Below are 49767 nucleotides of genomic sequence, written 5' to 3'. Positions count from 1 at the left end.
GCCGCGATCCCGGGGGAGGTTTCCTTCTTGTTGGTGTAGAACTTGGTGGGTGGGGCGCCCGCCCCCCCCAGCGTCCGGGGTCAGCAGCAGCCGGTGGGCGAGCACCGGCACCGCGACGGTCTGGACGTCGTCGGGCAGGACGTGGTCGCGGCCGGCGAGGGCGGCCGCGGCCCGGGCGGTGCGCAGCAGCTGCAGCCCCGCCCGCGGCGAGGCGCCCAGCCGCAGATCGGGGGAGCGGCGGGTGGCCTCCACCAGGGCGACCACGTAGCGGCGGACGGCCTCGGAGACGTGCAGCCGGCCGACCGCGGCGACGAGCGTGCGCACCCCCGCGGCGTCGGCCACCGGGGTGAGCGAGGCCAGCGGGTCGGTGGTGACCATGTCGTCGAGCATGGCCAGCTCGGCCTCGCGGTCGGGGTAGCCCATGGAGACGCGCGCGGTGAACCGGTCGCGCTGGGCCTCCGGGAGGGGGTAGGTGCCCTCCATCTCGATGGGGTTCTGGGTGGCCACCACCAGGAACGGCCGGGCCAGCTCGTAGCTGACCCCGTCGACGGTGACCTGCCGCTCCTCCATGCACTCCAGCAGGGCCGACTGGGTCTTGGGGGAGGCCCGGTTGATCTCGTCGGCCACGACGATGTTGGCGAACACCGCCCCCGGCTTGAACTCGAACTCGCGGGTCTCCTGGTCGTAGACCGACACCCCGGTCACGTCGCTCGGCAGCAGGTCCGGGGTGAACTGGATGCGGCGCACGCTCGCGTCGATGGAGGCGGCCAGGGCCTTGGCCAGCGTGGTCTTCCCGACCCCCGGCACGTCCTCGATCAGCAGGTGTCCCTCGGCCAGCAGCACCACCAGGGCCAGGTGGACGACGTCGGGCTTGCCGTGGACGACGCGCGCCATGTTGGCGGCGATCCGGGCACCCTCCGCCGCGACGTCGACGGATGCGCCGGCTCCGGTCCGGGCGAGGTCGGTCACGGCGTCGCCTCGACAGTCGTCGGCTCCCTGCCCAACGCCGCTCCCTCCCCGTGCGACCGCGCCTCGGCGGTCGGCGTCCTCCCACGGTACGTGCGCGGACCGGTCACGGGGCGGTCCCGCGACACCGGACGGGTGGGTTCACCAACGTGTGCGGGCCCTCCGGTCCCCACGGCGACCCAGCGCGACGACCGGCCGGGCCGCCCCGGACGCCACTGCACCCCACCCTGCGCCCCACCCCGCCCCACCCGGCGCGCACGGCCCGCTGACCTGCGGGTGGAGCAGTGGGGGAGGCCGGTCACGAGATGGTGTCGAGTGGTGTTCGGTGGGGCGTAGTGGGTTACTGTGTGGCCCGGTGGGGAGGCAGGGCCCGTCCCGGGGGCGCCCCGGAGCGCGAGGAGGACCGATGGGGGAGGTGATCCGGTGTTCGTCGGCAGCTATCCGCTGCGGCTCGACGAGAAGGGCCGGCTCGCACTCCCCGTCCGCTTCCGCGAGCAGGTGGCCGGCGGCATGGTGATCAAGAAGGGCCAGGAGCGCTGCATCTACGGCCTCACCATGAACCGCGTCGCCGAGCAGAGCCAGGCCGCGGCGTCCATGGCGCCCGCCGACACCGCCGAGGCCCGCATGCGGGCCCGCATGAGCTTCGGGTCGATGGTCGAGGTCGAGCCGGACAAGACCGGCCGGATCACCATCCCCGCCAACCTGCGGCAGTACGCCGGCCTGGACCGGGACGTGGTCGTGGTCGGCGTCGACACGCGCTTCGAGATCTGGGACGCCGCCACCTGGGACGCCTACGTGGCCGAGCAGGAGGCGAAGTTCGCCGAGATGGAGAGCGAGGGGATGCCCACCCTCTCGTGATCCGACGTCCGTCCCGACCCCCCTCCGGGCCACCTCCCGACCGAGCCGACTTCCCCGCGGCTCGACCGGACCGGCCCGAGCCGCCTTCCCCGCGGCTCGGACCCCCACGGCACGGAGGGAGCGCACCGCGCCCCGGGCGCGCGCCGGCCGGCCCCTCCCCAGGTCCGGACCGGCACGGGCCCTCCCCGTCCCCGCGGGGCGCCACCTGACGCACTTCCCCGGCGCCAGGCGGGCCCCGCGGGGGGCGGGTCGCCACTCCGGCCCGGGAAGTCGCCCCACTGCGCTCCACCACCCCCACTCCGCCCCACCGGTGCCCGACACCACCGGCGAAACGCCGCTGCCCTCCACCCGCCGACCGCTGCCCCGCGCCACCATGGACGGGCCCCGACCGACCCGTCCGAGGAGCAGTCGACGATGAGCAGCAGCGAGCCGGCACCCGCCGCGGTGCACGTGCCCGTGCTGCTCGACCGGGTGGTCGACCTGCTCGGCCCCGCCTGCGCGGCCGAGGGCGCGGTGCTCGTCGACGCCACCCTGGGTCTGGCCGGGCACTCCCTGGCGCTGCTGCGCGCCCACCCGGGCATGCGGCTGATCGGCCTGGACCGCGATCCCGACGCCCGCGCGGAGGCGACCCGGCGGCTGGGGGCCGCCGGCGTGGCCGACCGCGCCACCGTCGTCCCCGCCGTCTTCGACGAGCTCCCCGACGTGCTCGAGCGGCTCGGTGCCGAGGAGGTACAGGCGGTCCTGTTCGACCTCGGGGTCTCCTCCCTGCAGCTCGACCGCCCCGGCCGCGGCTTCAGCTACGCCGCCGACGCGCCGCTCGACATGCGGATGGACCCGGCCGCGCGGCGTACCGCCGCCGACGTCGTCAACACCTACTCCGCGGCCGACCTCACCCGCGTGCTGCGTGTCTACGGCGAGGAGCGGTTCGCCGCCCGCATCGCCCGGGCGATCGAGCGGGAGCGGGCGCGCGAGCCGTTCACCCGCACCGGCCGGCTGGCCGAGCTGGTGCGGGAGTCCATCCCGGCGGCCACCCGCCGCACCGGCGGCCACCCCGCCAAGCGGACCTTCCAGGCGCTGCGGATCGAGGTCAACGACGAGCTCGGCGTCCTGGAGCGGGCCCTGCCGGCCGCGATCGAGGCGCTGGCCGTCGGTGGGCGCATCGCCGTCATCACCTTCCACTCCCTCGAGGACCGGATCGTCAAGCAGACCCTCGCCGCGTCCGCGACCGACCGCACGCCCCCGGAGATGCCGGTGCCGCTGCCCGAGTACGGCCCCACGCTGCGTCTGCTCACCCGTGGCGGGGAGGGCCCGTCCGACGCCGAGGTCGCCGCCAACCCCCGGGCGGCCTCCGCGCGGGTCCGCGCCGCCGAGCGCACCCGGCGGGCCGCATGAGTGCCACTGCCCGCGCCGCCGGGGTCCCGCCGGAGCCGCGGCGCGCCCCCGGTGCCGCGCGCCGGGTCGCTCCCCGGGCGGTGCCGATCGCCCCGGACCGGTCCTCGGCCGCCCGGATCCCGGTCGCCGCCCCCGACCGGTCGGGGCGCGCGCACAGCGTCCCCGTCCGCACCGGCGCCCTGCGGACCCGCCCGGCCCGGTCGCTGCCGACGGGCCCCACGCCCCGGCCGGTCGCGGCCGCCGCGCCGACCCGTGCCCGCGGCGGGCTGTTCTCCCGCCGGCAGGCTCCCCTCGTGGTGCTCGTGGTGGCGATGCTCGTGGCCACGTCGCTGGCCCTGCTGTTCCTCAACACGGCCATCGCGGTCAACTCGCTGAAGGCGACCCAGCTCGCCGGGGCCAACGCTGACCGCGCCCAGGAGGTCGAGCGCCTCGAGCAGCTGGTGGTCGACGGCAGCACGCCCGCCGCGCTGGCCTCGGCCGCCGCGGACGCCGGCCTGGTCCCCGCCGGCTCCGCCGCCTACCTGGTGATCGGCGAGGACGGCACGGTCACCCTGCGCGGGGAACCGGTGCCTGCCGGGGAGCCCGGGACCGACCCCGAGTCCGGCACGGGAGGCTGACCGGTGCCTCCCCACGTGCGCCGCCCCGCCTCCGGACGACGCCCCGATGACCGGCTCCCTGCGGGGTCGGGCGCCTTCGCGCCCCGCCGGACCCCCGGCAGCCGCCGGACTGTCGCCGCGCTGCGCGCCGGCAGCCGCCGGCTGACCGTCGGCCTGGTCCTGGTGGTCGTCCCGCTGCTGGTCGTCACCGGCAAGCTGGTCCTGCTGCAGGGCGTGGACGGCGGCGAGTACGCCACCGCCGCGGCGCAGGACCGGCTGCGCAGCTACCCGATCGCGGCGCTGCGCGGCGCGGTGACCGACCGCGACGGCAACCCGCTGGCCTACACCGTCGACGCCTCCCGCGTGGTCGCCGACCCGACGGTGGTCACCGACCCCGCCCGCACCGCGCTCGCGCTCACCACGCTGCTCGACGTCCCGGTGTCGGAGCTGACCGACGCGCTGTCGCGGGACAGCCGCTACGTCGTCCTGGCCGCGCAGGTGTCCCCGGAGACCGTCGACGCCATCGACGAGCTGGACCTGGGCGGCATCTTCTTCGAGGACGACCCCGTCCGCCTCTATCCCGCCGGGACGACGGCCGGGCAGGTCATCGGCTTCGTCGGCCGGGACGGCGACGGGCTGGCCGGCATCGAGCACACCTTCGACGAGGAGCTGGCCGGGTCCGACGGCGAGCGCCGGGTCGAGGTGGGCAGCGGCGGCAACCCGATCCCGTCGGGGATCGACGAGTCCACCCCGGCGACCGACGGCGAGACCGTCGAGCTCACCATCGACGCCGACCTGCAGTTCGTCACCGAGCAGCGCCTCGAGCAGGCGTGCGAGGACGGCGCCACCACCCGGGCGTCGGCGGTCGTCCTGGACGTGCACACCGGCCGGGTCGCCGCCATGGGCTCCTGCCCGGGCTACGACCCCGCCCAGGCGTCGCGGACCGACCCCGAGCTGCTGGGCAACCCGATCGTGTCCGACGTCTTCGAGCCGGGCTCGGTGATGAAGGCGGTGACCCTCGCCGCCGCCCTCGAGGAGGGGGAGGCCACCCCGGACACCGTGCTCACCGTCGACGGGCACATCCAGGCCGGGGACGCCGTGGTCACCGACGCCCACGACCACGAGCCGGTCGACTGGACGGTCACCGGCGTCCTCGCCAAGTCCAGCAACGTGGGCACGATCATGCTGGCCCGGGAGGTCGGCGACGAGAAGCTCGAGGAGTACCTCCGGGCCTTCGGCGTCGGCAGCACCACCGGGATCGAGCTGCCCGGCGAGAGCGCCGGCATCCTGCAGGACTCCGATGACTGGGCGGCCAGCCGCGCGGCCAACGTGGCGATCGGCCAGGGCGTCTCGGTCACCACCCTGCAGATGGCGTCGATCTACCAGGCGATCGCCAACGACGGCGTCCGCATCGAGCCGCGGGTGGTCGGCTCCGTCGGCGGCGCCCCGGCGGCCGTGCCCGAGGGCACGCGGGTGGTCAGCCGGGAGACCGCCGAGCAGATGGCCTACATGCTCGAGGCCGTCGTCGGCCCGGGCGGGACGGCGCCGCTCGCGCAGATCGACGGCTTCCGCGTGGCGGGCAAGACCGGCACCGCGCAGCGGGCCAACCCCGAGTGCGGCTGCTACGACGGCGGTGGCTACGTCACCACCTTCGTCGGGTTCGCCCCGGCCGACGACCCGCAGTACGTCGTCGCCGTCGACCTGGAGCGGCCGACCAGCTCGGCGGAGGGCGGCCAGGTGGCCGCGCCGGTGTTCGCCGACGTCATGCGCCAGGCGCTCACGGCCGACGGCATCGTGCCGTCCGGGACGCCGCGCCCCGAGTTCGACCTCACCGGCTCGGACTGACGACGGACCCCGTCCGCCCCACCCGTCACACGCTCGGGGCGGGACCGGGGGGCGGTGCCGGCCCGCCGGTAGATTGGAGTTCCGGTGAGCGAGCATGCGAGCTCACGCACGAGCACAGCAGCCCGGCGAACGCGCTCGACGAGCGCCAGCGAGGAGACGGCGTGAGCCCGACCGACGATGGGTCGGTGCCCCGTCCGGCGGGGACCACCCCGCTGCCCACTCCGGTGACGCTGGCCGACCTCGCCGACCTGGTCGGCGCCCCGGTGCAGGGCGACCCCGCCACTCCCGTCTCCCGGGTGACCCTCGCGTCCGGTGAGGTCACGCCCGGCGCCCTCTACGCCGCCCTGCCCGGCGCCCGCACGCACGGCGCGCGGTACGCCGCCGACGCCGCGGCCCGCGGGGCGGTCGCCGTCCTCACCGACCCCTCCGGCCGGGAGCAGGCCTGCGCCACCGGGCTGCCGGTCAGCGTCGTCGACGACCCGCGCGAGGTGCTCGGCGCCGTCGCCGCCCGGGTGTACGGCGAGCCGGGCCGCCGGCTGCAGGTCGTGGGGATCACCGGCACCAACGGCAAGACCACCACCAGCTACCTGGTCGAGGCCGGGCTGGCCGCGGCCGGACGGCGGACCGGGCTGATCGGCACCGTGGAGACGCGGACCCGCACCACGGCGGACGACGGCACCGCCACCGTCACCGCGTTCCGCAGCGTCCGGACGACGCCCGAGGCGCCGGCCGTGCACGAGCTGCTGGCGACCATGGCCGACGCCGGCGTGCGGACCGTGGTGATGGAGGTCTCCAGCCACGCGCTGGTGCTCGGCCGCGTCGGCGGGGTCCCGTTCGCCGCCGCCGGGTTCACCAACCTCGGCCGCGACCACCTGGACTTCCACGCCGACATCGAGGACTACTTCCTCGCCAAGGCCCGGCTCTTCGACGGCCGCGCCGCGGTCGAGGTGATCGACGTCGACGACCCCTACGGCCGGCGGCTGACCGGCATGCTGGGCGGCCGCCGCCCGGTCACCGTCTCCACCCACTGCGCCGACGCCGACTGGTGGGCCGACGACGTCTCGGTCGCCGCGGACGGCGGCTCGGCGTTCACCCTGCACGGCCCCGGCGGCCGCAGCTGGCCGGCCCGCGTCCGGCTGCCCGGCCGGTTCAACGTGGCCAACGCCGTCCTCGCCGTCGCCCTGCTCGACGCGGTCGGGGTCCCGGTGGAGGCGGCGCTGACCGGGCTGGCCGAGGTCGTGGTGCCCGGGCGCATGGAGCCGGTCGACGCCGGCCAGCCCTTCGTCGCCGTCGTCGACTACGCGCACACCCCCGACGCGGTCACCACCGCGCTCGCCGCCCTGCGCGCCGTCACCCCCGGCCGGGTGATCACCGTCCTCGGCTGCGGCGGCGACCGCGACCCCGGCAAGCGCGCCGGGATGGGCGAGGCCGCGGCGCGCGGCAGCGACCTGCTCGTCGTCACCGACGACAACCCGCGCTCGGAGGACCCCGCCGCCATCCGCGCGGCGATGCTCGCCGGCGTGCCCGCCGACCGGCGGGACGCCGTCCTGGAGATCGGCGACCGCCGCGCGGCGATCGCCGCGGCCGTCGCCCGGGCCCGCCCCGGCGACGCCGTCCTCGTGGCCGGCAAGGGCCACGAGACCGGCCAGGACGTGGCCGGCACCGTGCACCCGTTCGACGACCGCGCCGTGCTGCGCGAGGCGCTGGCCGGCGCCGGCGAGGAGACCCCGTGATACCCCTGAGCCTGTCCGAGGTGGCCGAGGCGGCCGGTGGGCGGCTCGCCTCCGGCGCGGGCACGGTCACCGGGAAGGTCACCGTCGACTCGCGCACCGTCACGCTCGGCGACCTGTTCGTCGCCGTGCCGGGGGAGCGGGTGGACGGGCACGACTTCCTCGCCGCCGCGGCCGCCGCCGGAGCCGTCGCCGCGCTGGCGACCCGCCCGGACGACGCGCTGCCCTGCGTCGTCGTCGACGACCCGGTCGCCGCGCTGGGCCGGCTGGCCGCCGCCGTGCACGCCCGCCTGGCCGCCGGACGCCTGACGACGCTGGGCATCACCGGCTCCTCCGGCAAGACCTCGACCAAGGACCTGCTCGGTCAGGTGCTGGCCACCGCGGGTCCGACGGTCAGCCCGCCCGGCTCGTACAACAACGACATCGGCCTGCCGCTCACCGTGCTCGACGCCGACGAGACCACCCGCTTCCTCGTCCTCGAGATGGGCTCCCGCGGTCCCGGGCACATCGCGCGGCTGTGCCGCGTCGCCCGCCCGGACGTCGGGGTGGTGCTCAACGTGGGCTCGGCGCACCTGGGCGAGTTCGGCTCCCCGGAGGGCATCGCCGCGGCCAAGGGCGAGTTGGTGGAGGCGCTGCCGGAGGAGGGGACCGCCGTCCTCAACGCCGACGACCCGCGGGTGCTGGGCATGGCATCGCGCACCCGCGCCCGGGTGCTGACCACCGGCCGGGGGGCCGACGCCGACGTCCGCGCCGACGACGTCGTCCTCGACGAGACCGGCTTGGCCCGGTTCACGCTCGCCGCGGCGGGCGCCAGCGCGCCCGTGGGCCTGCAGGTGGTGGGGGAGCACCAGGTCGCCAACGCGCTCTCGGCGGCCGCGGCGGCCGTCGCCGCGGGGCTGTCCCTGCCCGACGTCGCCGCGGCGCTGTCCGCGGCCGTGTCCCGCAGCCGCTGGCGGATGGAGATCGCCCGCCGGGCCGACGGAGTCACCGTGGTCAACGACGCGTACAACGCCAACCCCGAGTCGATGCGCGCCGCCCTGGCCGCGCTGACCCGGCTGCCGGGACAGCGGCGGATCGCCGTGCTGGGCGCGATGGCCGAGCTCGGCCCGGGCGCGGCCGGGGAGCACGAGCGGCTGGGCCGCGACGCGGTGGCCGCCGGGGTGGACCTGGTCGTGGCCGTCGGTCCCGATGCGGTAGGGATAGCCCGGGGCGCGTCCGCAGCAGGCGCGCGCCAGGACGAGGGCGCGGTGCACGTGCCCGACCGGGCGGCCGCCCGGCAACTGCTCACGGAGGTGGTGGTGCCCGGTGACGTCGTGCTGGTGAAGGCCAGCCGGTCCTACGGGCTCGAGGTGCTCGCCGCGGACCTGCTCGACGCCGGGGCAGGCGCGTGAAGTCCGTCCTCATCGCCGCCGCGTTCGGCCTGGTGATCTCGATCCTCGCCACGCCGGTGGCCGTGCACCTGTTCCGGCGGAGGGGCTTCGGCCAGGAGATCCGCGACGACGGCCCCGAGAGCCACCTGTCGAAGAAGGGCACGCCCACCATGGGCGGCACGGTGATCGTCGCCGCCACGGTCGGCGGCTACCTGATCGCCCACCTCTTCCTGGTCAACCAGCCCGGCCGTGGGGTCACCGCCAGCGGGCTGCTGGTGCTGTTCCTCATGGTGGGGCTGGGCACGGTCGGCTTCCTCGACGACTACCTCAAGATCCGCTACCGGCGCAGCCTGGGCCTGAACAAGACGGCCAAGCTGGTCGGCCAGCTCGTCATCGGCGTCGCCTTCGCCGTCCTGGCGATCAACTTCCCGGACGACGCCGGCAACACGCCGGCCTCCACCGTCGTCTCCTACGTCCGCGACATCGCACCGCTCGCGCTGGGGTCGATCGGGTTCGTGATCCTGGCCTACCTGTTCATCGCGGGGTTCTCCAACGCGGTCAACCTCACCGACGGCCTCGACGGCCTGGCCGCCGGGTGCTCCGCGATGGTCTGCGGCGCCTACACGATCATCTCGTTCTGGCAGTTCACCCACGACTGCACGACCGAGCTCATCGACGGGTGCTACCAGGTCCGCGACCCCCTCGACATCACCCTGGTGGCCGCCGCCGGCCTCGGCGCCTGTCTGGGCTTCCTCTGGTGGAACACCAGCCCGGCGCGGATCTTCATGGGCGACACGGGGTCGCTGGCCCTCGGCGGGCTGCTCGCCGGCCTGGCCATCGTCACTCGCACCGAGCTGCTGCTCATCGTGCTCGGGGGGCTGTTCGTCGCGGTCACGCTGTCGGTGGTCATCCAGGTGGCGTTCTTCCGCGCCACCCGCCGGCGGGTGTTCCGGATGGCCCCGCTGCACCACCACTTCGAGCTGGCCGGCTGGACCGAGAACACGGTGATCGTCCGCTTCTGGCTGGTCACGGGCATGGCGGTGGCCTTCGGCCTTGGTCTGTTCTACGCCGACTGGCTGACCATCACGGGCCTGTGAGCGAGCTCGCGAGCTCCCCGACGGGCACAGCACGGCCGCGAGCACGCTGCCGACGAGCGGGCGAGGAGGCGGCGTGATCGAGGCGCTGCTGCGACACGCCCCGTCCCTCCGCCGGGACGCGCGGGGTAGCGGCGACGATGGCCCGATGGAGTCCACCGGCGTTCCTGAGGCCGGCGGACGGCGGACCGCGGCGGCCGGGCGGGTGCGGCCCTCGTCCTCGCGCCGGTTCGCCGGACCCGCCTGGCTCGACGGGCCCATGACCAGTTGCCACCTGGTGGTCGGCGCGGCGGGCCTGCTGCTGGCCATCGGCCTGGTCATGGTCTTCTCGGCGTCGGCCATCGAGGCCGCGCTCGACGACGAGCCGGCCTGGCGGCCCGGGGTCGACCAGGTCGTGTTCGCCTGCCTGGGCCTGGTCGCGCTGTTCATCGCGGTGCGGCTGCCGGTCGGGCTCGTGCGGCGGTGGTCACGAGTGGCGCTGATCGGCGTCGTCGTCCTGCTGCTGGCCGTGCTGGTCCCAGGCATCGGTGTCGAGTACAACGGCTCGCGCGCCTGGATCGACCTGGGGTTCACCGACTTCCAGCCCTCCGAGCTGGCCAAGCTGGTCGTCGCGCTGTGGGGCGCCCACGTGCTGGCCTCCCGTGGCCGCTACCTCACGGTCAAGACCCTGCTGGTCCCGCTGATCCCGGTCTTCGTGCTGCTGTGCGCCCTGCTCATGCTCGAGCCCGACTTCGGCGCGGTCGTCAGCCTCCTGCTGGTCGTCATGGGCCTGCTGTGGGCCGGCGGCCTGCCCGGGCGGCTGTGGGCGGTGGCCGCCGCGGTCGCGATCACCGCCGGCGTGCTCCTGATCGGCACCTCGGACTACCGGATGGAGCGGGTCACCGCGTTCCTGCACCCGTTCGACGACCCCACCGACACCGGCTTCCAGGCCATCCGCGGGTTCTACGCGCTGGCGACCGGGGGCCTGTGGGGCGTCGGGCTGGGCAACAGCGCCATGAAGTGGAACCTGCTGCCCGAGGCGGAGTCGGACTACATCTTCGCCATCATCGGTGAGGAGCTCGGGTTTCTCGGGTGCCTGGTGGTGGTCACCCTCTACGGTGTGCTCGCCTACGCCGGCTTCCGGATCGCCCGCCGCTCCACCGACCGCTTCGTGCAACTGGCCAGCGTGGCCATCACGGTCTGGCTGGTCGGGCAGGCGGCCATGAACATGGGCTACGTCGTCGGGGTGCTGCCGGTCACCGGGGTCACGCTGCCCCTGGTCTCCGCCGGCGGCACCTCGCTGGTGCTCACCCTCTTCATCGTCGGCCTGCTGATCCGCTTCGCCCGGTCCGAGCCCGAGGCCATCGAGCACCAGCGCCGCCGCGAGCGCGGCCGGCTGGCCCGCCTGCTGCTGCCGGTCCCCGCGCAGGCGGTGGACCCGGTGCACCCGCGCCGGCGCAACCGCCCGGAGGCGGAGGGACCCGCTGACCGGCGGGCCGAGCGTCCCGGAGGGCGGGGTGACCGGGCCCGGCGGCCGGCCGTCTCCGGGAGCCGCACCGTCGCCCGGGTCGCCGTCGACCCCGCGCGCGAGCGGACGCCGGTGCGCGAGCGCCGCAGTCCTGACGGCCGCGCCCGTGCCGCCGAGGTCCGCCGGCAGCCGCCGCCCCGCGCCCGGTCGACGGCGCCCGAGTCCCCCCGGCGGCCACGGTGAGCGGACAGGGGCGTGAGCATCGCAGCGAGGAACGAGCGAGGAGCGGAGCGCCCCGCGGGAGCGAACGGTGAGCACGGTGAGCGGACATGGGCGTGAGCATCGCAGCGAGGAACGAGCGAGGAGCGGAGCGCCCCGCGGGAGCGAACGGGAGGCACGGTGAGCGGGGGCCAGGTGAGCACCAGACCCTTGAGCGTCGTCCTGGCCGGCGGCGGCACCGGCGGGCACATCGAGCCGATGCTGTCCCTCGCCGACGCGCTGCTGCGCCGCGGGACCGAGGAGGGCGGGCCGCGGATCACCTGCCTGGGCACCGCCCGCGGCATGGAGACCCGGCTGGTGCCCGCCCGCGGCTACGACCTGCGGCTCATCCCGCCGGTGCCGCTGCCCCGCAAGCCCACCCTCGACCTGTTCCGGGTCCCCGGCCGGGTGCGCCGCTCGGTGGCGGAGACCCGGGCGCTGCTGCGCGAGCTCGAGGCCGACGTCGTCGTCGGTTTCGGCGGGTACGTGGCGCTGCCGGCCTACCTCGCGGCCCGCCGCGAGGAGGTGCCGGTCGTGGTGCACGAGCAGAACGCGCTGCCGGGCCTGGCCAACCGCATCGGCGCCCGGCTGGCCGCGCGGGTCGCCGTCACCGTGCCCGGCACCCCCCTGCGCAGGGGCGAGCAGGTCGGCATGCCCCTGCGCACGGCGATCACCACGCTGGACCGCGCCGCCCGCCGCGTCGAGGCCCGGGCCGCCTTCGGCCTGGACGCCGACCGGCCGACCCTGCTGGTCTTCGGCGGGTCGCAGGGGGCGGCCTCGCTCAACCGGGCCGCGGTCGGCGCGGCCGACGCGCTCACCGCGGCCGGCGTGCAGGTGCTGCACGCGCGCGGGCCCAAGAACACCGACGTGACGGTGCCCGCCCGTGCCCCGGGCAGCGCGCCGTACGTCGTCGTCGACTACCTGGAGCGGATGGACCTGGCCTACGCCGCCGCCGACCTGGCGCTGTGCCGGGCCGGCGCGGTGACCGTGGCCGAGCTGGCTGCCGTCGGGCTGCCGGCGGCGTTCGTGCCGCTGCCGATCGGCAACGGGGAGCAGCGGCGCAACGCGCTGCCGCTGGTCGAGGCCGGGGGAGGACTGCTGGTGGAGGACGCCGACCTGGCGCCGTCCTGGATCGAGGAGCACGTGGTCCCGCTGATCACCGACCCTGCCGCGCTGGCCGGGTACGCCCGGCACGCCGCGGCGGCCGGCGCGCCCGACGCCGACGAGCGGCTGGCCGACATCGTGCTGGAGGTGGCCCGTGCCCGCCGCTGACGTGGCCGCCTGGAGCGCCCCCGTCCCTCGGCTCGAGGAGCTGGGCGCGGTGCACTTCGTGGGCATCGGGGGCGCCGGGATGAGCGGGATCGCGCGGATCCTGCTGGCCCGCGGGGTGACCGTCTCCGGCAGCGACCGCCGCGACACCCCGACCCTGCTGGCGCTGCGCGCCCTGGGCGCCCGGGTGGAGCTCGGCCACGACCCGGCGCACCTCGGCGACGCGGACACGGTGGTGGTCTCGACCGCGATCCGCGAGGACAACCCCGAGCTGGCCACCGCCCGGGAGCGCGGCCTGCGGGTCCTCCCACGGGCGGTGGCGCTGGCGGCGGTCATGGCCGGCAAGCGCAGCGTGGCCGTGGCCGGCACCCACGGGAAGACCTCGACCACGTCGATGCTCACGGTCGCCGTGCAGTCCTGCGGTGCGGACCCGTCGTTCGCCATCGGCGGGGACCTCAACGAGTCGGGCAGCAACGCGCACGCCGGGCGGGGGGACGTCTTCGTCGCCGAGGCCGACGAGAGCGACCGCTCCTTCCTCCTGCTGGCGCCGTACGGCGCGATCGTCACCAACGTCGAGGCCGACCACCTGGACAACTACGGCGACCTGTCCGCGGTCGAGGCCGCGTTCGACCGGTTCGTCGGCACCGTCGACCCGGCCGGGTTCGTCGTCCTGTGCGCCGACGACCCGGGGGCGGCGCGGCTGCGGGGGGCGCCGACGCCGGCGCGGGTGCGCACCTACGGCACGGCGGAGGACGCCGACCTGCGGTTGCTCGACATCGAGGTCGGACCCGACACCACCGCGTGGACCGCCGTCCTGGACGGGGACGTCCTCGGCCGCGTGCAGATCCGGGTGCCGGGGGAGCACATGGCCCGCAACAGCGCCGCCGCGCTGCTGGCCGGGTCGGAGCTGGGGCTCCCGGCCGAGGGGCTGATCACCGGTCTGGGCCGGTTCGGCGGCGTGCACCGCCGGTTCGAGCTCAAGGGTGCCGTGGACGGCGTCCGGGTCTACGACGACTACGCCCACCACCCGACCGAGGTCGCCGCGCAGCTGCGGGCGGCCCGCGCGGTCGCCGGCCCGGGCCGGGTCGTGGTGGCCTTCCAGCCGCACCTGTACAGCCGCACCCGCGAGTTCGCGGCCGGCTTCGGGGAGGCCCTCGGCCTGGCCGACGAGGTCGTGGTGATGGACGTCTACGGCGCCCGCGAGGACCCCGTGCCCGGCATCACCGGCGCGATGGTCGCCGATGCCGTCCCGCTGCCCGCCGACCGGGTGCTCTTCGAGCCGTCGTGGTCGGCCGCCGCACCCGCCCTGGCCGAGCGGGCCCGACCCGGCGACCTGGTGATCACGATGGGTGCCGGCAACGTCTCGATGGTCGGCCCGGAGGTGCTCGAGGCGCTGCGAGCCCGCACCGGCGGGGACGCGGCGGTCCCGGCCCGGTGAGCCGCTCGGGGACGACGACCCGCGACCGCGCCGGCGGTGCGGGGGCCGGACCCGACCCCGCCCGGCGCCCGGCGAGGACGCCGCGGCGGCCGCGGCGGGACACCCCCGAGGGCCGCCGTCGCCGGCTGCTCGTGCGGATCGGCGGAACGGTGGCCGTCGTGGTGGCGGTGGCCTGGCTGCTGTGGGGCAGCCCGGTCCTCGGCGTGCACCGGATCCAGGTCGACGGCGCCGGGAGCCTCACCTCCGCCGAGGTGGTCGAGGTCGCCGGCATCGCCGAGGGCACGCCGCTGCTGCGGGTCGACGTCGACGCGGCCGAGGCCCGGGTCGCCCGGCTGCCGCAGGTCGCGTCGGTGGAGGTCACCCGCGGCTGGCCGCGCAGCGTCGTCGTCACCGTCGTCGAGCGGGTGCCCGTGGCCGCCGTCGAGCAGAACGGCGTCCGGTCCCTGGTGGACGGCGACGGGGTGCTCTTCGACACGGTGACCGGCGACCTCCCGTCCGGCGTCGTGCCGCTCGACGTCGCCGGCCCCGGCCCCGACGACCGGGTGACCCGCGCGGCGCTCGCCGCGCTCGTCGCGCTGCCCGCGGAGGTGCGCGCCGACGTGGCGGTGGCGTCGGCCACGACCCCAGAGGACGTCACGCTCACCCTGGAGGACGGCACCACGGTGCTGTGGGGGAGCGCGGAGGATGCCGGTGACAAGGCCGAGGTGCTCGTCGCCCTCCTCGGTCAGCTGCGGGCCGGCGACCTGGAGCCCGCCGACGAGATCGACGTCAGCGCGCCGCGGGCGGTCGCCCTGCGCTGAACGGGGTGGCTCGCGGCCCGGAGCGGCGAGAGGCTGGCCGGGTGGATGCCTCGCCGATCAGCCGGTTCCCCGTCCCGCCCCGCGACGAGCTCGCCGAGGAGCTGCGCGAGCGCTACGCCGACGTCGAGGAGCGTTCCGGCTTCCTGCCCAACGTCTTCGCCGCGCTGGCCTGGCGCCCGGCCGAGGCGGCGGCCTTCTTCGCGATGCACGACGCGCTCATGGACAAGGAGACCCCCGGGCTGTCCAAGGCCGACCGGGAGCTCGTCGTGGTCGCCACCAGCGCGGCCAACGGCTGCCTGTACTGCGTGGTGGCGCACGGCGCGATCGCCCGGATTCGCGCCCGGGACCCCCACATCGCCGACCAGGTCGCCGTCGACTGGCGCAAGGCACCGCTGTCGCCGCGCGTGCACGCGGTGCTCGACGTCGCCGTCCGGCTGGCGGTGGAGCCGGCCGCGGTGACCGCCGCGGACCTCGCCGGGCTGCGCGCGCACGGCCTCACCGAGGACGACGTGTGGGACGTCGGCGCCATCGTGGCGCTGTTCGCCCTGTCGAACCGGCTGGCGCACTGGGCGGCGATCCCGCCCAACGACGAGTTCTACCTCCTGGGTCGGCTGCCCCGGCAGTGAAGGAGCACCCCGTCCTCCTCACCACTCGCAGGCTCGCCGCGAGCCCCTGGACGCCGGCCGCGGCAGGACACGGGAGCGGGGACGACACGCGCGGTGGCGCGACACGCCCGACGCGCCACATCACTTTTCCGAGTTCCGGCCGATGGGTGTGTCGGGGCCCTCGACCTGCACATGAGACGTTCCGGGCGCGCGTCGTCACACCCAGTGATACGGATGTGACCACTGGGTCGCCCGTGATCGGTGGGAACGCGCCTGCTCGACACGCCGGTCCCGGGAGGGTGTTTGTGGGGCCTCTGGCGCCCCTTTAACTTCGTCCGCGTCGACCCAGTTGACATAACTATAAGGCTTTACTTGAGGATGAGGGTCGAGGTCGGGAGCCCCACATGACACCTCCGCACAACTACCTCGCGGTCATCAAGGTCGTCGGCATCGGCGGCGGCGGTGTGAACGCGGTGAACCGGATGATCGAGGTCGGCCTCAAGGGGGTCGAGTTCATCGCCATCAACACCGACGCGCAGGCGCTGCTGATGAGCGACGCCGACGTCAAGCTCGACGTCGGCCGCGAGCTGACCCGTGGGTTGGGCGCCGGCGCGCAGCCCGACGTCGGCCGGCAGGCCGCCGAGGACCACCGCGAGGAGATCGAGGAGGTGCTCAAGGGCGCCGACATGGTCTTCGTGACCGCGGGGGAGGGCGGCGGCACCGGCACCGGCGGCGCGCCCGTCGTCGCCTCGATCGCCCGCAAGCTCGGCGCACTCACCATCGGTGTGGTCACCCGCCCGTTCTCCTTCGAGGGCAAGCGGCGGGCCGTGCAGGCCGAGTCGGGCATCGAGGAGCTGCGCAACGAGTGCGACACGCTCATCGTCATCCCCAACGACCGGCTGCTGCAGCTCGGCGACCGGAACGTCAGCGTGATGGACGCCTTCCGCACCGCCGACCAGGTGCTGCTCTCCGGTGTCCAGGGCATCACCGACCTGATCACCACGCCCGGTCTGATCAACCTGGACTTCGCCGACGTCAAGTCCGTCATGTCCGGCGCCGGCTCGGCCCTCATGGGCATCGGCAGCGCGCGGGGCGACAACCGCGCCCTGCTGGCCGCCGAGCAGGCCATCGCCAGCCCGCTGCTCGAGGCCTCGATGGAGGGCGCACACGGCGTCCTGCTGTCGATCTCCGGCGGGTCGGACCTCGGCCTGTTCGAGATCAACGAGGCCGCCTCGCTGGTCTCCGACGCCGCGCACGCCGACGCCAACATCATCTTCGGTGCGGTGATCGACGACGCCCTCGGCGACGAGGTGCGGGTGACCGTCATCGCCGCCGGCTTCGACGGCGGCAAGCCGGCCGGCCGCAAGGACGCCGGGATCGCCTCCGTGCCGGCCGCCACCCCGGTGGCCCCGACGGCCACCCCGCGGCTGCCGGTGCACCCGCAGCCGGTGACCGGCCCGCAGCCGGCGCAGACCGGCGAGCGGCTGCTCGGCTCGGCGCCCTCCGTGCCGCCCGTGCCGCCGACGCCGCTGCCGTCGACGTCCCAGCTGCCCGGTCGCCCCGCGGCCGGTCAGGGCATCACCGTGCCGCCGCTGCCCCCGGCGCAGAGCGCGTCCGCCGGGCGCCGGCCGCTGTCCGACGAGGACTTCGAGGAGGAGCTCGACATCCCGGAGTTCCTCCGCCAGTAGCAGGACCCCCGTGCCCCCCTCGCAGGCCCGGCACGGGGGCCGACGACACGATCGGCTCTCGACATCCCCATGGAGCAGTCCTCGGCCGCCCCGCAGGCGGTGCGACCCCGTCGGGTCGTCACCGACCGGCGGGGCGGCCGGTCCCGTCCGCCCTACGACTCCTTCAACCTCGGCGGGCACGTCGGGGACGACCCGGCCGACGTCGCGGGAAACCGGGCGCGGCTGGCGCGCGAGCTCGGTGTCGGCGAGGACCGGCTGGTCTGGATGGACCAGGTCCACGGCACCGGCGTCGCCGTGGTCGATGGCCCCGTCGAGGGGCCGCTGCCGGCGACCGACGCCGTGGTCACCGGCACGCCCGGCCTGGTGCTGTGCGTCCTGGTCGCCGACTGCGTGCCGGTGCTGCTGGCCGATCCCGCCGCCGGGGTGGTCGCCGCGGTGCACGCCGGGCGGGAGGGTGTCCGGCGCGGCGTCGTCTCGGCAACCCTGGCCGCCATGGCCCGGCTGGGCAGCCGGCCGGGTGACGTCACCGCGCTGCTCGGCCCCGCGGTCTGCGGAGCCTGCTACGAGGTGCCGCGCGCGATGCAGGCCGAGGTGGCCCGCGTGGCGCCCGCGGCCGCCGTCCGCACCCGCAAGGGGACCCCGGGGCTGGACCTGCGCGCCGGGGTGGCCGAGCTGCTGCGCGGCGCCGGCGCCGGGCAGGTGGTGCACGACCCGCGGTGCACCGTGGAGGACCGCTTCCTCTTCTCCCACCGCCGCGACGGGGTGACCGGGCGGCAGGCCGGGGTGGTCTGGCTCGAGTGAGGTCGCCGTCCTCCCCACCCCGCGCGGCACGGGCCGGGCCGCCCTGCGGGCTGGGAGGATCCGGGCGTGACCACCCCCGCGGACCGGCTCGACACCGTGCGGGCCCGCATCGCGGCCGCGGCCCGCGCCGCGGGCCGCGACCCGACCTCGGTGTCGCTGCTCGCGGTGAGCAAGACCTGGTCCTCGGCCGCCGTCCGCGAGCTGGCCGCCCTCGGGCAGGCCGACTTCGGGGAGAACCGCGCCCAGGAGCTGCTGCCGAAGGCGGCCGAGCTGACCGACCTCCGGCTGCGCTGGCACTTCGTCGGCCAGCTGCAGCGCAACAAGGCCGCCGCGGTGGCCCGCCTCGGCGCCGTCGTCCACTCGGTGGACCGGCCGCCGCTGGCCCGGGCGCTGGCGCGGGCCGGCGCGGAGCTCGGCCGTCCGGTCGAGGTCTTCGTCCAGGTCGACCTCGGCGGCCCCGAGGGTGAGCTGGCCGCGCGGGGCGGCGCCGACCCCGCCGAGGTCCCCGGGCTCGCCGACGCCGTCGCCGCGGAGGAGGGTCTGCGGCTGCGGGGACTCATGGCGGTGGCGCCCCGCGACGTCGACCCCGCCGCGGCCTTCGCCCGGCTGGCGGAGCTGGCCGAGCGGGTGCGCGCCGACCACCCGGGCGCGCGGGAGATCTCGGCCGGGATGACCGCCGACCTGGAGCAGGCCGTCGCGGCCGGGAGCACTCTCGTGCGTGTCGGAACCGCGCTCTTCGGGGAGCGGCCCCTACCCTCCCGGGAGGACGAGTCACACCAGTCACACGGGTCCCACCGGCCCGCGTGACCGACGCGGGCGCCGCTCGCGGAACCGGAGGGGGAGGGCCGATGGCCGGAGCCATGCGGAAGATGGGCATCTACCTCGGGCTCGTCGAGGACGACGACGCCCGCGCGTACGGCCGGTACGACGCCCGGCAGGCCGACCACGCCGACCGGTACGACCGCGTCGACGACCGCCGCTACGGCCGGTACACCACGGACGACCCCTACGAGGACCGCTACGCCGACACCGGCGACCGGTACACCGAGAGCGACTACCGGGCCGACGGCTACCGCGACTCCGACTACCGCCAGCCGGACGTCCGGTCCGCCGGCTACGAGGGTGGCTACGCGGCCGACCGCCAGGCGGACCTGCCCGATCCGGGCCCCGAGCCGGTCGCCCTGCCTCGCCGCACCGGCTCGACGCGCAACCTCGGCCTCGCGCCCGCCGCCACGCCCGGCGCCACCCGCCTCAGCGGGCTCGCCGGCACCGGCGCCGCGGCCACCTCCGGGTCCGGGGCCGCCGGGTCGACCGCATCCGGGTCGACCGCCTCCGGAGCCGCCGGCCTGGCCGCCGCGGCCGCTCCCGAGCCGGCGCCTGCCCCGGCGCCCGCGCCCGCTCCGGTCCCCGCGCCGCAGCCCTACCGGATCACCACGCTGCACCCGAAGACCTACAACGAGGCCCGCCAGATCGGTGAGGCCTTCCGCGACGGCAGCCCGGTCATCATGAACCTCACCGAACTCGACCACGCCGACGCGCGGAGGCTCGTCGACTTCGCTGCGGGACTGATCTTCGGGTTGCGCGGTAGCATCGAGCCCGTCACGAACAAGGTGTTCCTCCTCAGCCCGAGGGACGTCGATGTGACGGCCGAGGACAAGGCGCGGATCCGCGAGGGCGGTTTCCTCTCCGAGTCCTGAGGCCGCCTGGTAGGACTGGACCGGCACGCGAGGTGCCCCGAACGAACGAGGACCGTGGCTCTCTTCTGGCAGATCGTCTCGTCGGTGCTGCTCGTCTTCCTCGTCCTGCTCTTCGCGCGGTTCGTCGTCGACTGGGTGATGGTGCTGGCACGCAGCTGGCGTCCCTCCGGGATCGTCGCCGCCGGGCTCGAGGTCGTGTACGCGACCACCGACCCGCCGCTGAAGGCGATCCGGAAGGTCATCCCGCCCCTGAACCTGGGCACCATCCGGTTGGACCTCGGGTTTATGGTGCTCTTGATTGCCGTGTACATCCTGCGTGGCATCACGACCTCACTCGCCGCCACCGCGTGACCCCTGAACCCGCCGGGGAGGGCGACGCCGGAGGCCGGGTGCGGTCCGCCGTCGCTCGTCCGAGAACGTCCCTGTTCCCGCTGTCCGACCCGAGGTGACCCCGATGCCACTGACGCCTGCCGACGTGCACAACGTCGTCTTCAAGAAGCCGCCGATCGGGAAGCGGGGCTACGACGAGGACGAGGTGGACGCGTTCCTCGACGTGGTCGAGGCCGAGCTGGCGCGGCTGATCGAGGAGAACAACGAGCTCCGTGCGGGCTCGGCCACCGGGCGCACCCCCCGCGTCGAGGCTCCCGAGCCCCCGGCGCCGGCCCCGGCCGTCGCGCCGCCGCCCCCGCCGGTCGCGTCGCGCGAGGACGACAGCGCCCGCGCCTCCCGCATGCTCGCCCTGGCCACCGAGACCGCCGACCGGTACGTCAACGAGGCCAAGGCGCAGGCCGACCAGATGGTCTCCACCGCCAAGAGCAACAGCGACCGGATGGTCACCGACGCGCGGGCCAAGAGCGAGCAGATGGTCAGCGAGGCCAAGATGCGCGCCGACTCCATGATCACCGATGCCCGCACCCGCGCGGACACGATGGAGCGGGAGGCCCGCGCCAAGGCCGCCGCCCTCGAGCAGGACGCCGAGCGTCGGCACACCGAGGTCATGGGCTCGCTCGAGGAGAAGCGCAGCAGCCTGGAGCGCAAGATCGAGGAGCTGCGGACCTTCGAGCGCGAGTACCGCACCCGGCTGCGGTCCTACCTCGAGTCGCACCTGCGTGACCTGGACAGCCGCGGCTCGGCCGAGCCGGCGTCGAACAGCCGCCAGACCCAGCACGCCACCGCCTGACACCGGCCGCACGGGCCCCCGGACGACGTCCGGGGGCCCGTCGTCGTCTCCGGGGGCGGTCGAGCGCACGGCGTCGGTGCCCGGTTACAGTGCGCTCGTGATCTTGGCAGCGGGCCTGCTCGTGCTCATCGGCCTGGGGGCGTTCGTCGGCGGGCTCCTCACCGGTGCCACGGCCCTGTACTGGGGGTGCGTGGCCGCCTGCGCCCTCGCCGCGGTCCTGCTGGTGGTGGCGCGACTCGGGTCGGCCGGGGCGACCGCCCGCCCGCCGGAGCCCCCGCGTCGCCGGGAGGAGCCGGTGCGGCGGGCGCCAGGAGCCCCCGGGACGCCGCCGCGGGGCCGGGCGGCGGTGCGGGTCCCGGCGTCGGACGACGTGCCCGTCGCCGAGCCACCGCTGCCGGAGCCCGAGGACGAGCCGTCGACCGGGGCGCACGCCGCTGTCGCCCGCGGGGCGTCAGCGGCGGTCACCGCGGACGGCGAGCCGGCCGAGGAGGACGTCGAGGTCACGGACCTGCTGCTGGTGGTGGACCTCGGCGACGACGTGCTGGTCGTCGACGAGCACCCGCGCTACCACCTGGCCGGCTGCCCGCACCTCGCGGACCAGCGGGCGGTGCCGCTGCCCATGGTGGAGGCGCGGGAGGACGGCTTCACCCCCTGCGCCACCTGCCGCCCGGTGCACCACCTGGCCGGCACCGAGCGCGTCCGCCGCCGGGCCGCCCGCGGCGGCTGACGGACCCCTCCAGGGCTCAGACCCGCGCGCGGGCGACCCAGAAGCGCGAGCCGGCCGGTCCCTCGACGCCCTCGCCGGGCCCGGACTCCTGCCCGTGCACCCGGACGGCGAGCACCTCGTCGGCCACCTGCGCGGCGTGCTCGGTCAGCGCCTGCGCCATGGCCTCCCCGCCAGCCCCCTCGGCGGTCCACCACAGCTCGATGCGGTCGCTCACGGCCAGGCCGCTGCCCTTGCGGGCCTCCTGCACCAGCCGGACCGCCTCGCGGACCAGGCCCGCCCGCTCCAGCTCCGGGGTGAGCTCCAGGTCCAGCGCCACGGTGAGCCCGCCGCCGCTGGCCACCGTCCAGCCCTCCCGCGGGGTCTCCGTGACGACCAGGTCGCCCTGCTCCAGCGGCACGGGAGCCCCGTCGACCTCGACGCTCGCCGTCCCGGCCCGGTAGGCGGCCACGAGCGCGGGCGCGTCGGCCGCGGCGACCGCCTTGGCGACGGCCTGCACCTGCTTGCCGAGGCGGCGCCCCACCGCACGGAAGTCGATCTTCACACTGACGTCGACCAGGTCGCCCCCGACGGCGGAGAGGTCCATCAGCTCCGCGACGTTGAGCTCGTCGGCCACCTCGGCGACCAGGTCGCGGGGGAGGGCCGACCAGCCCGGCGCGGCGACGACCGCGCGGGCCAGCGGCTGGCGGGTGCGCACCCTGGCCGCCGTCCGGGCCGAGCGGCCCAGCTCGACCAGCCGGCGCACCAGCGCCACCTGCTCGACCAGCCGGTCGTCCCGGGCCGCGGCGTCCACCTGCGGCCAGGGGGCCAGGTGCACCGAGTCGGGGGCGTCGGTCAGGCCCGGCGTGACCGCCCGGGCCCAGACCTCCTCGGTGACGAACGGCGTGAACGGCGCCATGAGCCGGGTCAGGACGTCGAGCACCTCGTGCAGGGTCGCCAGCGCGGCCGGGTCGCCGTCCCAGAACCGGCGGCGCGAGCGGCGCACGTACCAGTTGGAGACGTCGTCGACGAACTCGGCCAGCAGCCGACCGGCGCCCTGGGTGTCGAAGTCCTCCAGCGCCGCCGTCACGCCCTCGGTCACCGCGGCCAGCTCGGCCAGCGCCCAGCGGTCCAGCAGCGGCCGCTCGGCCCGCGGGGGAGCCGGGATGGAGGCCGGGTCCCAGCCGTTGGTCTCGGCGTACAGGGTGAAGAAGCTGGCCGTGTTCCAGTAGGTCAGCAGGACCTTCCGGACCACCTCGGACAGCGTCTCGTGCCCGACCCGCCGGGCCGACCACGGCGAGCCGCCGGCGAGCATGAACCAGCGGACGGCGTCCGCGCCGTGCCGGTCCATGAGCGGGATGGGCTCGAGGATGTTGCCCAGGTGCTTGCTCATCTTCCGGCCGTCCTCGGCCAGGATGTGGCCCAGGCACAGCACGTTCTCGTACGAGCTCCGGTCGAACACCAGGGTGCCCACGGCCATGAGCGAGTAGAACCAGCCGCGGGTCTGGTCGATCGCCTCGCAGATGAACTGCGCCGGGTAGGCCGCCTCGAACTCGGCCTGGTTGCGGTACGGCGCCCCCCACTGGGCGAAGGGCATGGAGCCGGAGTCGTACCAGGCGTCGATGACCTGCGGCACCCGCCGGTAGGTGCCCTCCTCGCCGGGGAGGGTGAAGGTGATCTCGTCGATGAACGGCCGGTGCGGGTCCAGCCCGGACAGGTCACGTCCGGTGAGCTCCGACAGCTGCGCCAGCGACCCGACGACCACCAGGCGGCTCGGGTCGGCGTCGTTGCGCCAGATCGGCAGGGGCGTGCCCCAGTACCGGTCCCGGGACAGCGCCCAGTCGACGTTGTTGCGCAGCCAGTCGCCGTAGCGGCCCCACTGGATGTGCTCGGGGTGCCACGAGGTCTCGTCGTTCTCCGCGAGCAGTCGGTCCTTGACCGCCGAGGTGCGGATGTACCAGGACGGCTGCGTGTAGTACATGAGTGGTGTGTGGCACCGCCAGCAGTGCGGGTAGCTGTGCTCGTAGCGCTGCTCACGCCACAGCACGCCGCGCGCGGCCAGGTCGGCGACCAGCGCGTCGTCGGCGGCCTTGAAGAACCGCCCGCCGACCAGCCGGACGTCGGGCAGGAAGTGCCCGGTGGAGTCGATCGGGTTCACCACCGGCAGCCCGTAGGCCCGGCAGACCGCGAGGTCGTCGGCGCCGAACGCGGGGGACTGGTGGACCAGCCCGGTGCCGTCGTCGGTGGTCACGTAGTCGGTCAGGACGACGAAGTGGGGGTCCTCGCCCTCGGGGAAGTCGACCAGCTCGAACGGCCGCTGGTAGTGCACCCGCTCCCAGTTCCGGCCGGTCGTGCGGGCCAGCACCTCGACGTCGTCGGTGTCGCCGAAGACGGCGCCCAGCAGGGGCTCGGCGACGACCAGGACGTCGTCCCCGCGCCTGGCCACCACGTAGGTGACGTCCGGGTGGACGGCGACCGCGGTGTTGGACGGCAGCGTCCACGGCGTCGTCGTCCAGACCAGCAGGTCGGCCTTCCCGGCCCACTCGCCGCTGGTGACCGGGAGCCGCACGTAGACCGACGGGTCGGTGATCGACTCGTAGCCCTGCGCGACCTCGTGGTCGGACAGCCCGGTGCCGCAGCGCGGGCAGTAGGGGGCGACCCGGTGGTCCTCGACCAGCAGGCCCTTGTCGAAGACCTGCTGGAGCGACCACCAGACGCTCTCGATGTAGGCGGGGTCCATCGTCCAGTAGGCGGTGGACAGGTCGACCCAGTAGCCCATCCGGCGGGTCAGGTCGGAGAAGTCGCTGACGTGCCGCTCCACCGACTCGCGGCAGCGGGCGTTGAACTCGGCGATGCCGTAGCGCTCGATGTCGGGCTTGCCGGCGAAGCCCAGCTCCTGCTCGACGGCGATCTCCACCGGCAGGCCGTGGCAGTCCCAGCCGGCGCGGCGGGGCACGTGCCAGCCCTGCATCGTCTTGAACCGCGGGAACACGTCCTTGAACGCCCGCGCCTCGATGTGGTGCGTGCCGGGGCGGCCGTTCGCGGTGGGCGGGCCCTCGTAGAAGTTCCACTGCGGCCGGCCGGCGGAGGCCTCCAGCGAGCGGGCGAAGACCTTGTCGGCCTCCCAGCGGCCCAGGATCTCCTGCTCCAGGGCGGGCAGGTCGACCTGCGGGGGCAGCGCGCGGAAGGGACCGGGAGAGCTCACGCCCGCCATTGTCCCCGAGCGCGCCAGCGGGCCGGTCGCCACGTCCCGACCGGGTCGTGGAGCGGCCCGGACGCCTGCGTACGGGAGACTGCGGAGGTGGTCAGGGGCGCGCGGTGAACACGACGGTCACCCTCGGCCTCGCGCTCGGCGCCGTCGTCGTCCTCGTGGCCGCCGTCGCGCTGCGCCTGGCCGACCGGCTCGGCCTGCCCAGCCTGCTCCTCTACCTGGCGTTGGGCGTCCTGCTCGGCGAGAGCGGCCTGGGCGTGCAGTTCGAGGACGTGCAGCTCACCCAGACCCTCGGTGTGGCCGCCCTCGTGGTCATCCTCGCCGAGGGTGGCCTGACCACGCGGTGGAACGACGTCCGGCGGGCGATCGGCCCCGGGCTGTCGCTGGCCACGATCGGCGTCCTGGTGAGCGTCGTCGTCACCGCGGCGGTCGCTGTCTGGCTGTTGGACTTCCCCTGGGCCTTCGCCCTGCTGCTGGGAGCCGTGATCAGCAGCACCGACGCCGCGGCGGTCTTCGCCGCGCTGCGCCGGCTGTCCCTCCCGCGCCGGCTGGCCGCCTCCATCGAGGCCGAGAGCGGGCTCAACGACGCCCCCGCCATCCTGCTGGTGACCGCGCTGGCGACCTACCTGACCGGCGACCACAGCGAGTCGTGGTGGCTGATCGGGCTGGAGATCGTCGCCGAGCTCGTCGGCGGCGCCGCGATCGGGATCGCCGTCGGCCTCGGCGGCGCGGAGCTGCTGCGCCGGGTGGCGCTGCCCCTCGCCGGCTTCTACCCGCTGGCCACCCTCGCGCTGTGCGTGCTCGCCTTCGCCCTGGCCGACCTCGCGCACACCTCGGGGTTCGTCGCCGTCTACCTGGCCGGCGTGGCGCTGGGCAACCGCGCGCTGCCCCACCGGTCGGCCAGCATCGGCTTCGCCGAGGGCATGGCCTCCCTCGCCCAGATCGGCCTGTTCGTCCTGCTGGGGCTGCTGGTCTCGCCCGCTCGGCTGGACGAGGCGCTGCTGCCGGCCCTGCTGGTCGGCGGCGCGCTGCTGCTGGTGGCCCGGCCGCTGTCGGTCCTGGCCAGCCTGGTGTGGTTCCGGATGCCGCTGGCCCAGCAGGCGTTCATCTCCTGGGCCGGCCTGCGCGGCGCGGTGCCCATCGTGCTCGCCACCTTCCCGGTGGCCGCGGGCGTCGACGGCGCGCCGCTCATCTTCGACACGGTGTTCGTGCTGGTCGTCGTGTTCACGCTGATCCAGGGCTGGTCGCTGCCCCTGGTGGCCCGCCGGCTCGGGATCGCCGCGCCGGTGACCCCGCGGGACGTCGACGTGGAGTCCGCGCCGCTCGACGAGCTGGACGCCGACCTGCTGCAGCTGACCGTGCCGGCCGGGTCCCGGTTGCACGGCGTCTACCTGCCCGAGCTGCGGCTGCCGGAGGACGCCGCCGTGGTGCTCATCGTGCGCGACGGCCGGCCCTTCGTGCCCGGGCCGACGACCCGACTGGTCCGGGGGGACCAGGCGCTGCTGGTGTCGGCCCGCCGCTCGCGGTCGGAGGCCGAGCGGCGGCTGCGCGCGGTCAGTCGCGCCGGGCGCCTGGCCAGCTGGCGCGGGGAGACCGGCGCCGCCACCGAGGCCGACTGACCCGTCGGCCCACCGGCCGGCACCGCGAGGTCGGTGGCGACCGGCCGCACGACGACCGAGGCCCCCTCGCGGTGTGCGAGGGGGCCTCGGTCGAGGAGAGCGGGCTTCAGCCGTTGAGCTCCAGGGTCTGCATCGTCTCGGCGCGGACCTCGGCGAGCAGCGCCGGGTCCTCGCTCAGCCGGCGGCCGTAGGAGGGGATCGCCTCCTGCAGCAGCGGCCGCCACGCGGGGATCCGCTCGGGGAAGCACCGCTCGAGCACGGTCAGCATCGCCGAGACCGCCGTCGAGGCGCCGGGGGAGGCGCCCAGCAGGCCGGCGATGGTGCCCTCGCCGCCGACGACGAGCTCGGTGCCGAACTGGAGCACGCCGCGGCCGGTCGCCGGGTCCCGCTTGATCACCTGGACGCGCTGGCCGGCGGTGATCATGTCCCAGTCCTGCTGCTCGGCGAGCGGCACGAACCCGGTGAGCGTCGCGTGCCGATCGGCTCGCGACTGCAGCAGCTCGCCGACGAGGTAGCGGGTGAGCGCCAGCTCGGTGCGGGCCACGCCCAGCATCGAGCCCAGGTTGTTCGGCTTGACGCTCAGCGGCAGGTCGAACATCGACCCGGCCTTGAGGAACTTGGGGGAGAAGCCGGCGTAGGGGCCGAACAGCAGCGAGTGGTCGCCGTCGATGAGCCGCAGGTCCAGGTGCGGCACCGACATGGGCGGCGCCCCGACGGCCGCCTGGCCGTAGACCTTGGCCTGGTGGGCCGAGACCAGCTCGGGGGACCGCGTGCGCAGGAACATCCCGCTCACGGGGAAGCCGCCGAAGCCGCGGATCTCCGGGATCCCGGCCTGCTGCAGGAGGGGCAGCGCGCCGCCGCCGGCGCCGACGAACACGAACCGGGTGCGGACGCTGCGCTCCTCGCCGCTGACGGCGTCACGGACGGTGACGGTCCACCGGCCGTCGGTGCGCCGCTCGACGGCGGTCACCCGCTGGCCGGTGTGCACGTGGACCCCGCGGTCCTCGGCCGCGGCGAACAGCAGCCGGGTCAGGGAGCCGAAGTCGACGTCGGTGCCCGCGGCCGAGCGGGTGGCCGCGACCACCTGGTCGGCGGGGCGCCCGGCCATCATCAGCGGCACCCACCGGGCCAGCACCTCGGCGTCGTCGGTGTACTCCATGCCGGCGAACAGCGGCTGCGCGGCCATGGCCCCGTAGCGGGTCCGCATGTACTGCCGGCCGGCCTCGCCGGTGACGAAGCTGATGTGCGGGACCGGGGTGATGAACTCCTTCGGCGACCCGGTCAGCCCCGAGCGCACCAGGTGCGACCAGAACTGCCGCGACACCTGGAACTGCTCGTTGATGGTGACCGCCTTGGTCACGTCCACCGAGCCGTCGGCGCCCGCGGGGGTGTAGTTCAGCTCGCAGAGCGCCGCGTGACCGGTCCCGGCGTTGTTCCACGCGTCAGAGCTCTCGCCGGCCACCGAGGGTCCGGACTCGAAGACGGTGACGCTCCAGTCGGGCGCGACGACGCCGAGCAGCGACGCCAGGGTCGCGCTCATGACGCCGCCGCCCACGAGGACTACGTCGGGGTCGGTGGCTGGGGCGAGATCGGTGGACACGAGGGCCTTCCGTGCTCGGGAGAGGAGCTGTACCTGTCCGGGTAACGGTCGCTAACCGTCCGAACATGTCACTCACCGTGGTGAGTTGGCTCGCACACCGTCATGAGATGGATCACATCCGGTCCCGGTTGCGCCGCTCCGCCGACCGCGGCAGGCACTCCCGGTGCCGCGGCTATCGTCGGTCCGGCCGCGACCGGAACGACCGAGGAGCCCCTGCTGTCCGAACCCAGCGCCCCCCGGGACGACGCCGGCACGCGCCCGCGGCGCCCGTGCACCCGGCTGCTGCTCCTGCTCGCGCTGGGCGTGCTGCTGGCCGACCTGGGCACCAAGCTGCTCGTCGTCGCCACGATCGCGCCGGGGGAGGACCTCCGGCTCCTCGGGGGCGCCGTCTACCTGACGCAGGCCCGGAACACCGGTGCGGCGTTCTCCTTCGCCGAGGGCTTCACCGTGGTCTTCACCCTCGTCGCGGTCGCCGTCGCGGTGGTCATCGTGCGCACCGCGCGCCGGCTGTTCTCCGCCGCCTGGGCGGTGGCCCTCGGGCTGGTGCTCGGCGGCGCGGTGGGCAACCTGGTCGACCGCGTCTTCCGCGACCCGGGCTTCCTGCGTGGCGGGGTCGTCGACTTCATCTCCGTCTTCGCGCCCGACGGCCGGGTGTACCCGATCTTCAACCTGGCCGACTCGGCGATCGTCTGCGGCGGCGTCCTCGGCGCCGTGCTGGCGCTGCGCGGCGTCGAGTTCGACGGCTCCCGGGCGTCGTCCGCGCGCGCGGCGCGCGACGGCGGCCCGGCGAACGGCTGAGTGCCCGCGGTGGCGGCGCGCCGGCCTCGTCGCGCCCCTCTGTCACGATGGACGCCGTGACCAGTCCCGCGGGCCAGCACCGAGCCCTCCCGGTGCCGGACGGGCTGGAGGGCCAGCGCGTCGACCAGGCGCTGTCCCGGCTGTTCGGGCTGTCCCGCAGCGCGGCGGCCGACCTGGCCGACGCCGGCGCGGTCCTCATCGACGGGCGCGCCCGCGGCAAGGGCGACCGGGTCAACGGCGGCAGCTGGCTGGAGGTCGAGCTGCCCCCACCGCCCGGCGAGCCGGTGGCGCCCGAGCCGGTCGCCGGGCTCACCGTGGTCCACGACGACGACGACATCGTGGTCGTGGACAAGCCGGTCGGCGTCGCGGCCCACCCGAGCCCCGGCTGGGAGGGGCCCACCGTCGTCGGTGGCCTGGCCGCGGCCGGCTACCGGATCTCCACCTCCGGGGCGGCCGAACGGCAGGGCGTCGTCCACCGGCTGGACGCCGCGACGACCGGGCTGATGGTCGTGGCCAAGAGCGAGCGGGCCTACAGCCTGCTCAAGGCGGCGTTCAAGGAGCGCACCGTCGAGAAGGGGTACGCCGCCCTGGTGCAGGGGCACCCCGACCCGTCGCGCGGCACGATCGACGCACCCATCGACCGGCACCCGCGGCACGACTGGAAGTTCGCCGTCGTCCAGGGCGGCCGGCCGTCGGTCACCCAATACGAGGTCGTCGAGGCGTTCCCGGCCGCCAGCCTGGTCGACATCCAGCTGGAGACCGGCCGCACGCACCAGATCCGGGTGCACTTCTCCGCCCTGCGCCACCCGTGCGTCGGCGACACGACCTACGGCGCCGACCCCACCCTGGCCGCCCGGCTCGGCGTGGCCCGCCAGTGGCTGCACGCCGTCCGGCTGGGCATCCCGCACCCGGCCGACGGGCGGTGGATGGAGTTCACGAGCCCGTACCCGCCCGACCTGGCCGGCGCGCTGGAGATCCTGCGCGCAGAGGCGTGAGGCCCGGCTCCAGATGGACCTGCCCGGGTCTCTGACCGAGTACGGCTCGGCGACGCTGTCGGCGGTCGTCGTCGCCGGCTACCTGGTGGCCGGCGAACCGGTGGTCGGGCACGTGCTGCACCGGCGGTTCGAGGGACGGCTGCGCACGGACGACGGCGCACGCCGGTCGTTCTACCGGCGCCTGCTGGTCCTCGAGTGGGGGCTGGCGGCCCTCGCCGTCGTCGTGTGGCTGTCCGCCCCCGGCGTGAGCGCCGCCGAGGTGGGCCTGCAGTGGCCGCAGTCGTGGCCCGGGCCGCTCTCGGCGGCCGCCGCCGCCGTGGTGGTCGCCTTCGTCGTCGTGTCCACCCGGGCGCTGCGCTCCGGGGCGCTCGTCGCCGCCGCCGAGGTGCGCCGGCGGCCGGGGGAGGGGCGGCACGCCGAGCCGCAGGTGCACGCCACGCTCGCGCTCCTGCCGCGCACCCGTGCCGAGCGGCGGCTGTTCACCGTCGTGGGCGTCACCGCGGGGGTCTGCGAGGAGTGGCTCTACCGCGGGTTCTTCCTCGCCGTCGCCGCCGCGGTCGCCGGCGGGCTGTCCACCCCGGCGCTGGTCGCCGTCGGTGCCGCCGCCTTCGGCCTGGCGCACGCCTACCAGGGCGTGGCCGGCGTGCTGACCACCGGCGTGCTCGGCGGCGTGCTGGCCGCGCTGTACCTCGACACCGGCTCCCTGCTCGTGCCGGTCGTGCTGCACGTGCTCATCGACCTGCGCTTCCTGCTGGTCCCGGCCAGCGCACTCCCGGCGGGAACGCGATGAGGGGCCAGGTGGCGACCCCGGCGGACTGGCCGGAGGTGGTCGCCCTGCGCACCCGGGTCTTCGTCGAGGAGCAGGGGGTGCCGGCCGAGGTCGAGCAGGACGCCCTCGACGCCACGGCCGTGCACGCCCTCGTCCGGGACGACGGGGGCCGGGTGGTGGCGACCGGGCGGCTGCTGACCCGGGAGGGCCGCGCGGTGATCGGCCGCATGGCGGTCGACGCGTCGGTCCGCGGCCACGGGTACGGCGCCGCCGTCCTGGCCGAGCTGCACCGGCAGGCGGTGCTCCGCGGGCTGCGGGAGGTCGAGCTGCACGCGCAGGTCACCGCCCGCGGGTTCTACGAGCGGGCCGGCTACACCGCGGTCGGTGCGGACTACGAGGAGGCCGGCATCGCGCACGTCACGATGCGGCGTGACCTCGGCTGACGCCCGCACGGGGTGCCCGTGACGGATCGGTCCGCCTGTGGCGAGACACCTTTCTGTCGGTCCCCCGGAGTAGACCTCCGTGGTGCGAGGATCGGGTCATCCCCCGGCCCGCACCTCGGACCACAGCACCGCCGGTCTTCCCCGCCGGTCGCCCGTTCCGATCCCCGACGGCCGGGCACGCACGACCTGTGAGGAGCACGCAGCCCCGTGAGCAGCACCCCGTCGACCGACTCGTTCGTGCACCTGCACGTCCACACCGAGTACTCGATGCTCGACGGCGCGGCGAAGCTGCCGGAGGTGACGAAGGCGGCCGCGGAGCACGGCATGCCGGCGCTGGCGATGACCGACCACGGCAACGTCTTCGGCGCCTACGACTTCTACAAGCAGGCCAAGGCCGCCGGCGTGAAGCCGATCATCGGCATGGAGGGCTACTACACGCCCGGCTCGCGGTTCGACCGGGCGCCGTTCGACTTCGGTGACAACCTCATCGACGAGGACGGCGAGGGCGGCTCGTCGCGCGGCAAGGCCGCCTACACCCACATGACGCTGCTGGCCCGCACCACCGAGGGGATGCACAACCTCTTCCGCATCTCCTCGCTGGCCAGCCTCGAGGGCCAGTACCGCAAGCCGCGCTTCGACCGCGACCTGCTGGAGAGGTACGGCCAGGGGCTGATCGCCACCACCGGGTGCCCGTCCGGCGAGGTCAACATGTGGCTGCGCGCCGGCAAGGAGGACCGCGCCCGCCAGGCCGCCGCCGACTTCCAGGACATCTTCGGCAAGGAGAACTTCTACGCCGAGCTGATGGACCACGGGCTGTCCATCGAGAAGAAGACCCGCCCGCAGCTGCTGCAGATCGCGAAGGAACTGGGCATCCCGCTGCTGGCGACCAACGACCTGCACTACACGCACAAGGAGGACGCCGAGGCCCACGACGCCCTCCTGTGCATCCAGACCGGGTCGCGGCTGAACGAGCCCAACCGCTTCAAGTTCAACGGCGACGGCTACTACCTGAAGAGCGCCGCGGAGATGCGGGCGCTGTTCCCCGGCGAGCTCGCCGCGGCCTGTGACAACACGCTGCTGATCGCCGAGCAGTGCGAGGTGTCCTTCACCGAGGGCGCCGACCTCATGCCGCGCTTCCCCCTGCCGCCGGGGGAGGACGAGACCTCCTGGTTCGTCAAGGAGGTCGAGCGCGGCCTGCACAAGCGCTGGCCCAACGGCATCCCCGACCACGTCCGCAAGCAGGCCGACTACGAGGTCGGGATCATCACCCAGATGGGCTTCCCGGGGTACTTCCTCGTGGTCGCCGACTTCATCAACTGGGCCAAGGACAACGGCATCCGCGTCGGTCCCGGCCGTGGCTCGGCGGCCGGGTCGCTGGCCGCCTACGCGATGGGCATCACCGACCTCGACCCGCTGGCGCACGGACTGATCTTCGAGCGGTTCCTCAACCCCGAGCGCGTCTCCATGCCCGACGTCGACATCGACTTCGACGACCGCCGCCGCGGCGAGGTCATCCAGTACGTCTCGCAGAAGTACGGCGAGGAGCGGGTCAGCCAGATCGTCACCTACGGCACGATCAAGGCCAAGGCCGCCATCAAGGACGCCGCCCGCGTGCTCGACCGGCCCTACTCGGTCGGTGACGAGCTGACCAAGCTCATGCCCCCGGACGTGATGGGCAAGGGCATCCCGTTGTCGGGGGTCTTCGACCCGGCCCACCCGCGCTACAAGGAGGCCGCCGAGTTCCGCGCCCGCTACGAGTCCGACCCGGGCGCGGCCGAGGTCGTCGACCAGGCCCGCAAGCTCGAGGGGCTGAAGCGGCAGTGGGGCGTGCACGCCGCCGGCGTCATCATCGGGCGGTACCCGCTCATCGACAGCATCCCGATCATGCGCCGGGAGAACGACGGCGCCATCATCACGCAGTTCGACTACCCGACCTGCGAGACGCTCGGCCTGCTGAAGATGGACTTCCTGGGCCTGCGCAACCTCACGGTCATCGACGACGCGCTGCGCAACATCGTCGCGAACGGCAAGGAGCCGGTCGACCTCGACGAGATCAGCAGGGACCTCACCGACAAGGCCACCTACGAGCTGCTGTCCCGCGGCGACACCCTCGGCGTGTTCCAGTTCGACGGCGGCCCGATGCGGTCGCTGCTGCGGCTCATGCGGCCGGACAACTTCGAGGACATCTCCGCCGTCGGCGCGCTCTACCGGCCCGGCCCGATGGGTGCGAACTCGCACACCAACTACGCCCTGCGCAAGAACGGCCAGCAGGAGATCACGCCGATCCACCCGGAGCTGGCCGAGCCGCTGGAGGACATCCTCGGCACGACCTACGGCCTGATCGTCTACCAGGAGCAGGTCATGGCGATCGCGCAGAAGGTCGCCGGGTACTCGCTCGGCAAGGCCGACCTGCTGCGCCGCGCGATGGGCAAGAAGAAGAAGTCCGTCCTCGACGCGGAGTTCGTCGGGTTCGAGGCCGGCATGAAGGAGCGCGGCTACTCCGACGCGGCGATCAAGACGCTGTGGGACATCCTCGTCCCGTTCGCCGACTACGCGTTCAACAAGGCCCACTCGGCCGCCTACGGCCTGGTGTCCTACTGGACCGCCTACCTGAAGGCCAACTACCCGGCCGAGTACATGGCCGGGCTGCTCACCAGCGTCGGCGACGACAAGGACCGCCGGCCGATCTACCTGGCCGAGTGCCGGCGGATGGGCATCAAGGTGCTCCCGCCGGACGTCAACGAGTCGTCCTGGGACTTCGCCGCCGTCGGCACCGACATCCGCTTCGGTCTCGCGTCGGTGCGCAACGTCGGGCACAACGTCGTCGACTCGATCCGCCGGGCGCGCGAGGAGAAGGGCGCGTTCAAGGACTTCGCGGACTTCATGCGCAAGATCGACACGGTGGCCTGCAACAAGAAGGTCATCGAGTCCCTGGCCAAGGCCGGCGCGTTCGACTCCCTCGGTCACTCCCGGCAGGGCATCGTCGCCGTCCACGCGCAGGCGGTCGACTCGGCCATGGCACTCAAGCGCAAGGAGGCCGAGGGCCAGTTCGACCTGTTCGGCAGCTTCGGGGGCGACGACGACGGCGCGGACGACCCGTTCGGCGGGGCCCTCGACATCGTCATCCCGACCGCCGACTGGTCGAAGAGCGAGCGGCTGATGTTCGAGCGGGACATGCTCGGCCTCTACGTCTCCGACCACCCGCTGCACGGCGTCGAGCACGTGCTCACCGCGCACGCCGACACCCCGATCGCCGAGATCAACGCCGGCGGCGTGGAGGACGGCGCGAACGTGACCATCGCGGGCATCCTCACGTCGGTCGCCCCGCGCACCAACAAGCAGGGCGCGCCCTGGGCGATCGCCACGCTCGAGGACCTCGAGTCCGGCATCGAGGTGTTGTTCTTCCCGAAGACCTGGGCCGAGGTGTCGGAGAAGGTCGTCCGCGACCAGATCGTGGTGGTCAAGGGCCGGATCAGCCGGCGCGACGACCAGCCCTCGCTGTTCGGCGCCGAGGTCACCATCCCCGAGCTCACCGAGGGGCCGCGCGGCCCGGTCATGGTCTCCATGGCGGCCGCCCGCTGCACCCCGCCGGTCGTCGAGCGGCTGCGCGAGGTGCTGGGCAGCCACCCCGGCACCACCGAGGTGCAGCTCAGGCTGGTCAACGGCAGCCGGGAGACGGTGCTGCGGCTCGACCAGGGCCTGCGGGTCCGGCCGAGCACCGCGCTGATGGGCGACATCAAGGCCCTGCTCGGCCCGACCAGCGTGGCGCTGCTGTGACGAAGGAGTACCACCCTTCCCCCCACGCCATTCGGACAAGGACCCCGTCCTCCTCACCGCTCGCAGGCTCGCGGCGAGCCTCTGGACGGGGCCGGCCGCCGACGGGGGCGAGGGCGCCGCGACCGTCGGGGAAGAGGTTCCCGGGTTCGCGCGGTTGACTGGGGACGTGCACGGTCCCGTTCCGCCCGGTCCCGCCGAGCCGCTGCGGGCTCCCCGACGGGCCTGGTGGGCGAGCGGGCCCCGCTGGCCAGGGGTCGTCGAGCTGCGCGCCGACCTGCCCGGCGCGCTGGGGATGACCGGCGTGCTGCTGCTCTGCGGCGCGCCCGCCGGCCTCCTGTGGTGGGCACTGGCCCCGCGGGCCCAGTTCCAGGTCACCCAGGACGGCCCGGTGGCCGTCGGGCGCCCGTCGGCCGAACTGCTCGTGGCCGACGACGGCGTCTTCACCCTCGTGCTGGCCGGTCTCGGCCTGCTGGCCGGCGTCGTCGCCTGGCGGCTGCGCCGGCGTCGCGGGGTGGCCCTGCTGCTCGCCCTCGCGGTGGGCACGCTGCTCGCCGCGGTCCTGGCCTGGCAGCTCGGGCAGCTGCTCGGGCCCCCGCCGACGCAGGAGCAGCTGGCCGACGTCGGCGCGGAGGGCACCACCGGGCTGCGGCTGAACTCCCTGGCGGCGCTGGCCGTCGGCCCGTTCCTCGCCGTCCTGGCCTATGTGCTGGCCACGCTGCTCGCCTCCGCCGAGGACCTCGACCGGCCCGACCCGCCGCACGGTGCGGCCCTGCCGCCGGGTGGGGCGGTCCCGGCCGCGCCGGCCCGCGAGGACGCCCGGTTCAGTTGACGCTGCGCGGCCCGGCGAAGCGCTGCAGCGGCGCCGGCACCGCCCCCACCGTCTCCAGCAGGGTCAGCTCCCGGCGCAGCAGCCGGGACTCCGCGCGCAGCCGCCGCCGCGTCGCCGACTCGGCCAGCAGCGCCTGCCGGTCCTCGGTGGTGAGCAGGGCGGCCGACGCCACGAGGTAGGACAGCGCCCGCGAGTCGCCGGAGACGGCGTCCAGCAGCGCCTCCGGGTCCGGCTCGTCGCCGTCGGCCTCCCCGGTGAGCTCCGCGACCGCGGCGACGTACTCCGCGAACAGCTCGCCCACCCCCCGGACCAGCACGTCCAGCGACCCGCGGGCGACGTCGGAGACGAGGTCGTCGTGCTCGGCGTCGGGCCCCGCGTCGTCGGCCGGCACCAGGCCCTCCTGGTCGCCGGCGGCCTCCTCGGCGGCCTCCTCGTCCGCGAGCCACTCCACCTCGGCCCGCAGGTACGGCGGGTCGTCGCCGACGAGCACGTCGAGCAGCCGGAACCGGTCGCCGCCGACGGTCATGATGCGGAACCCGCCGTCGGGCTGGGGGCGCACCGCCTGCAGCCGGGCGGTGCAGCCCACGTCGTAGAGCGCCTCCGCCGGGGCCACCTGCTCGACCTCCCAGCCCTGGCGGATGGCGACCACGCCGAAGAACCGGCCGTCGGCGTCGGGCCGGGCCAGCAGGTCACGCATCAGCCGCCGGTAGCGGAGCTCGAAGACCTGCAGCGGCAGGACCACCCCGGGGAACAGCGGCGTCCCGAGGGGGAAGAGCGGGATCACGTCGCCCACGCTCCGGGAGCCTACGGGGGAGGGGAGCGGCCCGGACCGGGCACGACACCGGTGCCCGCGGCCGCCCCGTCTACCCTGGGGTGTTCCCGTCCCCGCCTCGGAACCGCCCGGAGGTCCGCCGTGCTCGCCCGCATCGACCTGCGTGGGTCCGCACTCCCGGGGGTGCGTGAGCTCTCCGGCCTGCTCCCGCGCGCCGCGACCGACATCGACTCGGTACTGGCGACGGTCCGGCCGCTGTGCGAGGACGTCCGCATCCGCGGCGCCCGGGCGGTCCGCGAGATCACCGCCCGCCTCGACGGCGTCGACCTCGAGGACTTCGCCGTCCCGGCCGCCGCGATCGAGCGGGCGCTCGCCGAGATCGACCCCGCCGTCCGGGCCGCGCTCGAGGAGGCGATCACCCGGGTTCGGAAGGTGCACGCCGACCAGCGGCGCACCGACGTCACGACCCAGGTGGTCCGCGGCGGCACGGTGACCGAGCGCTGGGTGCCGGTGCGCCGCGTCGGTCTCTACGTGCCCGGCGGCCTCGCGCCGCTGCTGTCCAGCGTGGTCATGAACGTCGTCCCCGCGCAGATCGCCGGCGTGGAGTCGATCGCGGTCGCCTCCCCGCCGCAGCGCGACCACGGCGGCCTGCCCGACCCCGGCGTCCTCGCCGCGTGCGCGCTGCTCGGCGTCACCGAGGTCCACGCCGTCGGCGGCGCCCAGGCGATCGCGGTCTTCGGCTACGGCGCGGGCTCCTGCGAGCCGGTCGACATGGTCACCGGCCCCGGCAACGTGTACGTGACGGCGGCCAAGCGGCTGCTGCGCGGGCTCATCGGCATCGACTCCGAGGCCGGTCCCACCGAGGTCGCGATCCTCGCCGACGACACCGCCGACCCCGCACACGTGGCCGCCGACCTCATCAGCCAGGCCGAGCACGACCCGCTGGCCGGTGCGGTGCTGGTGACGACCAGCGAGGAGCTGGCCGACGCCGTCCTCGGCCTGGTCCCCGGGCAGGTGGCCGCCACCAAGCACTCCGACCGGATCACCACGGCACTGGACGGCAGCCAGTCCGGCATCGTCCTGGTGGACGACGTCGAGGCGGGCCTGCGGGTGGTCGACGCCTACGCCGCCGAGCACCTGGAGATCCAGACCCGGGACGCCCGGGAGGTGGCGCTGCGGGTGCGCAACGCCGGAGCGGTCTTCGTCGGCCCCTGGTCGCCGGTGTCGCTCGGCGACTACTGCGCCGGCTCCAACCACGTGCTGCCCACCGGCGGCTGCGCGCGGCACTCCAGCGGCCTGTCGGTGCAGTCGTTCCTGCGCGGCATCCACGTGGTCGAGTACGACGAGCAGGCCCTCGCCGAGGTGGCCGGGCACATCGACGCCCTCGCCGGTGCCGAGGACCTGCCCGCGCACGCCGCCGCCGTCCGGGTCCGGCAGCGCTGATGGCGCGACTCGACGAGCTCCCGCTGCGGCCGGAGCTGCGGGGCCGCACGCCCTACGGCGCCCCCCAGCTGCCGGCCAAGTACCGGCTCAACACCAACGAGAACCCGCACCCGCTGCCGCCCGAGCTGCTGGCCGACCTCGGCGAGGCCCTCGGGCACGCCGCGGTCGAGCTCAACCGCTACCCGGACCGCGACGCCCTCGACCTGCGCCGCGACCTCGCCGCCTACCTGACCCGCACCGGCGGCCAGGCGCTCGACGCGACGCAGGTGTGGGCGGCCAACGGCAGCAACGAGATCCTGCAGCAGGTCCTGCAGGCCTTCGGCGGCGCGGACCGGACGGCGCTGGGCTTCACGCCGTCCTACTCGATGCACCCGATCATCTCCGCCGGCACCGGCACCACGTGGGTCGACGGACGGCGGCGGCCGGACTTCACCATCGACCCGGAGGCCGCCGCGGCGCAGGTGCGCGAGGTCGCCCCCGACGTGGTCTTCGTGACCAGCCCGAACAACCCGACCGGCACCGCGGTGGAGCTGTCGACCGTCGAGGCGCTCCACGACGCGACGTCCGGCGTGCTCGTCGTCGACGAGGCCTACGCCGAGTTCGCCCGCACCGGCACGCCGTCGGCGCTCACCCTGCTGCCGGGCCGGCCGCGGCTGATCGTCAGCCGCACGATGAGCAAGGCCTTCGGCATGGCCGGCCTGCGCCTGGGCTACCTGGCCGCCGACCCCGCCGTCGTCGACGCGCTGCAGCTGGTCCGGCTGCCCTACCACCTGAGCTCGCTGACCCAGGCCGCGGCGCGGACCGCGCTGGCGCACACCGACGCCCTGCTGGCCACCGTCGACGCGGTCAAGGCCGAGCGGGACCGGATTGTCGCCGCGCTGCCCGGGATGGGGCTGACCAGCGTGCCCAGCGACGCCAACTTCGTCCTCTTCGGCCGCTTCGCCGACGCCCCCGCCGCCTGGCAGGCGCTGCTCGACCGCGACGTGCTCGTGCGCGACGTCGGGCTGCCCGGCTGGCTGCGGGTCACCGCCGGGACGCCGGAAGAGACCGACGCCTTCCTCACCGCGCTGGGTGAGGTGGCCGCCGACCACCGCCTGGGAGACTGAGGGTCATGAGCAGGACTGCACGCGTCGAGCGCGAGACCAGCGAGACCAAGCTGGTCGTCGAGCTCGATCTCGACGGCACCGGGGCGAGCTCCATCAGCACCGGGGTCGGGTTCTACGACCACATGCTCACCGCGCTGTCCAAGCACAGCGGCATCGACCTCACCGTGCGGGCCGACGGCGACCTGCACATCGACGCCCACCACACGGTGGAGGACGTCGCGATCGCGCTGGGTCAGGCGTTCGCCCAGGCGCTGGGGGACAAGAAGGGCATCACCCGCTACGGGGACGCCACGATCCCCATGGACGAGGTGCTCGCGCAGGCCGCGGTCGACCTCTCCGGCCGGCCCTACTTCGTGCACTCCGAGCCCGAGAACATGACGCCGATGATCGGGCCGGACTACCCGACCAGCCTGACCAAGCACGTGCTGGAGTCCTTCGCGTTCAACGCGCGGATCAGCCTGCACGTGCGAGTGCTCCACGCCGGCCGCGACGCCCACCACATCGTCGAGGGGCAGTTCAAGGCCCTGGCGCGGGCGCTGCGCGCGGCGGTCGCCCTCGACCCGCGGGTCACCGACGTCCCCTCCACCAAGGGCGCCCTGTAGCTCCATGACACGCGCTCCGCTGCCTCGCAGGGCCCCGCTCCGGTTCCTCGCATGACGTTCGCCGTCCTGCTGCTCGTGGTGGGCGGCTTCCTGCTCGGCGGGGCCTGGAGCATCTGGAAGGCCGACTCCGACACCGAGGGCCGGACCGGGCCGCAGGTGTTCTTCGCCGTCGTCCTGCTGGTCGCGGCCGTGCTGGCCACGGCGTCGGGCGTCCTGCGGATGGTGTGAGCCAGCTCCCGGAACAACCGCCGGGCGCGTCCTGGCTGAGAACTAGCGTGGGAGCCATGAAGAAGGTCGTCGTGCTCGACTACGGGTCGGGCAACCTCCGCTCGGCGGAGCGGGCGCTGGCCCGCGTCGGCGCCGACGTCATGGTGACCGGTGACCCGCGGGCGGCCCTGGACGCCGACGGCCTGGTCGTCCCCGGTGTGGGCGCCTTCGCCGCGTGCATGGCGGGGCTGCGCGCCGTCGACGGCCCGCGCGTGATCGGCCGCCGGCTGGCCGGCGGGCGGCCGGTGCTCGGGGTCTGCGTCGGCATGCAGGTCCTGTTCGAGCGCGGCGTGGAGCACGGCCAGGACGCCGAGGGCTGCGGGGAGTGGCCCGGCGTCGTCGAGCCCCTCGAGGCCCCGGTCCTGCCGCACATGGGCTGGAACACCGTGCAGGTGCCGCAGGCCAGCGTGCTGTTCGACGGGCTCGAGGACCAGCGCTTCTACTTCGTGCACTCCTACGGCGTGCGCAACTTCCCCCTGGGTTCGGAGGGGGCGCCGTCCCGGCTGGCCCCGCCGCTGGTCACCTGGGCCGAGCACGGGGACCGGTTCGTCGCCGGCGTGGAGAACGGCCCGCTGTCGGCGACCCAGTTCCACCCCGAGAAGAGCGGCGACGCGGGCGCCCAGCTGCTCATGAACTGGCTGGCCACGCTGGGCTGAGACGGCGCGATCCGCGGCCCGTCGGTCACCACCGGCCGCGGTGCACGACCTCCGCCACGCCCCGCCGGCCGCGGCGCAGGGACGGCGACCGGCGGTCCTCCGCGCCCGGGTAGCCCACCGAGACGCACCCCACCGGGCGGTACTCGGCGGGGACGCCGAAGGCCGCGCGGAAGGCGTCCACCCGCTCGGCCGGGACGCCGAAGAAGCAGGCGCCCAGCCCCTCGTCGACGGCGGTCAGCAGCACCAGCAGCGCCGCCATGCCGGTGTCGACGTCCCAGTAGGGGACCGGCCACCGCGCCTCGTCGCGGTCGGTCCAGCCCTTGTCCGGCTCGGCGTAGCGGTCGAGGTACGCGGCCTTGCACGACAGCGGCACGACCAGCAGCGGCGCCCGGCGCATCCGGGTCAGCCAGGCGTCGGGGGCGCCGGGGGAGGTGGTCGCGGCCCAGAACCGCTCGCGGTCGGCGGCGTCCTCCAGCACCAGGAACGCCCAGCCCTGGCTGAAGCCGGCCGACGGGGCGCGGATGGCGTGCTCGAGCAGCCGCTCGCGCACCTCGGGCGGCACCGGCCGGTCGGGGTCGTAGTCGCGCACCATCCGGCGCCGGCGGACGACGTCGGCGAACTCCACGGCGGCCACCCTGCCACCCCGGCACCGCGGCCGGTCCGGAGCCCACTACCGTGCTCCGTCCGGTCCCGCCCACGCCGTGGCCGGCCTCGCCGTCCCGGGGGCGCACGGCCGCGGCCCCGTCCCTCCGGAGGTCCGCCCGTGCGGGTGCAGTCGGTGGTCAACCTCGCCGAGATGCGGGAGCTGGCCCGCTGGCGGCTGCCCCGGCCGGTCTTCGACATGGTCGACGGCGGGGCGGACGACGAGCTGACGCTGGCCCGCACCGAGGCGGCCTTCCGCGAGATCCGGCTCAGCCCCCGCACCATGGTCGATGTCGCCTCCGTCGACCCCTCCGTCGCGGTGCTCGGCCGGCGCGTGTCGGTGCCGGTCCTGCTCGCGCCCACCGGCGGCGGGCGGATCGCGCACCGGCGGGCGGAGCTGGCGGTCGCGGCGGCCGCCCGCGCGCACGACACGGTCTACGTGCAGAGCACGGTCACCGGCTACCCGCTCGAGGAGGTGGCCCGGGCCGGTGGGGGAGGGCTGAGGGGTGGGGGAGAGCTCTGGTACCAGCTCTACCTGCCCGCGACGCGGGACGAGGCCCGCGCGTCGCTGGACCGGGTGGCCGCCGCCGGCTACCGCGTGCTGGTCCTGACCGTGGACACCCCGGTCTTCGGCGGCCGCGAGCGCGACCGCCGCAACGGCTTCTCGCTGCCGGTCCGCCCGCGGCCGCGGATGCTGCTGCACGGCGCCGCGCGCCCGGCGTGGGCGGTGGACTTCCTCCGCGGCAACCTGCCCACCCGGCGGCACGGCCGGCTGTCGGCGTGGACGACGCAGCGGCAGGTCCTGGCCTCGCCCCGGCCGGTCACCTGGGACGACCTCGCGTTCGTCCGCGACCGGTGGAGCGGGCCGCTGGTCGTCAAGGGGGTCCTGCGCGCGGACGAGTGCGCGCGCTTCCTCGACGCGGGCGTCGACGGCCTGGTCGTGTCCAACCACGGCGGCCGCCAGCTCGACGGGGTCCCGGCCAGCATCGAGGCGCTGCCCGCCGTCGCCGAGGCGGTGGACGGCCGGGTCGACGTCCTGCTCGACGGCGGTGTCCGGCGCGGCACCGACGTCCTCAAGGCGCTCGCGCTCGGCGCCCGTGCCGTGCTCGTCGGCCGCCCGTACCTCTACGGCTTGGCGGCCGACGGCCAGGCCGGCGTCGAGCGGGTGCTGGAGCTGCTGAGGGCGGAGCTCGTCCGCGCCCTGGCCCTCACCGGCTGCCGCGGCGTCGCCGACGTCGACGCCGGGCTGCTCCTCCGGCCGCACTGCTGAAGGACCACCCGTCCCCTCACGCCTCGCAGGCTCGCCGCGGGCCCCTGGCGGGGGGCCGTTGACCGCCGGGCGGAAGGGGCGTGGTGACCGTCGACGGCCCGCACCTACCGTGACCGGCAGCACACCCAGGAGCGGCCGCGCGAGGCGCGCGCGAGGGGCCCGGTCGAGGCGCTCCTGAGCTCCGGAGAGAGAAGAGGACGGATTGGCCGAGATGGTGCGCGCCGCGGTGCAGGTGGGGCCGCGCAAGATCGAGATCCAGGAGTTCCCCCGCCCGAAGACCGGTCCGGACGACGGCCTGCTCCGCCTCGAGGCCAACGGCCTGTGCGGCAGCGACGTGGAGTTCTACAAGGGCCACGCGCGGCCGGACAGCCCGGCGTTCGTGCCCGGCCACGAACCGATGGGCATCGTCGAGGAGGTCGGCGAGAACGCGGCGCGGCGCTGGGGCGTGCAGCCGGGGGACCGGGTCGCCCTGGAGGTCGTCATCCCGTGCCGCAACTGCTTCGACTGTCTGACCGGCAACTACCAGGCCTGCCGCAACCGGGTGGGCGGTCACGGGGTCACCCCGGTCGACGTCGCGCCGTCCCTGTGGGGCGGGTTCGCCGAGTACGTGTACTTGGCCCCCGGGTCCGTCGTCCACAAGATCGACAACACCCTGCCGGTCGAGGTCGCGGCCATGTACAACTCGATGGGTGCCGGCGTCCGGTGGGCGCTGCACTACGGGCAGGTCCAGTTCGGCGACACCGTGCTCGTGCTCGGCTCCGGCCTGCGCGGCATCGCCGCGGTCATCGCCGCCAAGGCCGCCGGGGCAGGGACGGTCGTCGTCACCGGTCTCGAGGCCGACGCGCACAAGCTGGCGCTGGCCCGCGAGTTCGGCGCCGACCACGCGCTGGTCGTCGACGGCGACGCCGCCGAGGACGTCGTCGAGCGCGTCCGCGACCTCACCGACGGCCGCGGGGTCGACGTCGCCCTGGAGCTCACCCCGATGGCCGCCGGCCCGGTCACCGACGCGCTGCTGTCCACCAAGCACGGCGGGCGGGTCGTCCTCGCCGGCATCAAGGGCGACCGCGAGATCCCGGTCCGCACCGACCTGATCATCAACCGGGCCCTCACCGTCCAGGGCGCCTTCGGCGTGGACGCCAGGGCGATGGCCGAGGCGATCGCGCTCATCGAGTCCCGCCGCTTCCCGCTGGAGCGGCTGCACACCCACACGTTCGGCCTGGACGACACCGCGCACGCCATCGAGGTCCTCGCCGGCGAGGTGCCCGGCGAGTCCGCCGTCCACGTCTCCGTCCACCCGAACCTCTGACCGGAGGACCGCATGCTCGTCGACACCCACGCCCACCTGCTGCCGTACGACTACCCGGCCGACGCCCCCGAGTGCTTCCCCCGCATGGAGCCGGTGGACGGCGAGACCGCTCGCACCCTGCTGTTCGGGCAGATGCAGTTCAAGGCCAAGGACGTCTTCTTCGACGCCGAGCGCCGCCTCGAGGCCCAGGACGCCTCGGGCGTCGACGTCGAGGTGCTCACCCCCATGCCGCCGCTGCTGCGCTACGACCTGCCGCTCGCCGACGGCCTGGCGCTGGCCCGCCACGTCAACGAGTTCAGCGCGACGCTGTGCCAGACCGACCCGACCCGGCTGATCGCCCTCGGCATGGTGCCGATGCAGGACCCGGACGCCGCCACCGCCGAGCTGTCCGCGATCGAGGAGATGGGCCTCGCCGGCGTCGAGATCGCCTCGAACGTCCTCGGCTCGTCGATCGGCCACGAGAAGTTCCTGCCGTTCTTCGCCGAGGTCGAGCGACTGGGCCTGTCGGTGTTCGTGCACGCCATGCCCTCGCCCACCGAGCGGCTGCCGATGTCGGCCATGGGCACCTACGTGGTCGGCGTCGAGGGTGCGTTCGCGGCCGCCTCCATGGTCACCGGCGGCACCGTCGCCAAGTGCCCCGACCTGCGGATCTCCTTCAGCCACGCGGCCGGCGGCTACCCGCTGATGATCCCGCGCCACCAGTACTTCTGGGGCGGCTCGTGGAACGAGGAGCCGAAGAACCCCGAGCGCGCGGTCATGCCCGACGACGGCCCCTCGCCGCTGGAGCTCGCCCGGCGCTTCTTCTACGACTCGCTGGTCTTCGACCGGCGGGCGCTGACCTACCTGATCGACCTGCTCGGCGCCGACCGGCTGCTCGTCGGCTCGGACTTCCCGGCCATGCCGCGCGAGGAGCCCGCCGGCCGGACGCTGAAGTCGATGGACCTGCCCGAGGACGTCCTGCGGCAGATCACCTGGGACAACGCCTGGCGCTGGCTGGGCATGGCGCCCACCCGCTGAGCGACCCGGCTCCGGGGCCGCACGGGCTCCGGAGCCGGCCCGCGCGGTCAGCCCCGGGCCGGCCCGCGGGCAGCCCCGGGCGGTCCGCGCCGTTCAGCGCCGGGGGCGGGACGGCGGCTGCGCCGACGGGGCGCCCAGCGCGCGGGAGATGCCGCGCGCGGTGGCGTTGAGCACCGGCACCAGCGCCGCCGCCTGCGTCGTGCCGGCGGCGACGGTCACCCCGAGCGAGGCCACCACCTCGTCGCCCTGGCCGCGCACCGGGACGGCGACCGCGAGCGCCGGCGCCTCGCGGTCAGCTGGTTCTCGGCGGCGGCGTACCCGGTCCGGCGCACATCGGCCAGCGTGCGCCGCAGCACCGCCGGGTCGGTGATGGTGTCCGGCGTGAACCCCCTCAGCGGGCCGTCGAGCACCTCCTCCTGCACCTCCGGGCCCGCGAAGGCCAGCAGCACCTGGCCGGTGCCGGTCGCGTGCAGCGGCCAGCGTCCGCCGATGCGGCTCATCAGCCGCACCGCGCCGCGGGCCCGCAGCGCCTCCACGTAGACGACGTCGGCGCCGTCCCGGACCCCGAGGACGACGTTGGCCCGCGTGGCCTGGTGCAGGTCGTCGACGTAGGGCACCGCCAGCTCCCGCAACTGCAGCCCGTGCGGCGCCAGCGCGCCGAGCTCCAGCAGCCGCAGCCCGATGCCGTGGCGCCCGTCCTCGCCCCGTTCCAGGGCGCCCCACGCCCGCAGCTCGCCGACGAGGCAGTGCGTGGTGGTGAGCGACAGCCCGGACCGGCGGCTGATCTCGCTGAGGGTCAGGGTCGCGTGCGCCGGCCCGAACGCGGCCAGGACGGCGAGGACCCGGCCCGCCGCGGTGGCGCCCTGTCCGCCGCCGGGGAGCCGCTCCGGGCCCTGCCGGCCCCGCCCGCCGGCCGGTCGCAGCGGCCTCGGAGTCGTCACGCCACCCTCCACCCCTGCCGCGCGGGCAGCGTCCATCGCACGGGCACGGAGCGTCCCCCGGGCCACTGTCCGTCCGCGCGTCCGCGCGTGTCGATCGAGCCCGCCGGCCGGTGCGTGTGCCCGCTGCGACGGGTGGGACGGGCACCGCCGGGCGGACCGTCCGGTCCGCACCGGGGAGCCAACTTGTCTTCCGCGGGACGAAAGCGACGGGGCTCCCGGGCAGGCCGCTCACGGAACCTGGTCCGGCCGCCAGTGACCCCCATCACGGCGTCCAGCCACCGGTCCGCCCGCGCGAGTCAGTCCTCGGCGTACCGCTCCGCTCACCGTCCACCCCGTCACCGAGGCCCCAAGGGGAGCACCTACATGAAGCAACGGACTGTCCTGTCCCTCCTCACCACCGCCGCGCTGGCGCTGTCAGCGTGCGGCGGTGGCGGCGGAGGCACCGACGCCTCCGGTCCCGGGGGCCCGGTCGGCGACCCGCAGTCCGGGGGCGAGCTCACCGTCCTGGAGGACGCCGCGTTCGCGGGCAGCTGGCCGGCCGGTCTCGACCCGGCGACCAACACCACCGGTGGGTCCAACATCGCGATGCAGCAGGCCATCTTCGGCGGCCTGTTCCTGCTCACGGCCGACGACGACGGCGCCAACGCCGAGGTCACGCCGAACCAGGCGGAGAGCTACGAGCTCTCCGAGGACGGCACGGTCTTCACCGTCAAGCTGCGCGAGGGCATCCAGTTCAGCGACGGCACGCCGCTGGACGCCGAGGCGGTCCGCTTCAACTGGGAGCGCGACCTGTCGAACCCCTGCACCTGCAAGCCGACCTGGCCGCTGGCCGAGAACGGCATCCAGGTCGTCGACCCCCTGACGCTCACGCTGACGTTCACGCAGCCGTACCCGGCGATCCTGGCCTCGTTCCCGGTGAGCAACGTCAACTGGATCGCCTCCCCGACGGCGCTGCAGGAGATGGGCGAGGACGCCTTCAAGATCACCCCGGTCGGCGCCGGTCCGTTCACGGTGGTCGAGAACCAGCTCAGCTCGGTGCTCGAGCTCGAGCGCAACGAGAACTACTTCAAGGAGGGCCTGCCCTACCTGGACAAGCTCACCTTCCAGTCGATCGGTGGTGACCAGCCCGCGTACCAGGCGCTGCAGGCCGGTCAGGCGCAGGCCTACGAGGGCATGAACACCACACCGCTCGTGGAGCAGGCGCAGAACAACCCGCAGCTGCAGGTGACGATCCAGCCGGCGACCTCGCCCTACGTCGTCCAGCTGAACACGAAGACCGCGCCGTTCGACGACCCGCGGGCCCGCGAGGCGATCTACCGGGCGACCGACTTCGACGCCATCAACGAGGGCATCTTCGGCGGCAACTACGAGGTGGCCGACTCCTTCGTCGCGCCGGGCGGCAAGTTCTACCCGCTCGAGGTCGGCAACTACCCCGAGTACGACCTCGACCGCGCCAAGGAGCTCGTCGAGGAGCTCGGCGGCCTGACGGTCCGGCTGGGGACGATCAGCAACTACGTCGCCACCCAGATCAACACCGCCCTGCAGACGCAGTGGCAGGAGGCCGGCATCGACGTCGAGATCAACGACTACCAGCTCTCCGGCGTCATCCAGGAGTTCACCGGCGGCCAGTGGCAGGCCATGCTGCAGACCGCCGGCGCCTGGGACCCCGCCGCCGGTGTCGGTGTCGGCTTCCGCTTCAACTCCGGCGTCCCGTACAGCGGCGTCAACGACCCGGAGCTCGACCAGCTGCTGTCGCAGGGGGCCTCGACCCTCGACGAGGGACAGCGGGCCGACCTGTACACCCAGGCCGCCGAGCGGATCGCGGAGAACTTCTACGCGCCCTTCGGCCTGGCCTTCGCCCCGGCCAACATCGCCGCGCAGGGTGTCCACGGCCCGGGCCTGACCACCAAGATCCCGCCGCTCCTGGTCAACACCGGGGTCATCTGGGACGAGGTCTGGCGGGAGCAGTGACCACGACCGCGACCACCCCGCGGGTCCCGGCGCAGAGCCGGGGCCCGCGGGCCTCCCGCCTCACCCGGGTCACCGGGTCGCCGGTCCTGCGGCTGGTCGTCAAGCGCCTGCTGATGGCCATCCCGATCATGCTCGGGGTCACGATCCTGACGTTCTGGGTCCTGAGCCTGATCCCGGGCAACGCCGCCCAGCAGCTGCTGGGCCCCGAGGCCACCCCCGAGGACGTCGCGCTGCTCGAGCAGCAGCTCGGCCTCGACGAGCCCGGCGTCGTCCGCTACCTGGAGTGGCTGCAGGGCGCCGTCACCGGCGACCTGGGCAATTCGATCGTCAGCCGCCAGCCGGTCAGCGACATCCTCTCCGACCGGCTCCCGGTCACCGCCGAGCTCGTGCTCCTGGCCTTCGTCGTCTCCCTGGTCCTGGCCATCCCGGTCGCCCTGCTCGCCGCGCACAAGCCGGGCGGGGTCATGGACCGGATCAGCATGGTCGTCAGCACCCTGGGCCTCTCGGTGGCCAACTACGTGCTGGCCCTGATCCTGGTGCTGGTCTTCGCGGTCACCCTCGGCTGGCTGCCGGCCATCGGCTACGTCCCGCTCGAGGACGGGCTGTGGGCCAACCTGCAGGGGATGATCCTGCCGTCGGCGGCGATCGGCCTCCCGCTGTTCTGCTTCTACACCCGGTTCCTCCGCGGTGACCTGGTCGACCAGATGCAGCAGGAGGAGTACGTCACCACGGCCCGCGCCAAGGGCGTCGGCTCCTGGTCGGTGCTCATCAAGCACGCCTTCCGGAACTCGTCGTTCGGCCTGATCACCGTCGTCGGCCTGAACCTGGGCGCGCTCATCGGCGGCACCGTGATCATCGAGCAGATCTTCGCGCTGCCGGGCATCGGCCAGATGCTCCTGCAGGCCATCAACACCCGTGACTTCGTCGTCGTGCAGGCCGCGGTCGTGATCTTCGCGCTGGTCGCGGTGGTCGCCAACCTGGTGGTGGACCTGCTCTACGCCCTCCTGGACCCGAGGATCCGCTATGGCAGTCGTTGAGCCGGCTCCGTCGATCGCCATCGCCCCGGAGATCGACGAGGCCGAGACCAAGGTCGGCGCCCGCGGCCGCCGCTGGCGCAGCACCCTGGGCACCTGGATCCCGGCCGGGCTGATCGCCTTCGTGGTGATCGCCTGCTTCCTGGGCCCGACCCTGCTGTCGCTGCCCAGCCCGGTCGGCGGCAACATCCTGGAGAGCAACCAGCCGGCGTTCTCGCCGGGCCACATCCTGGGCACCGACCCCAACGGCAACGACATCCTGTCGCGGCTGCTCAACGGCGGTCAGTCCTCGATCTGGATCGCCGTGGCGGTCAACCTGCTCGGCCTGGCCATCGGCGGGACGCTGGGCGCGCTGTCCGGCTACGTCGGGGGCGTCGTCGACACCGTCATCATGCGGGTCCTCGACGTGCTCATCGCCTTCCCGTCGCTGGTGCTCACCCTCGCGGTGGCGCAGGCCCTCGGCCCCAGCATGACCAACACGATCTTCGCGCTGGCCTTCTTCAGCATCCCGGCGTTCGCCCGGGTGGCCCGCTCGGCGGTGCTGCGGCTGCGGGAGATGCCGTTCATGGCCGCCGCCCAGCTGGCGGGGACGCCGGCCCGGCGGATGCTGTTCAAGCACCTCGCGCCCAACATCGCCCCGCAGCTGATCACCTTCGGCATGCTCGGCATGGGCATCGTGATCATCATCGAGGGCGCGCTGAGCTTCCTCGGTCTCGGCATCCCCGACCCCGCTCCGAGCTGGGGCAACATGGTCGCCACCGGACAGCTGAGCCTCTCGGCCACGCCGATGCTCGTCGTCTGGCCCAGCGTGGCGCTGCTGGTCACCGTCCTCGCCTTCAACCTCCTCGGCGAGAACCTGCGTGCACGTTGGAGTGGTCGATGAGCAAGCGAACGGTGACCTACCCGGCGGGCGACTCGATCGTCTCCGAGGGCGTCCTGGAGCCCGCGCCCGTGCGCCGGCC

At 74.7% G+C, this 49767-nt stretch carries 44 protein-coding genes; 37 read left to right on the top strand and 7 right to left on the bottom strand.

Annotated features, from left to right (window positions below; all coding sequences use genetic code 11):
* A partial coding sequence (locus tag ACI782_RS22070; RefSeq protein ID WP_456912245.1) for an AAA family ATPase occupies positions 1 to 969 on the bottom strand: 969 nt, incomplete at its 3' end.
* Positions 970 to 1389: 420 nt separating this feature from the next.
* On the opposite strand from ACI782_RS22070, the gene mraZ reads away from it, so the two are divergent.
* From mraZ to ACI782_RS21975, 19 genes are all read left to right on the top strand, one after another.
* Positions 1390 to 1824, top strand: coding sequence for a division/cell wall cluster transcriptional repressor MraZ (gene mraZ, locus ACI782_RS22065; RefSeq protein ID WP_456912244.1), 435 nt, complete (start codon positions 1390 to 1392; stop codon positions 1822 to 1824).
* Positions 1825 to 2238: 414 nt separating this feature from the next.
* Positions 2239 to 3216 carry a 16S rRNA (cytosine(1402)-N(4))-methyltransferase RsmH gene (rsmH, locus tag ACI782_RS22060; protein WP_456912243.1) on the top strand — a complete coding sequence of 326 codons (978 nt, stop codon included), beginning with the start codon at positions 2239 to 2241 and terminating at the stop codon, positions 3214 to 3216.
* Entirely contained in the window at positions 3213 to 3833 is a 621-nt protein-coding gene (locus ACI782_RS22055) for a hypothetical protein (protein WP_456912242.1), read from the top strand. The genes rsmH and ACI782_RS22055 overlap by 4 nt, the downstream gene beginning before the upstream one ends.
* 3 nt (positions 3834 to 3836) lie before the next feature.
* Positions 3837 to 5657 (top strand): peptidoglycan D,D-transpeptidase FtsI family protein, encoded by a 1821-nt coding sequence (locus ACI782_RS22050; RefSeq protein ID WP_456912241.1) that lies wholly within the window; start codon positions 3837 to 3839, stop codon positions 5655 to 5657.
* 161 nt (positions 5658 to 5818) lie between these two features.
* Positions 5819 to 7390: a UDP-N-acetylmuramoyl-L-alanyl-D-glutamate--2,6-diaminopimelate ligase gene (locus ACI782_RS22045; protein ID WP_456912240.1), complete on the top strand. Its 1572-nt coding sequence runs from the start codon at positions 5819 to 5821 to the stop codon at positions 7388 to 7390.
* Positions 7387 to 8778: a UDP-N-acetylmuramoyl-tripeptide--D-alanyl-D-alanine ligase gene (locus ACI782_RS22040; RefSeq protein WP_456912239.1), complete on the top strand. Its 1392-nt coding sequence runs from the start codon at positions 7387 to 7389 to the stop codon at positions 8776 to 8778. The genes ACI782_RS22045 and ACI782_RS22040 overlap by 4 nt, the downstream gene beginning before the upstream one ends.
* Positions 8775 to 9854, top strand: coding sequence for a phospho-N-acetylmuramoyl-pentapeptide-transferase (gene mraY, locus ACI782_RS22035; RefSeq protein WP_456912238.1), 1080 nt, complete (start codon positions 8775 to 8777; stop codon positions 9852 to 9854). Before ACI782_RS22040 ends, mraY begins: the two co-directional genes overlap by 4 nt.
* A gap of 145 nt (positions 9855 to 9999) precedes the next feature.
* On the top strand, positions 10000 to 11541 hold the full coding sequence (gene ftsW, locus ACI782_RS22030) for a putative lipid II flippase FtsW (RefSeq protein WP_456912237.1): 1542 nt from the start codon (positions 10000 to 10002) through the stop codon (positions 11539 to 11541).
* A gap of 171 nt (positions 11542 to 11712) precedes the next feature.
* Positions 11713 to 12828 carry an undecaprenyldiphospho-muramoylpentapeptide beta-N-acetylglucosaminyltransferase gene (gene murG / locus ACI782_RS22025; protein ID WP_456912236.1) on the top strand — a complete coding sequence of 372 codons (1116 nt, stop codon included), beginning with the start codon at positions 11713 to 11715 and terminating at the stop codon, positions 12826 to 12828.
* A complete protein-coding gene (gene murC, locus ACI782_RS22020; protein WP_456912235.1) occupies positions 12815 to 14263 on the top strand; it encodes a UDP-N-acetylmuramate--L-alanine ligase in 1449 nt (482 codons plus the stop codon). The genes murG and murC overlap by 14 nt, the downstream gene beginning before the upstream one ends.
* Positions 14260 to 15063 carry a cell division protein FtsQ/DivIB gene (locus ACI782_RS22015; RefSeq protein WP_456912234.1) on the top strand — a complete coding sequence of 268 codons (804 nt, stop codon included), beginning with the start codon at positions 14260 to 14262 and terminating at the stop codon, positions 15061 to 15063. Before murC ends, ACI782_RS22015 begins: the two co-directional genes overlap by 4 nt.
* Before the next feature lie 41 nt (positions 15064 to 15104).
* Positions 15105 to 15689, top strand: coding sequence for a peroxidase-related enzyme (locus ACI782_RS22010; RefSeq protein ID WP_456912233.1), 585 nt, complete (start codon positions 15105 to 15107; stop codon positions 15687 to 15689).
* Positions 15690 to 16072: 383 nt separating this feature from the next.
* A complete protein-coding gene (ftsZ, locus tag ACI782_RS22005) occupies positions 16073 to 17356 on the top strand; it encodes a cell division protein FtsZ (protein ID WP_456912232.1) in 1284 nt (427 codons plus the stop codon).
* Between the two features lie 69 nt (positions 17357 to 17425).
* Positions 17426 to 18157 (top strand): peptidoglycan editing factor PgeF, encoded by a 732-nt coding sequence (pgeF, locus tag ACI782_RS22000; protein WP_456912231.1) that lies wholly within the window; start codon positions 17426 to 17428, stop codon positions 18155 to 18157.
* 66 nt (positions 18158 to 18223) lie between these two features.
* Positions 18224 to 18964, top strand: coding sequence for a YggS family pyridoxal phosphate-dependent enzyme (locus ACI782_RS21995; protein WP_456912230.1), 741 nt, complete (start codon positions 18224 to 18226; stop codon positions 18962 to 18964).
* 41 nt (positions 18965 to 19005) lie between these two features.
* Positions 19006 to 19854, top strand: coding sequence for a cell division protein SepF (locus tag ACI782_RS21990; protein WP_456912229.1), 849 nt, complete (start codon positions 19006 to 19008; stop codon positions 19852 to 19854).
* A gap of 54 nt (positions 19855 to 19908) precedes the next feature.
* Positions 19909 to 20205, top strand: a complete 297-nt coding sequence (locus ACI782_RS21985; RefSeq protein WP_456912228.1) for a YggT family protein — start codon at positions 19909 to 19911, stop codon at positions 20203 to 20205.
* 103 nt (positions 20206 to 20308) lie between these two features.
* A complete protein-coding gene (gene wag31 / locus ACI782_RS21980; protein ID WP_456912227.1) occupies positions 20309 to 21034 on the top strand; it encodes a DivIVA-like cell division protein Wag31 in 726 nt (241 codons plus the stop codon).
* A 97-nt stretch (positions 21035 to 21131) separates the two neighbouring features.
* Positions 21132 to 21761 (top strand): hypothetical protein, encoded by a 630-nt coding sequence (locus tag ACI782_RS21975; protein ID WP_456912226.1) that lies wholly within the window; start codon positions 21132 to 21134, stop codon positions 21759 to 21761.
* Between the two features lie 16 nt (positions 21762 to 21777).
* Here ACI782_RS21975 and ileS read toward each other — a convergent pair whose 3' ends face one another.
* Entirely contained in the window at positions 21778 to 24942 is a 3165-nt protein-coding gene (gene ileS / locus ACI782_RS21970; RefSeq protein WP_456912225.1) for an isoleucine--tRNA ligase, read from the bottom strand.
* Positions 24943 to 25055: 113 nt separating this feature from the next.
* On the opposite strand from ileS, the gene ACI782_RS21965 reads away from it, so the two are divergent.
* The gene (locus ACI782_RS21965) at positions 25056 to 26567 is read left to right on the top strand and encodes a potassium/proton antiporter (RefSeq protein WP_456912224.1); all 1512 of its coding nucleotides are present in this window, start codon (positions 25056 to 25058) and stop codon (positions 26565 to 26567) included.
* Between the two features lie 106 nt (positions 26568 to 26673).
* On the opposite strand, the gene mqo is transcribed toward ACI782_RS21965, so the two are convergent.
* Positions 26674 to 28167 carry a malate dehydrogenase (quinone) gene (gene mqo, locus ACI782_RS21960; protein WP_456912223.1) on the bottom strand — a complete coding sequence of 498 codons (1494 nt, stop codon included), beginning with the start codon at positions 28165 to 28167 and terminating at the stop codon, positions 26674 to 26676.
* 102 nt (positions 28168 to 28269) lie between these two features.
* Between mqo and lspA the strand changes: the two genes are divergently transcribed.
* The 6 genes from lspA (at position 28270) to ACI782_RS21930 (ending at position 35778) form a co-directional block, all read left to right on the top strand.
* Positions 28270 to 28965, top strand: coding sequence for a signal peptidase II (lspA, locus tag ACI782_RS21955; protein WP_456912222.1), 696 nt, complete (start codon positions 28270 to 28272; stop codon positions 28963 to 28965).
* A 47-nt stretch (positions 28966 to 29012) separates the two neighbouring features.
* A complete protein-coding gene (locus ACI782_RS21950) occupies positions 29013 to 29960 on the top strand; it encodes an RluA family pseudouridine synthase (protein WP_456912221.1) in 948 nt (315 codons plus the stop codon).
* 13 nt (positions 29961 to 29973) lie between these two features.
* Positions 29974 to 30750: a CPBP family intramembrane glutamic endopeptidase gene (locus tag ACI782_RS21945; RefSeq protein ID WP_456912220.1), complete on the top strand. Its 777-nt coding sequence runs from the start codon at positions 29974 to 29976 to the stop codon at positions 30748 to 30750.
* A gap of 8 nt (positions 30751 to 30758) precedes the next feature.
* Entirely contained in the window at positions 30759 to 31172 is a 414-nt protein-coding gene (locus ACI782_RS21940; RefSeq protein ID WP_456912219.1) for a GNAT family N-acetyltransferase, read from the top strand.
* A gap of 207 nt (positions 31173 to 31379) precedes the next feature.
* Positions 31380 to 34949 (top strand): DNA polymerase III subunit alpha, encoded by a 3570-nt coding sequence (dnaE, locus tag ACI782_RS21935; RefSeq protein WP_456912218.1) that lies wholly within the window; start codon positions 31380 to 31382, stop codon positions 34947 to 34949.
* 166 nt (positions 34950 to 35115) lie between these two features.
* Entirely contained in the window at positions 35116 to 35778 is a 663-nt protein-coding gene (locus ACI782_RS21930) for a DUF2567 domain-containing protein (protein ID WP_456912217.1), read from the top strand.
* Here the strand turns inward: ACI782_RS21930 and ACI782_RS21925 are convergent.
* Positions 35771 to 36571, bottom strand: coding sequence for an LON peptidase substrate-binding domain-containing protein (locus ACI782_RS21925; RefSeq protein WP_456912216.1), 801 nt, complete (start codon positions 36569 to 36571; stop codon positions 35771 to 35773). The two genes, ACI782_RS21930 and ACI782_RS21925, sit on opposite strands and share 8 nt — an antisense overlap.
* Before the next feature lie 120 nt (positions 36572 to 36691).
* On the opposite strand from ACI782_RS21925, the gene hisD reads away from it, so the two are divergent.
* Genes hisD through hisH form a run of 5 tightly spaced genes read left to right on the top strand, consistent with a single transcriptional unit; the run spans position 36692 to position 40624 of the window.
* Entirely contained in the window at positions 36692 to 37993 is a 1302-nt protein-coding gene (gene hisD / locus ACI782_RS21920) for a histidinol dehydrogenase (protein WP_456912215.1), read from the top strand.
* Complete coding sequence (locus tag ACI782_RS21915) at positions 37993 to 39099, top strand: histidinol-phosphate transaminase (RefSeq protein ID WP_456912214.1); 1107 nt, start codon at positions 37993 to 37995, stop codon at positions 39097 to 39099. The genes hisD and ACI782_RS21915 overlap by 1 nt, the downstream gene beginning before the upstream one ends.
* Positions 39100 to 39104: 5 nt before the next feature.
* Positions 39105 to 39701: an imidazoleglycerol-phosphate dehydratase HisB gene (gene hisB / locus ACI782_RS21910; RefSeq protein ID WP_456912213.1), complete on the top strand. Its 597-nt coding sequence runs from the start codon at positions 39105 to 39107 to the stop codon at positions 39699 to 39701.
* A 51-nt stretch (positions 39702 to 39752) separates the two neighbouring features.
* Positions 39753 to 39929, top strand: a complete 177-nt coding sequence (locus tag ACI782_RS21905) for a hypothetical protein (RefSeq protein WP_456912212.1) — start codon at positions 39753 to 39755, stop codon at positions 39927 to 39929.
* A 56-nt stretch (positions 39930 to 39985) separates the two neighbouring features.
* Positions 39986 to 40624 (top strand): imidazole glycerol phosphate synthase subunit HisH, encoded by a 639-nt coding sequence (hisH, locus tag ACI782_RS21900; RefSeq protein ID WP_456912211.1) that lies wholly within the window; start codon positions 39986 to 39988, stop codon positions 40622 to 40624.
* Positions 40625 to 40649: 25 nt separating this feature from the next.
* Here hisH and ACI782_RS21895 read toward each other — a convergent pair whose 3' ends face one another.
* Positions 40650 to 41258 (bottom strand): nitroreductase family protein, encoded by a 609-nt coding sequence (locus ACI782_RS21895; protein WP_456912210.1) that lies wholly within the window; start codon positions 41256 to 41258, stop codon positions 40650 to 40652.
* 129 nt (positions 41259 to 41387) lie between these two features.
* On the opposite strand from ACI782_RS21895, the gene ACI782_RS21890 reads away from it, so the two are divergent.
* The 3 genes from ACI782_RS21890 to ACI782_RS21880 all read left to right on the top strand — a co-directional run bounded on the left by ACI782_RS21890 (position 41388) and on the right by ACI782_RS21880 (position 44859).
* Positions 41388 to 42536: an alpha-hydroxy acid oxidase gene (locus ACI782_RS21890; protein ID WP_456912209.1), complete on the top strand. Its 1149-nt coding sequence runs from the start codon at positions 41388 to 41390 to the stop codon at positions 42534 to 42536.
* Positions 42537 to 42747: 211 nt separating this feature from the next.
* On the top strand, positions 42748 to 43842 hold the full coding sequence (locus ACI782_RS21885) for a zinc-dependent alcohol dehydrogenase (protein ID WP_456912246.1): 1095 nt from the start codon (positions 42748 to 42750) through the stop codon (positions 43840 to 43842).
* A gap of 12 nt (positions 43843 to 43854) precedes the next feature.
* Positions 43855 to 44859, top strand: coding sequence for an amidohydrolase family protein (locus tag ACI782_RS21880; RefSeq protein WP_456912208.1), 1005 nt, complete (start codon positions 43855 to 43857; stop codon positions 44857 to 44859).
* A 93-nt stretch (positions 44860 to 44952) separates the two neighbouring features.
* Here the strand turns inward: ACI782_RS21880 and ACI782_RS21875 are convergent, their stop codons facing one another.
* A complete protein-coding gene (locus ACI782_RS21875; protein WP_456912207.1) occupies positions 44953 to 45078 on the bottom strand; it encodes a hypothetical protein in 126 nt (41 codons plus the stop codon).
* Positions 45075 to 45800 (bottom strand): IclR family transcriptional regulator, encoded by a 726-nt coding sequence (locus ACI782_RS21870; protein ID WP_456912206.1) that lies wholly within the window; start codon positions 45798 to 45800, stop codon positions 45075 to 45077. Before ACI782_RS21870 ends, ACI782_RS21875 begins: the two co-directional genes overlap by 4 nt.
* Positions 45801 to 46163: 363 nt before the next feature.
* On the opposite strand from ACI782_RS21870, the gene ACI782_RS21865 reads away from it, so the two are divergent.
* Genes ACI782_RS21865 through ACI782_RS21855 form a run of 3 tightly spaced genes read left to right on the top strand, consistent with a single transcriptional unit; the run spans position 46164 to position 49688 of the window.
* Positions 46164 to 47771, top strand: a complete 1608-nt coding sequence (locus ACI782_RS21865; RefSeq protein ID WP_456912205.1) for an ABC transporter substrate-binding protein — start codon at positions 46164 to 46166, stop codon at positions 47769 to 47771.
* Entirely contained in the window at positions 47768 to 48808 is a 1041-nt protein-coding gene (locus ACI782_RS21860; protein WP_456912204.1) for an ABC transporter permease, read from the top strand. Before ACI782_RS21865 ends, ACI782_RS21860 begins: the two co-directional genes overlap by 4 nt.
* Positions 48795 to 49688 (top strand): ABC transporter permease, encoded by an 894-nt coding sequence (locus ACI782_RS21855; protein WP_456912203.1) that lies wholly within the window; start codon positions 48795 to 48797, stop codon positions 49686 to 49688. Before ACI782_RS21860 ends, ACI782_RS21855 begins: the two co-directional genes overlap by 14 nt.
* Positions 49689 to 49767 lie beyond the last annotated feature (79 nt).

The organism is Geodermatophilus sp. SYSU D00703, from assembly GCF_054050155.1.
This window is presented reverse-complemented; position numbering and strand designations above follow the sequence as displayed.

Excerpts from the sequence above, each read along its gene's own strand:
- pgeF (WP_456912231.1), top strand. The coding sequence starts at position 17,426 with ATGGAGCAGTCCTCGGCCGCCCCGCAGGCGGTGCGACCCCGTCGGGTC.
- ACI782_RS21885 (WP_456912246.1), top strand. The coding sequence starts at position 42,748 with ATGGTGCGCGCCGCGGTGCAGGTGGGGCCGCGCAAGATCGAGATCCAG.
- ACI782_RS21865 (WP_456912205.1), top strand. The coding sequence starts at position 46,164 with ATGAAGCAACGGACTGTCCTGTCCCTCCTCACCACCGCCGCGCTGGCG.
- ACI782_RS22055 (WP_456912242.1), top strand. The coding sequence starts at position 3,213 with ATGAGTGCCACTGCCCGCGCCGCCGGGGTCCCGCCGGAGCCGCGGCGC.
- hisB (WP_456912213.1), top strand. The coding sequence starts at position 39,105 with ATGAGCAGGACTGCACGCGTCGAGCGCGAGACCAGCGAGACCAAGCTG.
- ACI782_RS21945 (WP_456912220.1), top strand. The coding sequence starts at position 29,974 with ATGGACCTGCCCGGGTCTCTGACCGAGTACGGCTCGGCGACGCTGTCG.
- wag31 (WP_456912227.1), top strand. The coding sequence starts at position 20,309 with ATGCCACTGACGCCTGCCGACGTGCACAACGTCGTCTTCAAGAAGCCG.
- rsmH (WP_456912243.1), top strand. The coding sequence starts at position 2,239 with ATGAGCAGCAGCGAGCCGGCACCCGCCGCGGTGCACGTGCCCGTGCTG.
- ACI782_RS21855 (WP_456912203.1), top strand. The coding sequence starts at position 48,795 with ATGGCAGTCGTTGAGCCGGCTCCGTCGATCGCCATCGCCCCGGAGATC.
- ftsZ (WP_456912232.1), top strand. The coding sequence starts at position 16,073 with ATGACACCTCCGCACAACTACCTCGCGGTCATCAAGGTCGTCGGCATC.
- ACI782_RS21950 (WP_456912221.1), top strand. The coding sequence starts at position 29,013 with ATGGACGCCGTGACCAGTCCCGCGGGCCAGCACCGAGCCCTCCCGGTG.
- ACI782_RS21915 (WP_456912214.1), top strand. The coding sequence starts at position 37,993 with ATGGCGCGACTCGACGAGCTCCCGCTGCGGCCGGAGCTGCGGGGCCGC.
- ACI782_RS21880 (WP_456912208.1), top strand. The coding sequence starts at position 43,855 with ATGCTCGTCGACACCCACGCCCACCTGCTGCCGTACGACTACCCGGCC.
- ftsW (WP_456912237.1), top strand. The coding sequence starts at position 10,000 with ATGGAGTCCACCGGCGTTCCTGAGGCCGGCGGACGGCGGACCGCGGCG.
- ACI782_RS21990 (WP_456912229.1), top strand. The coding sequence starts at position 19,006 with ATGGCCGGAGCCATGCGGAAGATGGGCATCTACCTCGGGCTCGTCGAG.
- lspA (WP_456912222.1), top strand. The coding sequence starts at position 28,270 with ATGAGATGGATCACATCCGGTCCCGGTTGCGCCGCTCCGCCGACCGCG.
- ACI782_RS21905 (WP_456912212.1), top strand. The coding sequence starts at position 39,753 with ATGACGTTCGCCGTCCTGCTGCTCGTGGTGGGCGGCTTCCTGCTCGGC.
- hisH (WP_456912211.1), top strand. The coding sequence starts at position 39,986 with ATGAAGAAGGTCGTCGTGCTCGACTACGGGTCGGGCAACCTCCGCTCG.